The following is a 55,221-nucleotide window of genomic DNA, read 5'->3' as shown; positions in this document are numbered from 1 at the left end:
CGTTGCGGTCATATGACGGTACTACGGTGGCAGCAGGCAGTTGCGGCACCGTGGCGTTGGACAGGCGTTTGTTTGTCATGGCGTGGCGTGTCCGATCGGACGTCGTTAAATCGTCCCGAAGATGGGTCGGCAAGCGGCGTATCATCCGCATTCCTGCCACACAATGGGTTGAAAAGTCATCATACAACAATCTAATTTTTGTATGTTGACATTATTTCTTCTCGACCCTACCGATAGCGACCTTGGGAGGACCAACGTGGCAGGATTGACGGATCCGAATCTGCTGTTTGCCGCCGAAGGGCGCCCGCTTGCGCTCGCGCGCGACCTCTATACCGGGGTCAAGGATCTGCCGATCGTCAGCCCGCACGGCCACACCGACCCGCGTTGGTATGCGCTCAACGAGCCGTTCCCCGATCCGGCGCATTTGCTCGTCGTGCCCGATCACTACATTTTCCGCATGCTGTTCAGCCAAGGCGTGCGGCTGGAGGAGCTCGGCGTGCCGACCTTGGACGGCGGGTCTGTGGAGACCGACGGCCGGGCGATCTGGCGGCGCTTTGCCGAACATTATTTTCTGTTTCGCGGCACGCCGACCCGGCTGTGGCTCGACCATGTGTTCGCTCATCTGTTCGGCATCGACGAGCCGCTGAGTGCCGGCACGGCGGACCGCTACTACGATACGATCGCAGCATTGCTGCAACGCGACGACTACCGCCCGCGCGCGCTGTTTGAGCGCTTCAACATCGAGGTCATCGCGACGACCGAAGGCGCGCTCGACGACCTCAAATGGCACAGGATGATCCGCGACAGCGGCTGGCAGGGCCGCGTCGTCACCGCCTACCGGCCGGATGCCGTCGTCGATCCCGATTTCGAGGGGTTTTCCGCCAATCTCGACCGGCTCGGCGAAATCACCGGCTGTGATACCGGCACATGGGTCGGCTATCTCGATGCGCACCGCCAGCGCCGCGCCTATTTCAAGGAGTTCGGCGCGACCTCGTCCGACCACGGCCATCCGACGGCGGAAACCGCCAATCTCTCCGATGCCGCGGCCGCGGAACTGTTCGACCGCATCCGCCGCGGCTCGGACGACGAGCGCGAGCGAAAACTGTTTCGCGCCCAGATGCTGACCGAGATGGCCAAGATGAGCCGCGATGACGGGCTGGTGCAGCAGATACACCCCGGCTCCTGGCGCAATCATTCGCCTGGGATCTTCCAGAAATTCGGGCGGGACAAGGGTTTCGATATCCCGGCCCGGACCGACTATGCGGCGGCGCTGAAGCCGCTGCTCGACTGGGTCGGATTGGAACGCGATCTCACCGTCATTCTCTTCACGCTCGATGAAACCAGCTATGCGCGCGAGCTGGCGCCGCTCGCCGGTGTCTATCCGGCGCTGAAGCTCGGGCCGGCCTGGTGGTTCAATGACAGCCCAGAGGGCATGCGCCGGTTTCGCGAAATGACCACCGAGACGGCCGGCTTCTACAACACGGTCGGCTTCAACGACGACACCCGCGCCTTTCCGTCCATACCCGCGCGTCACGACGTGGCGCGCCGGGTCGACTGCGCCTTCCTAGCGCGTCTCGTGGCCGAGCACAGGCTGCGCGAAGACGAGGCGCATGAGCTGGCGCGGGAGCTTGCCTATACGCTTGCAAAAAAGGCGTACCGGCTCTGAGCCGGGCGCAACGATCTAAAAGGGAGGAAGTCATGTTGCATTTTTCGAAATTGACGGCAGCCACATTCGCCTTCGGCTCGCTGATTATCGGCATCGCCAACGCCGAAACCGTGCTGCGCTCGGCCGACACCCATCCGGACGGCTATCCAACCGTCGAGGCGGTCAAATATATGGGCGACCTGATCAAGGAGCGCACCAGCGGCCGCTATTCGGTCGAGGTCTATCATTCCGCGCAGCTCGGCGAAGAGAAGGACACGATCGAGCAGACGCAGACCGGCGTCATCGACCTCAATCGTGTTTCGATGGGGCCGTTCAACGGCATCGTGCCGGAGACGCAAGTGCCGTCGTTGCCTTACATCTTCCGCTCGGTCGAGCAGATGCGCCATGTCATGGACGGGCCGATCGGCGACCAGATCCTGAAAGCGTTCGAGGCGCACGGCCTGGTCGGCCTGGCCTTCTATGATTCCGGCGCGCGCTCCTTCTACAACACCAAGAAGGACATCACCTCGATCGCCGACCTGAAGGGCATGAAGTTCCGCGTCATCCAGTCGGATGTCTTCGTCGACATGGTCAATGCGCTCGGCGCCAACGCAACGCCGATGGCCTATGGCGAGGTCTATTCGGCGCTGGAAACCGGCGTCATCGACGGCGCCGAGAACAACTGGCCGAGCTTTGAATCCGCCAAGCACTACGAGGTCGCCAAGCACTACACGATCGACCAGCATCAGATCGTGCCGGAGGTGCTGGTGATGTCGAAGGCGAGTTGGGACAAGCTGTCGCCCGAGGATCAGACGATCGTCAAGCAGGCGGCCAAGGACAGCGTCGTCAAGATGCGCGAACTGTGGGATGCGCGGGAGAAGAAGTCGCGCGACATCGTCGAAAAGGCCGGCGTCAAGGTCAGTGAGATCGACAAGCAGCCGCTGATCGACGCGATGAAGCCGGTCTACGACAAATATCTGTCGACGCCCGAGCTGAAGGATCTCGCCGCACGCATCCAGGCAACCGAGTGAGTTTGATTGCGGGGCCGGCTATCGCGGCCGCCCGCAACCATTTTGACAGGTTTGGGGAGGGCCAGATGGCGACAGAACCGGCAAGCAGCAAGACGCTGCCCATGCAGCGCGTCAGCGCCGCTCTTTCGAGAGTCTGCGACGGCGCCTTGTACCTGGCCGGTATCGGGCTGGTCGCCATGACAGCACTTGTCGCCTACCAGGTGTTCTCCCGTTTCGTGCTCAACGCGTCGCCGAGCTGGACCGAGACCAGCGCCATCATGGTGATGAGCTGGTTCATCTTCCTCGGCGCCGCCGTCGGCGTGCGCGAGAATTTCCACATGGGATTCGACGTGCTGCTCTATGTCCTGCCCAAGGGCAGCAAGGGCGCGTTGCGGACCATCTCCGACCTTGTCGCGTTCGCCTTCGGCATCGGCATGGTGTGGTACGGAATGAAGCTGGTTGCGCTGACCTGGCATTCGACGATCCCGGCGCTCGGACTTCCCGGCGGCTTCGACTACCTGCCGCTGACCGTGGGCGGTGTGCTCATCAGCCTGTTTTCGCTGGAGCGCATGCTGCTCAGATGGGCTGGGGTCGACGTCGACAAGGATATCAATCTCGAAGCGGTGCCCGAAATGCCAGCGGTGCAGGAGGCGTAGATGGAAATCTGGATCCTGTTCGGCGTCTTCACATTGCTTATGTTCATAGGCACGCCGATCGCGTTCTGCCTCGGCGCCGCCAGCTTCGCCACCATCGTCTATCTCGGCCTGCCGCCGCTGGTGGTGTTCCAGCGGCTGAATTCCGGCATGAGCGTGTTTTCGCTTATGGCGATCCCGTTCTTCATCTATGCCGGCGATCTGATGGTGCGCGGCGGTATCGCCCAGCGCATCGTCGCCTTCGCCGGCTCGCTCGTCGGGCATATGCGCGGCGGGCTCGGCCAGGTCAACATCATCGCCGCAACCATGTTCGGCGGCATTTCCGGTTCGGCGGTGGCCGAGGCGGCGGCTGTCGGTGGGTTGATGATTCCGCAGATGAAGGAGCGCGGCTACGGCGCCGACTACGCCGTCAACGTCACCTCGATGGCCGCGCTGATCGCGCTCTTGTTGCCGCCGTCGCAGAACATGATCATCTATTCGATTTCGGGTGGCGGCAAGATCTCGATCGCCGACCTGTTCACCGCCGGCATCCTGCCGGGCCTTCTGCTCGCCGCGTCGCTGATGGTCACCGCCTATGTCGTGGCGCGCCACCGCGGCTATCCGACCGAACCCTTTCCCGGCTTCGCCAGGGCGGGCCGGTTGTTCCTCATCTCCATTCCCGGACTGCTGCTTATCGGTATTATTTTCGGCGGCGTCCGCTCGGGCGTCTTCACGGCCAGCGAAAGCTCCTGCATCGCCGTCATCTACGCTCTGCTGGTCACCGTCCTTGGCTATCGCACAATGCGGTGGAACGACTTCGTCCACGCCACGAAGGGTGCGGTGCGGACCACGGCAATGGTGCTGTTGATCATCGGCATGGCGGCTTCGTTCAGCTGGCTGATGGCCTACCTCAGGGTGCCGGCTGCCTTGATCGCCGGCATGAACGCCATCTCCACTGATCCGCTGATCGTGCTCCTGCTGCTCAACGTGCTGATGCTCCTGCTCGGCACCTTCATGGACATGGGGCCGATGATCATAATCTGCACGCCGATCTTCCTGCCGCTGGTGACGCATTATGGCGTCGATCCGGTGCATTTCGGCGTCATCACCATCCTCAATCTCGGCATCGGGCTAAACACGCCGCCGGTCGGCACCGTGCAATTCGTCGCCTGCGCCGTCGGCAAGATCACGGTGTGGGAAGCGATGCGCTCGATCTGGCCGTTCTATGGCGCCGGTATCGTAGTTCTGGGGCTGGTGACGTATATTCCGGCGATCTCGCTCTGGCTGCCGAGCGTGTTCAAATAGGGGAGCGACATGGCATCGGACACCGCTGTTGACCTCAGGGTCGAGCGCAAGCCCAAGCTTTCGGAGACGGTCGTCGCGGCGATCCGCAAGCAGCTGCAAGCGGGCGAGATCCAGCCGGGGCAGAAGCTGCCGACCGAGGGCCAGCTGACCGAGACCTTCGGCGTCAGCCGCACCGTAATCCGCGAGGCGCTGGCCAAGCTTGCCGCCGACGGGCTGGTCGAGCCGCGCCAGGGCGCCGGCGTCTTCGTCACCGAGCACATTTCGACGATGTTCGGGGCTCTTGCCGCCGACATGGGCAGCAAGGATTCGATCGCGCTCAACGTGCTCGAAGTCCGTCTGGCGATCGAGATCGAATCGGCCGGACTTGCCGCCATCCGCCACAACGCGGCGCAGGAAGCGGCGATCCAGGAAGCCTTCTTCGAGTTCGAGCGGCTGCTGCTTGCCAGCGAGCCGACCGGCCCCGCCGACCTTGCTTTCCACCGGGCGATCGCCAGCGCCACCAACAATCCGTTCTATGTCGAGATGCTCGACGTGCTTGGAAGGCGCGCCATTCCTTGCGACGTCACCTCGCCGTGGTCGACCGAGCTCGTACAGTCCGACAGCTACCAGCGCGGGCTGCAGCGCGAGCATCTGGTGATCCTGAACGCGATTTCGGGCGGCGATGCGGCGGCCGCGCGCGAAGCGATGCGCGCGCATCTTTCCGCCAGCCAGCAGCGCTATCGCGAGCGCCTGCAGGCGCGGCAGGCCTTCTACGCCAACTCGGTGAAAGCCGCCTCGACAGAGTGAAGATTTCAAGCAAGGTAGCAATGGACCAGAAACACACCGAATTTTCCTCGCGCTTCGCCATTGACCCGGCCGCCGCGGCGGCCATGGGCACCGATGAGCTGCGCCACCATTTCCATATCGACGGGCTGTTCCAGGCCGATCGCGTCAGCCTGACCTACACTCACTACGACCGCATGATCGTCGGCGGTGCGATGCCGGTCGGTTCGGTGTTGCCGCTGGAAGCGATCAAGCCGACCGGCACGAAAACGTTCCTCGATCGCCGCGAACTGATCGCAGTCAGCATCGGCGGCGCCGGCACTGTCACAGCGGATGGTCTCCCCTATGAGCTGGCGTCGCGCGATATGCTTTATCTCGGCATGGGCACGCAGCAGGTGTCGTTCGCTTCAGCAAATGCCGACAAGCCGGCTAAGTTCTATCTGCTGAGTGCACCGGCGCATCACACCTATCCCAGCCGCCTGATCCGGATCGGCGACGCCAAGCGGCTCGATCTCGGCAGCAAGGATACCTGCAACGAACGCTCGATCTTCCAGTTCATCCATGCCGAGGGCGCAAAGACCTGCCAGCTGGTGGTCGGCATGACGCAGCTGGCGACAGGCTCCATCTGGAACACCATGCCGTGCCATGTGCATGACCGGCGCATGGAGGCCTATCTCTATTTCGACCTGCCGGAGACGGCGCGGGTGTTTCATTTCATGGGCGAGCCGGATGAAACACGCCATCTGGTGATGCGCAACGAGGAGGTGGTGCTGTCGCCGGGATGGTCGATCCATTCGGGCGCGGGCACCTCCAGCTACGCCTTTGTCTGGGCGATGGCCGGCGACAATGTCGACTATACCGACGTCGACCCGGTGGCGCTGGACGAATTGCGATGAGTGACCTCTCGGCCTTCAGCCTTGCCGGCAAACGCATCCTGGTCACCGGCGCCAACACCGGCATCGGCCAGGGCATTGCCGTCTCGGTCGCACGCGCCGGTGGCCGGGTGATCGGCGTCGGCCGCTCGGCGATGGACGAGACGGCTGAAAAGGTCGCGGCGACAGGTGGACGATTCGAAGCGATGCACTGCGACCTTGGTGACCCGATGGCTGCCCAGGCGATGCTCGACCAGGTTTGGAATGAAGGCGGGCCGCTCGACGGCCTGGTCAACAATGCCGGCATCATCCGCCGTGCCGATGCTGTCGATTTGACCGAGACCGACTGGGATGATGTCATCGACGTCAATCTGAAGACGGTTTTCATGCTCAGCCAGGGCTTTGCCAGGCGCGCGCTTGCCGATCCGGGACGGCGCGGCAAGATCGTCAACATCGCCTCGGTGCTCAGCTTCCAGGGTGGCATCCGGGTCGCCTCCTACACTGCCTCGAAACATGGCGTGCTCGGCATCACAAGGCTGCTCGCCTGCGAATGGGCGGCAAAAGGCATCAACGTCAACGCCATCGCACCGGGCTATATCGAAACCAACAACACCGAAGCGCTGCGCGCCGATCCCGACCGCAGCGCCGCGATCCTGGCGCGCATTCCCGCGGGGCGCTGGGGCGAACCGGAAGACATTGGCGATGCCGCCGTCTTCCTGCTGGCGCCGGCGTCCAACTACATGCATGGCGCCGTGGTGCCGGTGGATGGCGGCTGGCTGGCGCGATGAGGAAATGACCATGACCGGTACAAAAATCTTTTCGCATGCCGGTGAGGGAGCCTGGACGCCAACGCCGGATGGCAACCGCAGACGCGTCCTGCTCACGACTGACGAGCTGATGATGGTCGAGTTCGCCTTCGACAAGGGCGGTGTCGGCGCGCTGCATTCGCACCCGCATGTGCAGGCGAGCTACGTCGCCGAAGGCCGCTTCGAGGTCACCATCGACGGCAGGAGCGAAATTCTGGACGCGGGCAGCAGCTTCATCGTCCCGTCCAACCTGGTGCATGGCGTCAAGGCACTCGAGGCTGGGCGTCTGGTCGACAGTTTCACGCCGCACCGCGCCGATTTCCTCGGCTGACCTTTTTCGGCCCATTCCAGAAATGGAAAACCCGCGCCTCCGGAGAGGCGCGGGTGTGTTGCCTGGGCGCTTGTAGCGCCGCGGTACTCAAAACATCGCCGCAGGACCGCAACCGTGCCGCATGATGGTGAAAATATACTTAACAGGGCTGGAACTGCCCAGCTTTATCGGCCAAGCAGGACAGCAGGTCCTTGGCGACTCGAACGCCGGCGGAATCGGGCGGACGGATCCAATCCGCGCATGCACTTCAACAGCGGGCGACAAGGTGATGCAGACATCGACGGCAAGCGCCCCGGCGGACGGACACGATGCCAGGCGGCGCGTCCTGAAGGACGTGTTCGGCTTCGACGACTTCCGTCCCGGCCAGGCAGCCGTGACGGAAGCGTTGTTGGCCGGGCGTCACGTGCTGGCCGTCATGCCGACCGGCGCCGGCAAGTCGCTTTGCTACCAGGTTCCGGCGCTGGTTCTGGGCGGGCTCACCATCGTCGTTTCGCCGCTGGTGGCGCTGATGCAGGACCAGGTCGCGGCGCTGCGCCTGGCCGGCGTTGCCGCCGACACGATCAATTCCTCGTTCGACCGCGAGGCCAATGTCGCGGCATGGCGGCGCGTTGCGTCGGGCCAGACGCGGCTGCTCTATCTCGCGCCGGAACGGCTGATGACCGATCGCATGCTCGACGCGCTTGCCAGGCTGGACATCAGCCTGATCGCCATCGACGAGGCGCATTGCATCTCGCAATGGGGGCCGGCGTTCCGGCGCGAATATGAGGAGCTGTCGCGGTTGCGCGACATCTTTGCGAAAGTGCCGATCATCGCGCTGACGGCGACGGCGGACGAGGCGACGCGCACCGACATAGAAGCGCGGCTGTTTGCCGGGCGCGTCGAGACGCTGGTGCTGGGTTTCGACCGGCCGAACATCAAGCTCGGCATCGAGCCCAAGCAGGACAGCAAGCGCCAGCTTTTGGATTTCGTGCGGCGTCATGCCGGCCGCAGCGGCATCGTCTACTGCCTGTCGCGCAAGAAGACGGAGGATGTCGCGGCGTTCCTCGAGAAGAACGGCGTCACCGCGCTCGCCTATCATGCCGGCATGAGCAAGGAGGCGCGCGACGCCAACCAGAACAGCTTCATGACCTTGCCCGGCGTGGTGATGGTGGCGACCATCGCCTTCGGCATGGGCATCGACAAGCCTGATGTCGCCTATGTCTTCCACACCGATCTGCCGGGCAGTCTCGAAGCCTACTATCAGGAGATCGGCCGCGCCGGCCGCGACGGGCGGCCGGCGGAGGCGCGCATGCTTTTCGGCCTCGGCGATATCCGCATGCGCCGGCTTTTCATCGAGGACGAGGCGACGCCGGCGGAGCACAAGAGGCGCTCGCATGGCCGGCTCGACACCTTGATCGGCTATTGCGAGACGGCCGAGTGCCGGCGCCAGGTACTGCTCGGCTATTTCGGCGAGGAAGCCTCGTCCTGCGGCAATTGCGACAACTGCCTGGACGAGGCACCACGGGCGGATGGCGGGGCGGAAGGGCGGATCATCCTGACCGCGATCGCCGAGACCGGCGAACGCTTCGGCGCTGCCCATGTCATCGATGTCCTGCTACGCCATGAAACCGAGAAGATCCTGGCCAGAAGCCATCACAGGCTCGCCAGCTTCGGCAGCGGTGTGGCGCACAAGAAGGATTTCTGGCTGTCGCTGATACGGCAGCTCGTAGCCGGCGGGTTTCTAATGCCGGATCCGGACGGCCATGGCGGCCTCGCCATCGCCGAGAAGGGCCATGCGCTCGGACGTGGCGAGGTTTCGTTCCTATACCGCGTCGAGACGCGGCAGCGCCGCGGCAAGATGCGTTCCGCCCAGGGCGCCGCCATCGATACGGAAGGCCTCGACGCTTCGCTGCTGGCCACGCTCAAGACGCTGCGGCTGCGGCTTGCCAAGGAACGCCAGGTGCCGGCCTATGTGATCTTCTCCGACCGCACGCTGATCGACATGGCCGCGCGCTGCCCAAGCGACCTCGACGCCTTCGCCGAAGTGAACGGCGTCGGGGCGGCGAAGCTCAGGGAGTTCGGTGGGGTCTTTCTCAAAGCAATCGCTGCGCACCAATCCGGTGCATCGGTCTGAAAACCCTCACCAAGTCCCGCGACGATTGTTCGAGGCGTGTACGGCAAGTTCCTGCCTCGCCATCGTCACAACTGTACAGACATGCCGCCGTCAACAGTCAGGACATGCCAGTTTGACGAAGGACGCCGCATCGCTGGCAAGAAAAAGCGCAGCACCGGCGATCTCCCGCGGCCGACCCCAGCGCTGCGGCGGAACCCGCTGGCGGGCGAAGGCAACCATGTCCGGGTTTTCCGCCATTGCGGCTTTCCCGCCATCTTAGCCAACCGAGATGTGTCTCAATAATGCGCGTAGCCGCTCAGCGGACATTTCTGGGTCGCGGGAACCTGGAAGGCGTGTCAACTAGGCGGGCCCACAGTTGCGCATTCGGTGCGCCCAGTCTCGAGGGCCGACTAGGCATTCGTCAACTGTGCGACCGTCCTTGGCCCGGCGCGGGTCGATTTCGGGTTCGTCGACGGCACTGGGCTGAGGCGGCCTGACCGGCAAGGTCGAGCTTGCTTTAAGCTCCAAACGCATCGGTCTGAACGACCGAGTTCGATTTTCAAACCTTCTATTTCAGTTCAATTTGCGGTCTCAACTAAAGGGTTCTTCCACGGCGCTCCGCTATGGTGGGGGCAGATTGCGCTTTGTAACGGCGGCGAAGCGCATATGGGATGACCTATGCTCAAAATCGCAGACAGCGCCAAGGACAGAATACGTCACCTCTGCGATCAATTTCGCTGGGACAAGGGCATTGATCCGATACCAGCCATTATGTGGCTGGACACTGATCTCAATGGCGGAAGGTTTCCGACAGGGGTGATTATTGGTGCGTATACTTCTGCGCAAGGAGGTGAGCTGAGCGGAGAAATTCGAAACGATAACGGACTGGAATACGTCTTAGCGGTGGCCGACGACTACCTACCCAAATTCATCGGAAAGACGCTTTCGTTCGACGGCAACTCGTATCGCCTCGATTAGGGACCAAGTGTCAGCTTCCACCCATAGCGGCCATCCGAACTTATCCGCCCGCATAACTCACGCAATGCCTCTGGTAATGTGGTTCTCATTCTGCCGCACTCGTCTATGGTCGGGGATGGACGCAAGTTTCGAAATCTGTGCCAGAGCGACACTTTTGACAGTCTTCCTTGCCGTTGGCGGACCGGCGGTCGCGAGCGAACTGGCCGCGACGGCATCCAAGCGGATCTCCATATGCCACGGCTATGGTTGCAACTATCGCACCATGCTTGTGCTTGGTTCCGGCGACTACGGTCGCTTCCGCTCTATCTTGCATGCGGGCGCGGGTTCAGCCCAAACCGAGCGTTCCGCTATTTCGAAGGCTGTCCGCTATTTCGAGCAGCGCATTTTTCGGGCCACTGGCGTTCGCGATCTGCCGCAGTCGGAATTCGGTGCATCGCGCATTAGGGGTCAGATGGATTGTGTCGACGAATCGACCAACACGCATGCGCTGCTGGTCTATCTTGCCGAGCGAAAACTGCTGAGGTTTCACAAGGTTGAGGACAATGCCTCGCGCGGCTTGTTTTTCGACGGGCGATATCCCCATTGGACGGCGGTGATCAGCGATCGCGGCGGCACCGAATGGGTTGTGGACTCCTGGTATGCGGCGATGGGCGGCGCGCCGGACATTTTTCCGCTGAGCCAGTGGAAGGTGCGCGGTGTGCTGAAAAGCGGTGCGCTGGATTGACGGCGGGGCGCCTTAACTCAGGTCGGAAAATCCGTTAGCGGACGTGCAGAGTGCATTACCGTTCTCATAGCTGCGGGGGCAAACCCCGATCAGATGAACAATCGTGGAGTAAGTCCGAGATCGCTGGCGCATACCATTGCCTGACGGCATCCGGCTCGGCGGCGGTTGGGCCGACAGATGGAGCCTTCGGTGGTTCTTGTAAGAACTCAAAACTCGTATCACGGTGGAAACCGATGATGGCGTAGAGCACGAAGTCGTTATGAAGGTCTCTTCTGGCCGTGAGTGCAGCGAAGAAGGGCTGATGAATGAAATGCTCGGTTCTCTGCTTGCGGCGGACCTCGGCCTCCCGGTCAATGAGCCCTTCTTCGTGGAGCTTGATGCTGACTTCGTTCAGTCAGTAGTCCGGAGCGACATCAAGGACAGGTTGGTAAGATCCTGTACAGTCGCATTCGCGTGCAAGGCCGCTGGCGAGCAGTGGCGGCGTCGGGTACCGTCAGACAGGATCGTGGCCTCACAGGTAGAGATGGCAATCGGGGTGATGGCGTTCGATGGCTTCGCTGCGAATGGTGATCGCGGACCACGCAATTCCAATTTGCTAGTCAAAGACACTGAATGGCGTTTGATCGACCACGAAGCCGCATTTGGCTTCCGAATGCGGCTCTTTCCGAAATGTGAGCCGTGGAAGGTGGGCAATTTGGAGATAATGAGGCGCTACGGCCAAGACAGCGAGCACATCTTCGCCAAGCAATTGTCAAAGCGCGACGATCTCGATTTCCGGCATGTACGCGACTTTTGGTCAGGCTTGTCGGATGCCCGCTTGGCGCAGTACGACGCTACCTTGCCTGAGGAATGGGGAGCTACACGTCCCAATTTGGCCGAAGCGATACTCCACCTTAAGCAGGTTCGGGACAATATCGATGCGTGTCTGAAAGAACTGGAACGGATCTTGTCATGAAGCGCGAACCATACACCTATTATGATCCTTCGCTATCGCCACGACCCCGTTGGTGGTGAGCAAATCAACGTGGGCATCGTCGTGCATGCTGCGAGAAGCGGGTTCCTCGGCGCGGTCATGCGGCGTTCTTATGGCCGTATTTCAAAGGTGTTTCCGACCTTGGACGGCGCGAGTTGCGCCATGATCTGGCAAGCATCGAGCGGGCGTTCCACAAGCTGGCGAAGTCGAATGTTTCCGGCGACATGGTCGATCAGCCCAATGCTTCTACCCGAACGTCGGCCGGCCCGCGTGATCGGTTCCTCCGTGACGCGGGCCTTTTTCGTTCTCCGACTGTTTCAGCCGGTCGCTGGCCTCGAGACAGGCCATATCGATCAGGTAGGTCAGCAGATCTTCGCCATCCTCGTGCATCCGACGGCGGAGCGCGCTCAGCAGGTCTAGAGTAAAGCGCAGGTTCTCCAGCTTGTTTGGCGAATCCATGACGCGCCTCCTAAGTTGACGATTCGCCTATAATATTAGCGTACGCTTGCGCGAACGTTGCTGCGTGGAAACTGCCTGGGCAGGAGGCCTGGGTTGCAGGCTGTGGTTATGAATCGAATTCCAACCGCTCATGCTCGGGATTTTGATGCCAGATCACCTGCCGCAGGTCGCGTCGGTCGACAAGCTGCCCGCAGTTCCGGCAGACATAGAAATGATCCAGCTCGGCAGCCGGCTCCCTGCCGAGATTCGGCGGGCCGAGTTCGGACAGCTTGGTCATTTTGCAAAGTCGACGGTCTGCGGGTCTTCGTCGACGCAGAATTCGTAAGCGCTTCCACCTTCATCGATCACCCGGAACCAGTGCTGCTGCAATGTCCTCGGAGAGATGGCCTTCCCCGTTATTCCTTCGACAGCAGCGAGGGCATCATTGGCATCCGCATCCCGCGACGTGACGACCTCTTCACCATACAGTTCTTCGACATGATAGCGCGCCATGAGACCGTCTACCTGTTGCCGAAGTGTTTTGCTTCGCGCTCTAACGTCTCGCGGTTGCGGTCGCGGAAATTGCGTTGGGTCTTGTCGTCGGTCATCGTTGGTTTCCTCCGGCGTACAGAACAGAGAACATGCGCGAATGTTCCGGCCTGCTTTTAGCAATGGCTAACGGAACGGAAACGGCTCCTCGCTATTTGAATCAAATTCGAGTTTTTGCGTGGGGCGTTCCGATGCGAAGCCCCATAGATCACTGCTGAAACCCGTAGATCACTGCTAACGGCGCGATGTGGGCCTCTCGGACAACTCGGAGGGGTTCTCTGATAACCTAGCTGAGCGCTGATCGTGAAGTCGCAATTTCTTCTTTTTCGGCTTGGTAGGGTCAATCAGATTTGGCCTTTTCGCTATCAGGTAGTCAGCCCTGTTCGTTCGGTAGTCTTCTTTCTGGACGGACATTTGTATGATCTCCATGGTGGACATCAACGCGGCTGGACGCCGACACGTTCCCAACCTCCCGTGCGAACAAAGCGCTTACGAAGGAACCTAATGCCGCGCGCTAGATTAAGGCGAGATGAGCACGCGCGGCGTCAACTTCTTGCATAAGTCGATTTCCAACAACGTCCCCGAGACCGTGGGCGCGGAGGTGATTTCAGTCGCCGAGTTGACGCAACAGCTATTCGCCGATGCCAAGGCGCGGTAGGAATTAGCAGCGCCGAGATCGAGGAAGAGACGGGAAGCGTCTATGAAGGTGATCCTTGACGCGATCGTTCATCATGACGCGGGCGTGGCGGACTGAGGTAATGAGAGAGATGACAAAGTGGATGTCCTCAAGCGATCATATCGTCTGCAGATCATGCTCAGTGCCGAGGAACTCGCTATCCTGGATGCTTGGCGATTTGAGAAAAGACTGCCGAACCGTGCTGGGGCAGTGCGGGCGTTGCTTCAACGCGGTCTCATAGCGAAGGGGTATGATGCAGAGCGAGGCGCACGTTCGGTCGATTTCGGGGTTCTCAATCGACCCGGCGACTAAAGACGCTGCTATCGCTGAGTTGCGAGCACTTCCAGACGCTGCAGGCACTGCATGTCTACGGATGGGTACGGCTTGCTCCGGAAGTGCCGCGCCAGTCTTTGGCGATGCTGTCCAGAGCCATCCTGATATCGTCTGGACTATCGATCCCGCCGCTGAAAAGGGCGATCAGGCGGCGTGCCAAATGCTCACGCGCAGGGTGCGTGCCTTCCATGCCGGCTTGCTCGCAATAATCGTCTAGAATTCTGGTGAGTGTTGCCAACTGTACGTCGTCAGCCGTTCCGCGAAGAGTCATCGCGCATCTCCCTATTGGCGAAAGCGTGATCTACTCTTCCAAGCACCCGTGTGCCGTACAAGGCGGGCGACAATTTAGGGTACGCCTGTGGAGATGCACTAGCGAGTCATTTATTTCCGGAACTGGAAGGCCCTTGGCAACGTTGCGCCCTTCCTTGGCCTCACAATTGGTCATCGCTTTTGCGGGAAGCGCGGATACTAAAGGAAGCCCTAGTGGTATTGGCCTAACACAGAGTCCGGCTCGGGATTCCCTTGGCAGCGGCGATATTGAGCCGACAATTCGCTTGCCTAGACGTGGCTCGCGGACCTAATCTGAATGTTTGGCGAGCCCACCCCGGCACGCGGTCGGAATGGGTAGCCCGGCTAGACGGGAGGTTACCATGAAAGTTGCATCGCTACTTGCAATCGGCTGGATCGTATCCTGCGGAATCGCCTCCTTTGCTTCGGCAGAGGATGCGCACACTGTGATCACTCCCAACGAGGTTAAGTGGGGCCCGGGCCCAAAAACGCTGCCTGCCGGAGCAGAGGCGGCTGTCTTGTTCGGCGATCCGACCAAGGAAGGTCCGTTTGCCCTTCGGCTCAAATTGCCGGCTGGATATGCGATCCCGCCGCACACGCATCCAGGGCTTGAGGTTGACACAGTAATATCGGGGACCATTAATCTTGGCATGGGCGAGACCGCCGATCGGAGCGCCGCCAAAGCAATTCCTGCGGGCGGCTTCTTCGCTTTGCCGCCCGGCATGGCGCATTTTGCTTACTTCGACGAGGAGACGGTGCTCCAACTCACCAACAAAGGCCCGTGGAGCATCAAGTACATCAATCCGGCGGACGATCCTCGAAAGACGCAATAGCTACGACGGCATAAATCGAACTGCCCCGCCGTGCTCGGCGGCGGGCTGCCATTGCCGAGGCAGGTTGAAGTGGGTACCCAAAGCGGGACTCAGGCCGTGGGTACCAAGCGTTGGATTTTCACCACTAGCGCCCCCTGCTCCTTTTGTCGGGTCTTCCTGGCCGTTAGCGAACAGCAGATAGACGCCCATGCCGGCCAGCAGCAGGCAAGCGGCCATGCCGATTATATCGCGCTGCCGGTAGCGCCAGACGTCGGCGGGCGAACTGCGGTGACGGCCTAAGCCATGCGGCGCTTAGATAGGGCCTCTAATAGGTCCGCTTCCTCCGTGCTCCCGCACCGGAAAACGCTGACGATTTCCTCAGCGAGGTCTTCCCTCTGTTCCGAGTCTTTTTGGGCTAGGCGACGCTCGATACAAAGTTGGTTGAACACCCGCTGGAGCAAGTCCAGATCAGTAGGCTCGAACACTCCGCTGTAACGCGAGAATGGCATAACGGCAGCCCTCATTTTGCCGTCCCTTACCCTATTATTCTGCCACCAACTACGACCAACCTCAAGGCGGTGGCATTCGGGGCAAGCTTCGCCCCCGCAAGGGCGCTTGACGAAAAAGCCCGCCACCGTGAGGCAGCGGGCTCTAATATATCGGGTCGGCGTCGGACCTAATTCATTCCGCCGCGCAAAGCCTTGGTTTCCTCAGCCATGGCGCGGTTGATCTGTTCCCGCACGGGCTTGAGGATGTCCATCGCATAAACCAGAACGTAGCCGATTGAAGCCATGTCCTCTGTCGAGACGTTGGTCGGGTCGGCTTCGAAAGCATTGATGGCCAGCCGCGCAACGCGCATCAGGTCCAACGCATGATCAACCTCGTCGACCGCTTCGGAGCCGGGATACTTGGGATTGAGCGGAGCGTTCATATCCCGCTCTCCACCAGCACTTCCTGCGACTGCAGGTCGTCGGGCCACATGATGATTTCGCCGTCTCCCGATGGCTCGGCGTCGCCGCCTTCCTCTAGGTCGGCGTCGTCCGCTTCCCGGTCGGTGTTATCAGAGCCGCAGACGCCACCACCCACGGCCCAGCCGAGCGTGTATTCATCGTCGCCGATTTCCTCCAGATCGCAATCGGCCTCCATGAGGTCGAGCGCCGTTATTAAGCTCATGGCGCGGTCCAGATGGTCGTTCAGGCGCTTCTGAACCGACTGGCGCCATTCGCGCGGGTCCATCCCCTTCGGCATCCCGAGGGGCTTCAGTGTCCGAACAGGCGCGTTCATTGGCCCGCCTCCCGCTTCACGTGTTCGAGAGCGCGGCTGCCAGCGTCGTGCAGGACGTTGGAGGCGCGGAGGAGTTCACGGGCCAGGTAGAGGCGCCCGAGGCGCGTGCGTAGGCCCGCTGCGGCAAGCAGCATGGCTATTGCGACGTAGGTCATGACGCGCGCTCCCCATCGAGGAAGGCCAGCGCCGACTTCAGCACGTTCTCTGCGCTAGAAGAGCATATGCAATTCTCTTTGAGCGCGTAGCGGATCGCCTCTGCCACACCTTGAAGGCTTGTCGCTGCCGGACAGTCTTTCCACAACCTATCAAAAGCAGGCCCATAGGTTGCTGCTACGAAGGCCTCTTCATTGCCCATGTCTATCAGGTCGCTCGGGATCGCCGCGAATTCGGCCGCCCGGGCGTTATATTCGGCGATGGCGTCGACGAGCGGGTCGGGCGACACGGCCGGCGCCGCTATGGCGGCTCCTATCGCCGGAACGGAGGCTATTGCCGCCAGAAATAGGGCGCGGCGGGAGAATCTTCCGATGATCGGGCTTTCAGTCTGGTCAAAAAAGCGGTGCATATCCAAGTCTCCTTCGGTTGCATTTTCCTTGGGAAACGCATTGGGAAGGAGGCAAACGACGTCGACAACTATCCTACAAAATCAATCTGTTAGGAGAGAAATCTGGCGGAGAGGGAGGGATTCGAACCCCCGATGCCCTTGCGAGCATGCCGCATTTCGAGTGCGGTGCATTCGACCACTCTGCCACCTCTCCGCGGTCATGGTCCGCCGTTGCCGGCGCGGCGCACTAGATAACGGCTGGGCGGGCAGGTTACAAGGCCCTATCTGCCTGATTTCCGGCTTCTGCGAACCGCTGCGGGATCGCGATGGCGCGAAGCTTTCGAGGCAAGATGTTTCACGGGTGTCCTCGTCGCCTTGCTGGCAGCAATAGCGTGGCGGCCGATGATGGTGCGCCGGGCGCGTCAGAGATACAGCCGTTTGCCTTGACTTCGGGCCAACCTTCGGTTAGGGACAGCGCGCAATCGGCGTGGAGGGTTCTTCCGCGCCGCTTGTTTTTTGAACCCGCAGACTGACAAAAAGACGGCCGAACCGCCTGAAGCGGTTCATCAAGGCCGACCGAACAGCGAAAGGCAAAAAATGTTCGCAGTCATCAAAACGGGCGGCAAGCAGTATCGCGTCGCCGCCAACGATCTCCTGAAGATCGAGAAACTCGAAGCCCAGGTCGGCGATATCGTCGAGATCGGCAATGTGCTTGCGCATGGCGAGGGCGAGAACGTCACCTTCGGCGCGCCATTCGTCGACGGCGCCACGGTCACCGCCGAAGTCGTCGAGCAGGGCAAGAACCGCACCGTCATCGCTTTCAAGAAGCGGCGCCGGCAGAATTCGCGCCGCAAGATCGGCCACCGCCAGCTTTTGACCACCGTCCGGATCGCCGAGATCCTGCTGGGTGGCGCCAAGCCGATGAAGAAGGCCGCGGCGAAGCCGGAAGCCAAGGCGGAGGCCGCCGTCGAGGCGAAGGCCGAGGCCGCGCCGAAGCAAGCCAAGGCCAAGAAGGAAGCCAAGGCTGAGGCTGCTCCGAAGGAAGAAGCCAAGGCCGAGACCGCCGCCGCCGCGCCGCTGTTCAAGGCACCGAAGGGCGAGCCGGACGACCTGACCGTGATCAAGGGCATCGGCCCGGTCGCAGCCAAGGATCTCGCCGAGCAGGGCATCATCACCTTCGCGCAGCTCGCCAAGCTGACCGACAAGGATGTGGCCAAGATCGACGAGCACATGCCGTTCAGCGCCGACCAGATCAAGGACTGGCGCGAGCAGGCCAAGGAGCTGGCGAAGAAGTAAGGCGAACCGGCGAAACGCTCGCCGGATCGGGCTTGAAACGGAACGCGAACGCGTTCATAAGACCATTCAAGCGCCCCCAGGGCGCATCGGAGTTAGTTAGATGGCACACAAGAAAGCTGGCGGTTCGTCGCGCAATGGTCGCGACTCGCATTCCAAGCGTCTCGGCGTGAAGAAGTTTGGCGGCGAAGCCGTGATTCCGGGCAACATCATCATCCGTCAACGCGGTACCTCGTGGCATCCCGGCGTCAATGTCGGCATGGGCACGGATCACACCTTGTTTGCGCTGGAAGCTGGCGCAGTCACCTTCAACAAGAAAGCCAACGGCCGAACCTACGTATCGGTGAACCCGATTTCCAAAGCAGCGGAGTAGCCGGTTCCGCACCACAACACCGGCGCCCATCTCGGGAACCGGTGTCTGGCCAGGCCAGGAAAAGGATCAGGGGAGATGGGTTTCCATCTCCCCTTTTTCTTGCGCCTGGAGGACTTTGACATGGTTGCCGAAGCGGACGACACGGACGATGAAAGTTACGCGATAGATTGCCCGGTACTGGCCACCGAGCGGCTGGTCATGCGGCGCCCGCGCGAAAGCGATATTGGGCAATTGGTGGCGCTCGCCGACAATCGCCACATCGCCGAAATGCTGGCCCGCATGCCGCATCCCTATGGTGAGGCCGAGGCGCGGGCCTTCCTTGCCATGACGGCATCGCGCCGCGCCGGCATTGTCTATGCGCTGACGCTTGCCGGGTCCGACACTTTCGTCGGCTGCGCCGGGCTCAACACCACCGATCGCGGGCTGGAACTCGGCTATTGGATCGGCGAACCCTACTGGAAGCGCGGCTATGCGACGGGGCCGCGCACGCACTGGTCGACCTCGCCTTCCAGAGAACCACGGTTCAGGTGCTGCAGGCCTCGACGCGGGTCATCAATCCGGCCTCACGCCGGGTCATCCACAAATGCGGGTTCCAGTATGCCGGGCAGGGCATGTTGAACTCGATCGTCGCCGGCCAGGTGCCTGTCGAGCGCTACCGGCTCGACAGGAAGACGTGGACGAGCCTCAGGAACTGGGTGCACTTTTAGGTGTGTCGATATTCAGGTGAGTCCGGCCTGCGAATGGCGGTTTCCTGCGCTTCCGGTGCTAACGTACTTAAGTACGCTCCGCTCCGGTTCTCGGAATCCGCCATTCTCGGCGCGGCCTGACCTGAATCTCGACACACCTCGGCGCATGGCCGCGAAACCAAGGGTTTGGAAGGCATCATCGGCAAAGTCAGTAGTTGACTAAACTCGAGGTCAGGTCGTCTCGAGCCAGACCGGCAAATGGTCCGAGCCGACCGCCTCCCGGTCGACCCACAGGCGCTTCAGCGCTCCGGCGAGCGAGGCTGAGGTGAAGACATAGTCGATGCGTTTGTGGCGGCTCGCATCATCGGGTCGTTTGGGATCGACCCAGGTGACGAGATCGGGCGAGTCGAGGCGCTGGGCAGCGTCGACGGCGAGATCGGCGGTGAGCGGCATGCCGAATTCATGGTCCGGGCGGCCGACAAGTTCAACATATTCGGGCGATCCGGTCAGCATGTTGAAGTCGCCCATGACGATGAAGGCTTCCGGATAGGGCAGGTCCGGGAGACCGATCTCGGGGATGCCGGAAAGCCCGCCGCCCTCGAGAGTATAGTTCAGCAGGCGCTGGCGCAGGAAACGGATCTGGCCCTGGCGCTCGACCGGGCTGCGATGGTCGAGATGGGTGGAATAGAAGCGGATGAAACCGAGCGGCGTTTCGATCAGCGCTTCCAGCGCGCCTCGCTGGAAGTTCATAGCTTCCAGGCTGCGGCTGCGCGGCAACAGGAGATTGCGCGACAGATGAATGGGCGTTTTCGACAGCACCATGTTGCCGAGCTGGAAAGTCGTCGTGATGGCGCGGCCGGCCTCCAGGTGCGAGCCGACATTGACCTCGAAATTGCTGCCATAGGCGGCAAAATAGTCGGGCAGCGCCTCGCCGAGCTCGGCCACCATGTCGTGGTTGCCGTTCCTGGGGTTGTTGCGGGTAACCTCCTGCAGCGCGATCACGTCGGCGCCGCGCACGGCGTCGGCTATGCGGCCGACATCGTAGCGGCCGTCGAGCCCGATGCCGTACTGGATGTTGTAGGTAACAAGCTTCATGCCAGCATTTCCCCAGCCCGGCGTTCTGCCCCCGAAAGCCGTAACCGATCTTCGCCGGGGTCAGGCGCAAGCTCACAGTGCTACCGCGTCCCGCGCCTCAGCAAAAGCCGGCGTCGGCGCAATCGTTCGCAAAACGGCCTCGCCCTTCGCCTCGCCTTGGTTTAGAGCAATCGCGCAAGCCCATTAGCAGAAACCCGAAAATCCGATGAAATTTCTCGATCAGGCCAAGGTTTACATCCGCTCCGGCGACGGCGGCGCCGGTTCGGTGTCGTTCCGGCGCGAAAAATTCATCGAATTCGGCGGGCCGGATGGCGGCGACGGCGGCCGCGGCGGCGATGTCTGGCTGGAGGCGGTCGACGGGCTGAACACGCTGATCGACTATCGCTATCAGCAGCATTTCAAGGCCAAGACCGGCACGCATGGCATGGGCCGCAACATGACCGGCGCCAAGGGCGCCGACGTGACGCTGAAGGTGCCGGCCGGAACCCAGGTTTTCGAAGAAGACAACGAGACGCTGATCTGCGACCTGACCGTGGTCGGCCAGCGCTTCCTCTTGGCCAAGGGCGGCAATGGCGGCTTCGGCAACCAGCATTTCAAGACCTCGACCAACCAGGCGCCGCGGCGCGCCAATCCGGGCCTGCCGGGCGAGGAGATGAACATCTGGCTCAGGCTGAAGCTGATTGCTGATGCCGGCCTGGTCGGCTTGCCCAATGCCGGCAAGTCGACCTTTCTTGCGGCGGTGACTGCGGCCAAGCCGAAGATCGCCGACTATCCGTTCACCACGCTGCATCCCGGCCTCGGCGTCGCCCGCATCGACGGCCGCGAATTCGTCATCGCCGACATTCCCGGCCTGATCGAAGGCGCGCATGAGGGCGTCGGCATCGGCGATCGCTTTTTGGGCCATGTCGAGCGCACGCGGTTGCTTTTGCATCTGGTCTCGGCGCAAGAGGAAAATCCGGGCAAGGCCTACAAGACGGTACGCGCCGAACTCGACGCCTATGGCAATGGTCTGATCGAGAAGGTCGAGATCGTGGCACTGTCGCAGGTCGATACCCTCGACGCCGACGAGCGCAAGAAGAAGGTTGCGTCGCTGAAACGCGCCGTCGGCCGTGCGCCGATGCTTTTGTCGGCTGTCACCGGTGAAGGCGTCGAGGCGGTGCAAAGGGCGCTGATGGCGGTGGTGGCAGAGGCGCGCGACAAGGTCGTCGTTCCGGTTGGCACGCGCTGGCAATGACCATGCAGTCGCTGAAGAAATACCGGCGTGTCACCGTCAAGATCGGCTCGGCGCTGCTCGTCGACAGGACGATGGGCCTGAAGCGTGACTGGCTGGATTCGCTGGCCGACGATATCGCCATGCTCGCCCATGGCGGTGCCGAGGTGATGGTCGTGTCGTCCGGCGCCATTGCGCTTGGCCGAACCATTCTCGGCCTGGGAAAAAGGGCGCTGAAGCTCGAGGAGAGCCAGGCGGCGGCCGCCGTCGGGCAGATCGCGCTGGCCGGCGCCTGGTCGGATGCGCTCGGCAAGGGCGGGCTGAAATCGGGCCAGATCCTTTTGACGCTCGGGGACACCGAAGAGCGCCGCCGCTACCTCAACGCAAGGGCGACGATCTCGACGCTTCTGAAGATGAAGGCGGTGCCGGTCATCAACGAGAACGACACGGTGGCCACTTCCGAGATCCGCTATGGCGACAATGACCGGTTGGCTGCGCGCGTCGCCACCATGATGGGCGCCGATTTGCTGGTGCTGCTCTCCGACATCGACGGGCTCTATACGGCGCCGCCGGCACGCGATCCCGCGGCAAAATTCATTCCGGTGGTCGACCGCATTACGCCGGATATCGAAGCGATGGCGGGAGCGGCCGCCTCGGAGTTGTCGCGCGGCGGCATGCGGACAAAACTCGACGCCGGTAAGATCGCCACCGCCGCTGGCACCGCCATGATCATCACATCGGGCACGAGGCTGTCGCCGCTCATGGCGATCGAGCGCGGCGAGCGGGCCACCTTCTTCCGGCCAAGCGCCAACCCGGTCAAGGGCTACAAGACCTGGATTGCCGGCCAGCTCGAACCAGCGGGCCGGCTGACCGTCGATGCCGGCGCCATCGGCGCGCTCCTGTCGGGCAAGTCGCTGCTGCCGGCCGGCGTAAAGCTGGTCAGCGGCAATTTCTCGCGCGGCGACACGGTGGCGATCCTGTCGCCAGAGGGCCGCGAGATCGCGCGCGGCCTGGTTGCCTATGATGCCGCCGATGCCGTAAGGATCGCAGGGCTGAAGACGGCCGAGATCGAAACCGTGCTCGGCTATGAGGCGCGCTCGGCGATGATCCACCGCGACGACCTTGTAGTGAGCCACTCCAGCGATCAAATATTGGCCGGTGACCAAGTATCCAGCGGAGGGTGAGCCATGCTGAAGCTGCATGAAAAATCCGGGGATGACACTGTTGCGCTGATGGCCGATATCGGCCGTCGTGCCCGTGCCGCCGCCCGACCTCTGGCCACTGCCACCACCGCGTCCAAGAATACCGCTCTCGTCGCTATGGCCGACGCGATCGTGCGTCGGGAGCAGGAGATACTCGAGGCCAATGCCATCGACATCTCGAACGGTCACGAGTCCGGGCTTTCCGCCTCCTTCATGGACCGGCTGAAGCTCGATCCGGCGCGTATCCGCACTATCGCCGACGGCATCCGTGAAATCGCCGAACTCAGCGATCCGGTCGGCGATGTGATCGTGGAATGGGACCGGCCCAACGGCCTGCACATCGAACGCGTGCGCACGCCGCTCGGCGTCGTCGGCGTCATCTTTGAGAGCCGGCCGAACGTGACGGCCGATGCCGGCGCGCTCTGCCTCAAGGCCGGCAATCCGGTCGTCCTGCGCGGTGGTTCGGATTCGCTGAATTCGTCGGCCGCCATCCATGCCTGCCTGGTCGATGGGCTGAAGGCAGCCGATCTGCCCGGGGACGCCATCCAACTGGTGCCGACCGCCGATCGCGCCGCCGTCGGCGAGATGCTGAAGGGGCTTTCCGGCAATCTCGACGTGATCATTCCGCGCGGCGGAAAAAGCCTGGTCGGGCGCGTGCAGAGCGAGGCGCGGGTGCCGGTCTTCGCGCATCTCGAAGGCATCTGCCATCTCTACATCGATCGCTCGGCGGTCCTCGACATGGCGATCAGGATCGCGGTCAACGCCAAGATGCGGCGCACCGGCGTCTGTGGCGCCGCCGAGACGCTGCTGGTCGACCGCGCCGTCGCCTCTACCCATCTGGTGCCGATCCTCGACGCGCTGCGTGCAGCAGGCTGCGAGATACATGCCGATGCCGAGGTGCTGAAGCTGTTCTTCGACGCCAAGCCGGCGACCGAAGCCGACTGGGTGACCGAATATCTCGATGCCATCCTTGCGGTAAAACTGGTCGACGGCGTTGCCGGCGCAATCGAGCACATCGAGACCTTCTCCTCGCATCACACCGAGGCGATCGTCGCCGAGGATGCGCAGGTGGTGGGACGCTTCTTCAACGAGATCGATTCGGCGATCCTCCTGCACAACGCCTCGACCCAGTTCGCCGATGGCGGCGAGTTCGGCATGGGCGCCGAGATCGGCATCGCCACCGGCAAGATGCATGCGCGCGGCCCGGTCGGCGTCGAGCAACTGACCTCGTTCAAATACCGCGTGCGCGGGTCTGGCCAGATACGGCCTTGAGCGATATTTCCAAGTCCTGGCCAGGCGTCGGACATTCGCATCTCAAGATGCCGCATGCCGGCAGGGGTGTGGCCGTCGGCCTCTTCGGTGGCTCGTTCAACCCGCCGCATGCTGGCCATGCGCTGGTCGCCGAGATTGCGCTCCGGCGGCTGGCGCTCGACCAGTTGTGGTGGATGGTGACGCCCGGCAATCCGCTGAAGAGCACGCGCGAACTCGCGCCGCTCAGCGAGCGCCTGCAGCAGTCCGAGCAGATCGCCAAGAACCCGAAGATCAAGGTCACCGCCTTCGAGGCCGCGCATCATGTGCGCTTCACCGCCGACACGCTGGCGCTGGTCAAGGCGCGCAATCCTGGCGTCGACTTCGTCTGGATCATGGGCGCCGATAGCTTGCGCGACTTCCACCGCTGGCAGCGCTGGCGCCAGATCGTCATGACCTTCCCGATCGCCGTCATCGATCGCCCAGGGGCCACGCTCTCCTTCCTGTCGTCGGTGGTCGCCAAGACCTTCGACTATGCCCGCGTCGACGAGGGCGACGCGCCACGCCTCGCCCGCATGAAGGCGCCGGCCTGGACCTTCATCCACGGTCCGCGCTCGTCGCTGTCGTCGAGCGCCATTCGCAAGGCTACGAAAGACTGAGCCGGGCCGCCCGGCCATGTCGCATTTGCGGCTGCGTTTGTCCGTTTGGTAGGCGATCCTGACCGGACATGGCGATTTCAAAGAAAAATCAATTCGAAACCGGTTCGGAAGAGGGCAACCCGCCGGCGCCGCTGATCGCGATTACCAGCGTCGTGCTGTCGATGGCGCTGATCGCGGTCGGCAATGGGCTGATGTTTGCCTATATCCCGGTTCGCCTCGGCGCCGGTGGCTTCGATCCGACCTGGGCCGGGCTGATCATCACCGGCCTTTCCGCAGGCGGCCTTGCCGGCTGCATCCTGACCGGGCCACTGGTGCGCAGGGTCGGGCATGCGCGCGCGTTCATGGTGCTGTCGGCGCTGATTGCGCTGTCCAATGCGGCAATCGGCGCCGGGACCTACCCGCTGCTGTGGATCGCGGCGCGTGCGCTTTACGGGTTTTCTATCTGCGGCCTGTTCATCGTCGCCCAGAGCTGGCTCAACGATGCCGTCGCCAACGCCATTCGCGGACGGGTCATGGCGGTGTTCTACGTCGCCTATGTCGCCGGGCTTGGCGTCGGCTATGCCACGCTGGCGGCGATCGATATCCAGACCGCGGCCGCGCCGCTGATCGGCATCGCGTTTACCGCTGTGTCGATCCTGCCGGTCGGTATGACGCGGCTTGCCCAGCCGCCACCGCCACAGGCAGCGTCGGTGGCGCTTGGTCGGGCCTGGCGGATCTCGCCGGTCGGCGTCGCCGGCATGCTGGCCGTCGGCGGGCTTTCGATGGCGATCGCGGGCTTCGCGCCGATCCATGCCACGGCCAAGGGCTACAGCCAGGCCGATGTGGCCCTGCTTTTGGCGGCGATGCCTGTTGGCACGCTGATCCTGCAAATACCGCTCGGCTGGATCTCCGACCGCACCGACCGACGCTATGTGCTGATCGCCGCCGCCGCGCTCGCGGTGGCGGCGGGCATGCTTGCCATCGGCTTCGATGGCGGCGCGCTGGCGGCCCTGGTGGTGATTTACATCGTGTGGGACGGCGCCTCGGAATCGATCTATTCGCTAGCCAGCGCGCATGCCGCCGACCGCGCCAACAAGAACGACATGGTGGCGCTGTCGAGTTCGCTTTTGTTTGCCTGGTCGCTGTCGGGCTTCGTCGTGCCGGGGATCGTGACCGGGCTTTCCGCCCTCTATGGGACTCAGGCCTTCATCTATGTAGCAATCGCTATTGCCTCCGCCTTCTGCCTGTTCGTGCTGTGGCGGGTGGTGACGACGCAGCCGGTGCCGACGGCCGAGACCGGCAGCTTCGCGCCGATGAGCGCGCAGGCACCGCTGCCGGTGGAGCTTGCCTTCGCGCCGGATCAGCAGCGCGACGGCTGAAGGTGCCTCGCTATTGCCGGGTGCTGGAGGGTTCCGGCCGCTGGGCGTCCGGCGGCGGTGCGGGAACCGAAAGCCCCTCGGCATCGAAAGCCTGCTTGATGCGCTTGGTGAGATCGATCTGTGTGGCGAAGAAATCCGCCGCCGAGGTCCAGTAGCGCAAGGAGACGGCGACGCCGGTGTCGCCGACGGTCGAGACGAAGGCGATCGGCGCCGGCTCCCGCCTGACACGCCGCTCGGCGGCGGAGACGCTGAGCATCGTCTTTTGTGCGTAATCGATGTCGTTCCACGAGCCGAATGGTGAGCGTGATGTCGCCGCGGCGGACGCCGTTGCGGGTAAAGTTGCGGACGGGCTGGTTCCAGAGGGTCGAATTGGGCGCCAGCACGTAGACGCCGTCGACCGTGCGCAGCCTGGTGGCGAACAGGCCGACTTCCTCGACGGTGCCGGAAATGGCGCCGACCTCGACATATTCACCGATGCGGAACGGCCTGAGCGCCAGCAGCATGATGCCGGCGGCGATGTTCTGCAGCGTTCCCTGCAGCGCCAGGCCGATGGCGAGACCAATGGCGCCGACAGCGGCGATGATCGAGGCCGTCTGCACGCCGAACTGGCCGAGAACCATGATGACGACGAGGATCAGGATGGCGTAGCGGACGATCTTCGAGAAGAAATGGCGCAGCGTCGCGTCGAAGCCATGGATGTGTTTCAGGCCGGCGGAGATCGAGCGCTCGGCGAGGCCGGCCACGATATAACCGACAACCAGCAGGATGACGGCGCCGATGGCGGAAAAGGAGTAGGAGACGATCAGGGTGCTGAGTTGGGCAAGGCCCGCCTGCACGGTGAGGAGCGTGTTCTGAGGATCGATGGGCATTCTGGGAATCCGATTTGGGAGGCAAGCCGATAACCCGCCAATGAGCCCAAAGTTCCGATATTTGCCGGCATTCGGAACCAACCGCAGAGCACCGCGTTGGCGGCGGCAGCGATCCCCGTCTTGAAACTGCAACGGAACTCTGCCTATCTAAGTGGTGTCACCTGATTTGGCGGGTGATTTGGTTGTTCTTGCTGCGAAAGGAAATACACTGAGAACAGCACTGCGGAAGAAGGCCGACATCGTGCCTTCGCCGGCCGGGATCAGCGTAAACGACGCCGTGTCCCGCGCCATCAAGACAGTCCTTGCCAGTCTGGAAGACTCCAAGGCCGAAAACATCGTCTCAATCGACATTCAGGGGAAATCGAGCCTCGGCGACTATATGGTTGTCGCATCGGGCCGATCGCACCGTCATGTCTCGGCTGTCGCCGATCACCTGCTCAAGGCGCTCAAGGATGCCGGTCTCGGCATGGCGCGCGTTGAGGGGTTGGCCGGCGCCGACTGGGTCCTGATCGATTCGGGCGACATCATCGTCCATGTCTTCCGCCCCGAAGTCCGCGAATTCTACAATCTTGAAAAGATGTGGCAGGCGCCGGACCTCGAGGAAGAGACGCTCCACTGAGCCGCATCTGTTTTGATGCATGCCGCTGTGCATGCATCGACGGCTCTTCGAGGCAGGGATGAAGATTGCGGTTCATGCCGTGGGCCGGATGAAAGCCGGCCCCGAGAAGCTGCTCGCCGACCGCTATTTCGAGCGATTCGCCAAGAGCGGTCCCCCGGTCGGGCTCGAATTCTCAGGCGTTGTCGAGATTGCCGAAGGCCGCGCCCAGACCGCCAATGAGCGGCGGCGCGAGGAAGGCCAGAAGCTGCAGACGCAGCTGCAGCAAGGCACTGCGCTGATCCTGCTCGACGAACGCGGCAAAAGTTTTTCCTCCGAAGATTTCGCCGGCCGCATCGGGCTGTTGCGCGACAGCGGCCGCAAGGCGCTGGTCATCGCCATCGGCGGCGCCGATGGCCACGACCAGTCACTGCGCGACCAGGCTGATCTGGTGGTGTCGTTCGGCGCGCTGACCTGGCCGCATCAGCTGGTGCGGGTGATGCTGGGCGAGCAGCTCTACAGGGTCAGCACCATCTTGTCGGGCCATCCCTATCATCGCTCATAGACCGCGCCGAATCCTGTGCATCGGCGCCAGCCGCCCGGATTTCCGCCCCAATGCAGCGGCATATTGTGCGCCGTTGGCAGGCCGATCGAACATGGTTGATTGTTCGTTAACGAAGCCACGCATAGAGTCGGGCTTCAATGTCTGAAATTGGACGAACCAGAGCGAGCGTTCTGCGCGGCTGCGGCATTGCGGCGGCGGCGTTCGTGCTGTCGCTCGGTGGCGCCAGGGCCGAAAACACGCTCGACCTGGCGCCTGATCCGGACAAGAGCCGCGCCGAATACGAGCAGGTCTCGAAGGAGATCACGCTGTCTTCCGAGCGGCTGGCGAAGCTCGCGGCCGACATAGCGACGGTCAAGAAGGATCACGCCTCGATCACCGCGGCGCTGATCCAGTCGGCGATGACCGAGCAAAAGCTCGGCCAGGACATCGAGGACATCGGCGCCAAGCTGGAGGGGCTGAAGGGCCAGGAGCAGAAGATCCGCGCTTCGCTCAACGCGCGGCGCGACGTGCTGGCCGAAGTGCTGGGCGCGCTGCAGCGCATGGGGCTCAATCCGCCGCCGGCAATCCTGGTCAAGCCGGAGGACGCGCTGTCGTCGGTGCGCAGCGCCATCCTGCTCGGCGCCGTGGTCCCGGAACTGCGCCAGCAGACCGATATATTGCTGGCCGACCTCAAGGAACAGACACGGGTGACGGCCTCGATCGAGGCCGAGCGTGCCAGGCTGGCGGCGGCGGTCGGCGAGCAGACGGCCGAAAAGAAACGGCTCACCATGCTGCTCGAAGCCAAGCAAAAGCTCGAAGCCGACACGCAAACGGCGCTAGCGGCGGAAAAGCAGCGCTCCGAGGCGCTGGCGGCCAAGGCCGGCAGCCTGAAGGAGCTGATCGCCTCGCTCGAGGCCGACAAGGCGCGCAAGGCGGCGGACCAGGCCAAGGCCGGCGAGCAGAAATCGGCTGACGGCGACACGGCTCCGGCGCAAGAGGTTCCCGCACAAGCAGGGGCTCCGGCGCAGACGGAACTGGCTGCACTGCCGGTGCCGGAAGGCAACCGGCTGACCGCTTCAGCGCCGTTTTCTGCGCTGCAGGGGCAGATCGCGCTGCCGGTCATCGGCAAGATAAAACAGCGTTTCGGCACGGATGACGGTAACGGCGCGGTGATGCTTGGTGACATGGTTGCGACACAATCGGGCGCCATCGTCACCGCGCCGGCGGATGGAAATGTGCTTTATGCGGGGCCTTTTCGCTCCTATGGTCAACTCTTGATCCTGAACGCAGGCGACGGCTATCATGTCGTTCTGGCGGGGATGAGCAGAATCAGCGTCGCGACTGGCCAGCCGGTGCTCGCAGGAGAGCCGGTCGGCGCGATGGGAGAGGCCCGGGTGGCGAGCACCTCGGCCTCGAAGAATGGAAATGCCACGCCGGAACTCTACGTCGAGTTCCGCAAGGATGGAAAACCTGTCGATCCGGCCCCATGGTGGGCGGACCGTTTTTCTGGAAGGACGTGAAATGATGCGGAAACTGTCGCTTCTGTTTGCCGGTGCGCTTATGGGCGCATCTGCGATGAGCCTGGTCTACGGCGCACCCGGCTCAACGGCGAACGCTGCGGGCTCCGAGACCTACAAGCAGTTGGCGATCTTCGGCGACATCTTCGAGCGCGTCCGGGCGCAGTATGTGACGCCGCCGGACGACAAGTCGCTGGTCGAAAACGCCATCAACGGCATGCTGACCTCGCTTGATCCGCACTCCTCCTACATGAATGCCGAGCAGGCGCAGGACATGCGCGTGCAGACCAAGGGCGAATTCGGCGGCCTCGGCATCGAAGTCACCATGGAAAACGACCTGGTCAAGGTGATCACCCCGATCGACGACACGCCGGCCGCCAAGGCAGGCGTGCTTGCCGGCGACTACATTGCCAAGATCGATGGCGATGAGGTGCGCGGCCTGACCCTCAACGACGCCGTCGAGAAGATGCGCGGGCCGGTCAACACGCCGATCAAGCTCACCATCCTGCGCCAGGGCGCCGACAAGCCGATCGAGCTGACCGTCGTGCGCGACATCATCAAGGTCAAGGCGGTCAAGTTCCGGGTCGAGAACGACATCGGCTACATGAAGATCACGTCGTTCACCGAAAAGACCTATGACGATCTCGAGAACGCCATCGACAGCATCAAGAAGCAGGTGCCGAACGACAAGCTCAAGGGCTTTGTGCTCGATCTGCGCCTCAATCCGGGCGGCCTGCTCGACCAGGCGGTGAGCGTGTCCGACGCCTTCCTCGACCGCGGCGAGATCGTCTCGACGCGCGGCCGCGATCCGAAGGACGTCACCCGCTTCGACGCCCGTCCGGGCGACGACATCAAGGGCAAGCCGCTGATCGTGCTGGTCAATGGCGGTTCGGCGAGCGCCTCGGAAATCGTCGCCGGCGCGCTGCAGGACCTGCGCCGCGCCACGGTGGTCGGGACCCAGTCCTTCGGCAAGGGTTCGGTGCAGACCATCATCCCGCTCGGCGAGAATGGCGCGCTGCGCCTGACGACGGCGCTCTATTACACGCCGTCCGGCAAGTCGATCCAGGGCAAGGGCATCACGCCCGACATCAAGGTCGAGCAGCCGCTGCCGCCGGATCTGCAGGGCAGGGACCTGACGCGCGGCGAATCGGATCTCAAGGGCCATATCAAGGGCGCCGACGAGGGTTCGACCGGCTCCGGCTCGGCTGCCTATGTGCCGCCGGATCCGAAGAACGACCTGCAACTGATCTATGCCGAAGAGTTGCTGCGCGGCCAGAAGACCGATCCGGCATTCCCGCCGAATCCGGACAAGGCCGTGCTCAACCAGTAAGGGCCGAGTGGCCAGAGCAAGACTCTGGCCGCCGGATCGAAGCAATGCGATGCTGCCGGGGCCGCGAGGTTCCGGCAGTTTGATTCGGGGCCGTGCGCGGGAGGCGCCGGCAGGTTTGAATTTGCGCATGGCCTGTGCGGGAAGTGACGCCACTTTTCAGGCCATGCATTCGGGGACGCGGCTTGGCTGACATCAGCAAGGACATCGAACGCCCGCTCGGACAGACAATCCGGCCGCCGCGCGCTGCGTCGCGCGGGTTCAGCGCCGGCACGGTCGGGGCTACGCTTGCGGTGCTGGCCGTTGTCGGCATCTCCGGCGCGATCGCGCTGCGCGAAAAACCGTTCCGCAAACCGGAAGTGCTTGCCGTTTCGACGCCGAAGGTGACGACCGCGCCGACGCCGGTTGCCGAGCCGGCGGCGCCCAAGGCGGCAACGCCGCCCAAGGAAGCCTCTCCCAAGACGGGCGGGCCGCAGATCATCCATGTGCAGACGGAAGAAGGCGACGGTCCGCCGAAAGCGGCGATCGTCATTCGCGACCCCTCAACGGTCGGCCAGAACCTGAAGATCGCGCATATTCCCGACAGGGCGCTGATCGAGACCGGCGCCACCGGGCCGCTGCCGATGCGCGCCGCCGACGGCAGGCGTCCGTTCGATGTCTATGCGCGGCCGTGGTCGGGATCGCGCGGCGCGCGCGTGGCGATCGTCATCGGCGGGCTCGCCGTGTCGCAGACCGGCACGCAGGCAGCCATCGCCAAGCTGCCGGCCGAGGTGACGCTGGCCTTTGCACCGCAAGGCAACAGCATCGGCCGCTGGATGCAGGCAGCTAGACAGAGCGGGCATGAGATCGTCATGCAGGTACCGCTCGAACCGTTCGACTATCCCAACGTCAATCCCGGCCGCAACACGCTGACGGTGGCGGCGAGCCCGGACGAGAATTTGAAGAGCCTGCACTGGGCGCTGTCGCGGACGACCAACTATACCGGCGTGATGAACTACATGGGCGCCCGCTTCTCGGCCGATTCCGCGGCGATGGGGCCGTTCATGGCCGAACTCGGCAAGCGCGGCCTCGCCTATGTCGACGATGGTTCGTCGGCGCGCAGCCTGGCGCCCGATCTGGCGCTCAAGGACGGCGTGCCGTTTGTCGCCGGCGACACGTCGATCGATGCGGTGCAGGATCGCGGCGCCATCCTGAAGAAACTGGACGAACTCGAGGCCACGGCGCGGGCAAAAGGTTTTGCTGTCGGTATCGGCTCGGCGTTCGATCTGACGGTCGATACGGTGTCGTCCTGGGTGACGGAAGCCAAGAAGCGCGGCATCGAGATCGTGCCGATTTCAGCGGTGGCCATCGATCCGCAAAAAGGCTAGCTCCGGCTCTCGAAACCGCTTGCCACCTGCCTCGCCGGAACGAACTCTCAAAACGGCTGGAAATCCGACCGATGTCAAAGAAGAAAATCGATCCCGAGACACTGCCTTACCGTCCCTGTGTCGGCTTGATGATCCTCAATGGCGACGGGCTGGTCTGGGTCGGTCACCGCATCGCCGAGCCCGACAGCGAGTTCGCCGGCACCACGCAGCTCTGGCAGATGCCGCAGGGCGGCATCGACAAGGGCGAGGACCCGGCACAAGCGGCCGAGCGGGAACTCTACGAGGAGACCGGCATGCGCAGCGTCTCGCTGCTGGCCGAGGCGCCGCACTGGATCAATTACGACCTGCCGGCGCGTCTGGTCGGCATCGCCTTCAAGGGCCGCTATCGCGGCCAGACGCAGAAATGGTTCGCCTATCGCTTTCACGGCGACGAGAGCGAGATCCAGATCAACCCGCCGCCCGGCGGCCACACGGCCGAGTTCGACCAATGGGCGTGGCGGCCGATGCGGGACTTGCCCGACCTGATCGTGCCGTTCAAACGCAAGGTCTATGAGGACGTGGTGGCGGCGTTCCGGCATCTGGTGGCGTAACCAGCGCGATCGCGCATGGTCGCTGCGTCGGTTTCATGGTTTTATGGATGCTGAGCTGCTTCACACAGGGTCGGCATGAACGAGGCGTCCAAAAACCTTCCCGAAAGCATCGTCGCGCAAGGTGAGCCGGTCAGCGAAGCGGCGGCCGGCGCCATCCTGACCATCGATCTTGGTGCCATCAGGGAAAATTACCGGCGGTTGAAGGCGCAACTGGGCGGCGTGCCATGCGCCGGCGTCGTCAAGGCCGACGGTTATGGCCTGGGCGCGGCGCCCGTGGCGAGCGCGCTGTCGGCCGAAGGCTGCACCACATTCTTCGTCGCTCTGCTGGCCGAAGGCCTGGCGCTGCGCAAGGCACTTGGGCCGCGGCCGGCGATCCATGTCCTCAACGGCCTGCCGCCTGGCTCCGAACCGGAAGCGGTTGCGGCGGACCTCGTTCCCGTCATTAACAGCGCCGGCCAGCTGAAGGCATGGAGCAACGCGGGCCAGCAGGCCGGCCGCAAGCTGCCGGCCGCGATCCAGGTCGACAGCGGCATGTCGCGGCTCGGCATGCCGCCGGCGGAGGTCGAAGCGATCAGCCAGGATCCGCGCGCTTTCGACGGCGTCGACGTCGTCCTGGTGATGAGCCATCTCGCCTGCGCCGACGAGCCGCAACATCCGGCTAATGAGCGGCAGTGGCTGGCCTTCGAACGCTTGCGCAAGATGCTGCCCGAGGCCCCAGCTTCGATCGCCAATTCCTCCGGCATCTTCCTGGGATCAGCCTTCCATTTCGACCTCGCCCGCCCGGGAGCGGCGCTCTACGGCATCAACCCGACGCCGAGCGAACCGAACCCGATGCTGCCGGTGGTGCGGCTGCAGGCGAAGGTCGTCCAGACGCGCAGCCTCGAAAAGGGTGCCGGCGTCGGCTATGGCCACACATTTCGTGCAACCGGCCCGTTGAGAGCTGCGACGATCTCGCTCGGCTATGCCGACGGCTGGCATCGCCGCGCCGCTTCCGCCGCCTGGTTCGACACTGTCCGGCTGCCCTTTCTCGGACGGGTGTCGATGGATTCGATCATCCTCGACATTTCCGTGCTTCCGGCCGGCACGCTCGGCGAGGGCGACCTTGTCGAGCTGCTCGGCCCGTCGCAGAGCGTCGACGAGGCGGCCGGCCATGCCGGCACGATCGGCTATGAAATCCTGACCAGCCTCGGGCCGCGCTTTCATCGGCGCTACGTGAACAGGTAGCGATACGCGAGGCCACTTGGCGTACGCCGCAAAATCCGGCAGACAGTGGGCGACGACCCCGGCTTCAAGCCCTGACAAGACGTCGTTGTGGAGAGGGATGCGATGAAGATCTTCGTGTTGGGCGGCGGCGTGATCGGGGTCACCACTGCCTACTATCTCGCCGAGGCCGGCCACGAGGTCACGGTGTTCGACCGCCAGAAGGGGCCGGCGTTGGAAACCAGCTTCGCCAATGCCGGCGAGGTCTCGCCCGGCTATGCCTCGCCATGGGCGGGACCAGGCATTCCGCTGAAGGCGATCAAATGGCTGCTGATGAAGCATGGCCCGCTGGTGGTGCGGCCCGCCTTCGATCCGCATATGTGGACATGGCTGCTCAAGATGCTGCGCAATTGCACGGCCGAACGCTACGCGCTCAACAAGTCGCGCATGGTGCCTTTGGCCGAATACAGCCGCGACACGCTGAAGGCGCTGCGCGCGGCGACAGGCATCGCCTATGACGAGCGAACCAAGGGCACGCTGCAGCTGTTTCGCACGCAAAAGCAGCTCGACGGCACCGGCGGCGACGTCGAGGTGCTGAAGAAATACGGCGTCCCCTATGAACTTCTCGATGCCGAAGGCTGCATTGGAGCCGAGCCGGCACTGGCTGGCGTGCGCGGCAAATTCGTCGGCGGCCTCAGGCTGCCCGGCGACGAAACCGGCGACTGCAAGATGTTCACCGACCGCATGGCCGAACTCTGCGTGGCGCGCGGCGTGACCTTCGAATACGGGACGACGATCTCGTACATCGTCAGGACCCGCAATCGCATCAAACACATCAACACCGACAAGGGCGGCCGATCGGCCGACGCCTATGTGATGGCGATGGGCAGCTATTCGGCCCAGTTCATGCGCAAGGTGAAGCGGCCGATCCCGGTCTATCCGGTCAAGGGCTATTCGATCACGGTGCCGATCAAGGACGCCGATGCCGCACCCGTCTCGACGGTGATGGACGAGACCTACAAGGTGGCGATCACCAGGCTTGGCGACCGCATCCGCGTCGGCGGCACGGCGGAGATTTCTGGCTTCGATCTCAGGCTGCACGAAACGCGCCGGCGCACGCTGGAGCATTCGGTCGGCGATCTATTTCCGGGCGGTGGTGACCTCAACGCGGCGAGCTTCTGGTGCGGCCTGCGGCCGATGACGCCGGACGGGCCACCGCTGATCGGCCAAAGCGAGCTGTCCAACCTCTACCTCAACACCGGCCATGGCACGCTCGGCTGGACCATGGCCTGTGGCTCGGCCCGGGTGCTGGCCGACATCATCTCCAACCGGGTGCCGGAGATCAACGCGCACGACCTCAGCCCGGACCGGTATCTGAAGTAGCTTTTGAGCATGATATTTGCCGAACCTTCAGTTCGGGATCACGCTCTAGACTAAGACTAGAATGCCTGCTTCACCCAACCCTCTGAGAACAGCAGCCGATAGGCCCAGGGGATCGTCACCTTGGTGGATACCGGGTTCGAATGGGAGAGGTAGTCGTCATAGACCGGCTTCATGCGGCGATAGAAGGCGGGATCGAGCACCGTCATGCCGTTCTCCGAGTCGTGGAAGAAGCTGCGGTTGTTGAGGTTGACAGACGAGATCGTCACCAGCCTTTCGTCGATCATCATGATCTTGGAATGTAGCACGACGTCCGGCGCCTTGAATTCGCGGATGTCGATGCGGTCGCCATACTTCTCGACGAACAGCTTGTTGAGCGCGGTGAGGAATTTGCCGCCGATGTCGCCCTTGAGGTCGATGCGGCCGACGATATCGATCTTCACCCCTCGGGCCAGCGCTCGGTCGAAGGCCAAAGCGAGCTTGGGCGTCAGATTGAGATAGGGATTGACGATCTGGATGTGGTGCTCGGCGGTGTCGATCAGCTCGACGAAATAGTTCTCCAGCGCATGCCCGTCCTCATAGGGCACGGAAATGAAATGCCGCGCCACGCCTGACGGTTGCCGGCCTCTGCTACGGACCGGAATGGAGAACGGCCGGGAGATGTTGGTGTCGGCATCGTGCAGCCACAGGGTCGAAAGATGCGCGGCGAGCGTTTTTACGGTGGCCCGGTCGGCGATCTCGATGTCGAAGTCGCTCCAGTTCGAATAGTAGTTCAGCGAGAAACCATCGGTCTTGCCGTATTGCTGCAGTTGGGGGTATCGCGACAGGTCGACCGGCTTGTGGAACAGGAAGCCGTCATGAATGTTGCGGCCGCCGATGATGACGCGCGAGCGGCCGGGATCCTCAGCCAGCGTCGCCAGCATCTTGACGTGATGGGTCTTGTGCAGCTGCGACAGCTGCTCGTCGATCGGCGCGCCCTGATCGGCGCGCCAGCGGTATTCCTGCAATTCGACATTGGGGAATTCGGCCGCCAGCCGGTGCAGCATGGCGTCGTCCTTCTCGCGCTCGAGCACGTCGGTCACCATGATGCGCACCTTGGTGCCTAGGGCGGCGTGGTGGCGGATCAGCCGTTCGATGATGCGACCGGAAAAATCCGCCTTGAACTCAAGCGACGACAGATAGATCAGCTTCAGCCTTGGCGCGTGCGAGAAATCGAGCGGCAGTTCGGGGTCGCCCTTGTCGAAGGCGCTGTCCGGCAGCCTTGCGCCCAGCAAGGCCTCGACCTTGGCGTTGAAGCCGTCGCGCGACTTGCGCAGCAGGCGCGGCTGCCGGAGCGGCATCGCGCAGGTCTGCGACAGCCAGCGGCTGGCGTAGAAGACGCGGTCGAGTTCCCTCAGCCGCGCCGGATCGGGCTCCGGGCAGCGCTGGTAAAGGCTGTCGAGTGCCGCAAGCGCCGGATCGGCGGTCTCCTCGCGCAGGATGGTGAGCGGCGCGCCGGCCGGCGCCAGGCTGGAGCGGATATTCAAGTCGCAGCGGTTCAGGGTCTCGTCCGGAAACAGGCTGATCAGGGTGTCGCTCGCCGGCAGGCGGAAGCTGAAGGCCGAACCCTTGGCCACGGTGCGGGAGCGGCCGCCGGCGCGGATCGCCAGCGCCCCGTCGCAGGCGCCGCCGATGTCGACGGGCTGGTGGCCGGCCTGGCGCAGCACGATCTCGACCGAGCGTGCCTGCAGGCCGGAAAAGGTGAACGTCTTCGCCTCGGAAGGGCGAGCCGCGGCATCGACATAGAGCGTCTGCCGCGACACCCGCCAGCGCGCCGTGAAGTGGCCTTCACCGGGCTTGCCGTCCGTCGGCGGCACCTGTGTGGTGGCGACCGGCTTCGCCAGCCGTTCCAGCGCCCGGTATGTCGCCTGAAAATCGCTGTTGGCGATGTCATGGCGGTCGTGGCCGAAGGGACCCGTGCCGTTCGCCCGATCCATGGCACCGATCTCGTTGTGGGCGAGCAGCCCCAGGAACTGCTTCTCGTAATCGCTCTCGCCAGACTCGCCGAAATACTGGGCAGCCGCGATTTCCGGTCCAGGCGCCTTGGCCGACAGGGACGGGCGCGTGCAGGTGTTTTCGCTGGGAAAGAAGTCGCACGTGCGGCCATGCGGGCCGGCGCAACCGGCCAGCACTGTCACCGCCAGCCAGAGCAGGGCCAGGCATCCAGTATTGCGCTTACTCACCCTGTCGCCCCGTTCATCGCCTTGAGCTGGGCGGGATCGCGCGGCGGCATGAAGCCCTGCGGAAACACTTTGCAGACGGGGACAGCGAACGTGGCGATCAAAAGTTCGGCCTGGTTGCGCATCGTCCTTGGCGCGGTCTTATCGTCGCGGATCGTCCTTGCCGAGGCGACAAGCGCGCCATCGCAATCACAATGATCGTGGCGGGCGATGTAGCAGGCGTCATGGGCCTGGCAGGCGGCATCGAGGCGGTTGACCGGCCGCAAAGAGAGGTCGCCGCTGCGCGTGCCCGGGCCGCAATAATTGCCGAAGACGAAAGGCGAGGGGCGGGCCAGGGCATAGCGGATCGGCTTCGGCAATTCCGCTTCCGGCACCTTGGTCCAGGGGTTGGCGCAGCCCGACAGCAAAACCAGCGGCAGGATGGCAAGAACGGCTCGCATTGTTTCCGCGCCAGCTTTCGAAAATGGTCCAGCCGGCGCTTGCCGCCCGGTGGCTGATGCCACACTGGCCGATTTTGTGGCAAGGGCAAGGCGCTCAGACGAACAGCGTTCGCTCGCGCTCCACTGCCTTGGTGATGAAGTTGGCGACCACCTGGACACGGCGTAGCGGCCTCACCGATTCGTGATAGACCAGCCAGTAGGCACGGCGGATCGGCGCCACGATGTCGACGGGCACCAACTCCGGCATGGAGCGAGCAACGAAGGTGTGCAGGATGCCGATGCCGGCGCCGGAGCGCACCGCTTCGGCCTGGCCGAGCGCCGAGGAGATGGCGAAGCTGGTGCGCCAGTCGGCGCTGAACTCGGCCGCATAGTCGAGCGAGGGGCTGACGATGAGGTCGGGCACATAGCCGATCAGCGTATGCAGGCCAAGCTCGGCTGCCGTTTGCGGCAGGCCGTGTGCCCCGGCATAGGCGCGCGAGGCGAACAGGCCGAGCGTGTAGTCGACCAGCTTTCCCGCAACCAGCCGTCCCTCGGTCGGCCGCTCGACGGTGATGGCGATATCGGCCTCGCGCCTCGACAGCGAGAAGGAGCGCGGCACCGGCACCAACTGGATGGTGAGCTCGCGGTGAAGTGTCGTCAGCTCGCCGAGATGCTTGGCCAGGAAAGCGACGCCGAAGCCGTCGGGCGCGCCGATGCGTACCGTGCCCGAGATGTCGTCGCCTTCGCCGGCCACGGTCGAGCGCGCGGCGATCATGTCGCTTTCCATGCGCTCGGCGATGTCGAGGAAGCGCTCGCCGGCGGGCGTTAGCTCGCTGCCGGTGGTGAGCCGGCGAAAGAGTTTTGTCCTGAGCGCTTCCTCGAGTGCTGCGATGCGGCGTGAGACGGTGGCGTGGTTGAGCTCCAGCCGCTTCGCCGCGCCGAGGATCTGGCCGGCGCGCGCCACGGCGAGAAAGATGCGAACGTCATCCCAGTTCATCTTACCCTCCCGGGTCGATCCGCGTAGCGGAGCGGGGTGGGGGGTGAAGCCGGCGCGAACCCCCCACCCCGTCGAACGATCTCCGCTTCGCTCCGACCGCTCGCCGACCCTCCCCACAAGGGGGAGGGTAGAGGCCGAGCCCAGCAGGCCAGAGGGTGTGAAGGAATGCAATCTCTCAATCCCTGCTGCGATCGAACAGCACCCTATCATTTGCGAGATTTGATGCACAGCCATTGGCCGAACTCTATTTTCTGCACAACGGTTGCGTTCTGGCTCGCGTTGCCATCGCCTCAGCAAAGGCGGACAATGCATCATCCAAACAAGGGAGAGAGATCATGATCGAGTACGGTCATTACATCGGCGGCAAGCATGTCGCCGGGACCAGCGGCCGCAAGCAGGATGTCATGCAGCCGATGGACGGCTCCGTGCGCGGCACGGTAGCGCTGGCTTCGCAGGCGGAACTGCGCGCGGCAGTCGAGAACGCCAAGGCGGCACAGCCGAAATGGGCCGCCACCAACCCGCAGCGCCGCGTCCGCGTTCTGATGAAGTTCCTCGAACTGGTGGCCAGGGACTATGACCAACTGGCCGATATCCTGGCGCGCGAGCACGGCAAGACCGTCGCCGACGCCAAGGGCGACATCCAGCGCGGCCTCGAAGTGGTCGAAGTCTGCATCGGCGCGCCGCACATGATGAAGGGCGAATTCACCGACGGCGCCGGCCCCGGCATCGACGTCTATTCGATGCGCCAGCCGCTCGGCGTCGTCGCCGGCATCACCCCGTTCAATTTCCCGGCGATGATCCCGCTGTGGAAGATCGCCCCGGCCATCGCCTGCGGCAATGCCTTCATCCTGAAGCCTTCCGAGCGTGATCCGGGCGTGCCGATCCGCATCGCCGAACTGTTCCTCGAGGCCGGCCTGCCGGCCGGCATCCTCAATGTCGTCAACGGCGACAAGGAAGTGGTCGACGCCATCCTCGACGATCCCGACATCAAGGCCGTCGGCTTCGTCGGCTCGACGCCGATCGCCCACTACATCTATTCGCGCGGCACCGCAGCCGGCAAGCGCGTGCAGTGCTTCGGCGGCGCCAAGAACCACATGATCATCATGCCCGACGCCGACATGGACCAGACCGTCGACGCGCTGATCGGCGCCGGTTACGGCTCGGCCGGCGAGCGCTGCATGGCGATCTCTGTTGCCGTGCCGGTCGGTAACGACACCGCCAACCGGCTGATGGAAAAGCTGATCCCGCGCGTCGAAAGCCTGAAGGTCGGCCCGTCGACGGACTCTTCCGCCGATTTCGGCCCGCTGGTGACGGCGCAGGCGCTGGAGCGCGTCAAGGGCTATGTCGACATCGGCGTCAAGGAAGGCGCAAGCCTGGTCGTCGACGGCCGCGGCTTCTCCATGCAGGGCTACGAGAACGGCTACTATATGGGCGGTTGTCTGTTCGACAACGTCACCGCCGACATGCGCATCTACAAGGAAGAAATCTTTGGGCCGGTGCTCTCGGTGGTGCGCGCGCCAACCTACGAGAACGCCATCAAGCTCGCCAACGACCACGAAATGGGCAACGGCGTTGCCATCTACACCCGTGATGGCGACGCGGCGCGCGATTTCGCCTCGCGGGTTCAGGTCGGCATGGTCGGCGTCAACGTGCCGATCCCGGTGCCGATCGCCTATTACACCTTCGGCGGCTGGAAGGCGTCGTCCTTCGGCGACCTCAACCAGCATGGTCCTGACGCGTTCCGCTTCTACACCAAGACCAAGACGGTCACCTCGCGCTGGCCGTCCGGCATCAAGGACGGTGCGGAATTCGTCATTCCGACGATGAACTAGCCGGACGTTTCTTCGTTTGCGCGTCCTCGCCTTCGGTTGCGGGCGCGCGGGCAGGCATCAAGGACGGTGCCGAGTTCGTCATCCCGACGATGAACTGATTCAAAACAAAGGCCCGGCCCCAGCGCCGGGCCTTTGCTTTGGATCGCGGCTGATATCCGCCAGAACGCTAATGTGATGGAACCAGGCGGGTGGCGGCTGCCTTACACCACAATCCCGCCGCAGGAGCGCGGCGGATCAATTGATGGCAGTGGCGAATGTCTAGGGGCGTCACCTGGTGCGAGGAGGTGTGAGATGACACGTCTCACGGTAATGATGCTTTGCGTGGCGACGGCCGCATCCTTTGCCGCCCCGGCATTGGCGGCCGAGCAATGCGCGGCGCGTACCGACATGGTCAAGGCGCTTGGCGATAAATTCCACGAAAGCGAAACAGCGCGCGGCCTGGTCAATCCAAGCGTCATCCTTGAGGTCTTCGTTTCCGATGAGGGCACCTGGACGACCCTTGCCACCGACACGCAAGGTCAGAGCTGCGTCATCATGGCGGGCGAAGGTTGGGACGGCGCCGTGCAAGTAGCGGCCTTGCCAGGCACCTGAGCAATTCTTCATGATTGCTGTCGCGGGCTTTGCGGGCGTCTGGACGGGCGCTCGCTTGCGCTTTTCTATCGCCAACACCATATATGGAACATAATGGGAACATATGGAACGGTTCCCATCGATGGCAGACCGGAACACAGAAAGGAGCGACGCGATGAAGACGTCGGAACCGGCCTGGGCAGTCTCGACAAAATGAGGCCGTCAACCACCTCTTCTTGCCGGGACGCGATGGCAAAGGAGGTGCTTTATGGCACGCAAATCTCTGTCAGCTTGGGTGAAGACCTTGGTTCTTGCCGGTGCACTGGCGATGGGCACGAGTGCCGCCAGCGCGCAGTACCAGTTCTGCGTTGAGCACGGCGTTCTCGTCGCGCATCTGAGCGAGAATTTCCAGGAAAGGCAGTTTGCGTTCGGCCTGATCGGTCAGACCGCGATCATGGAAGTCTTCGTCGGTGAGAGCGGAACCTGGACGATCGCCGTCACCGATGTCGCCGGCACAAGCTGCATCATCGCTGCCGGCAACAATTGGGAAAGCGTGGTGGCCCGTTCCGGCCACGATGCATGACGGAACGGGTGCTGTGCCTTGCGCGCCCGCCGTCGAAAGCCGATGAACGATGGCCTCGCCGGCAGCACGGTCATGCGCCGATCTCCAGCCGCGTGATCCCCTCGCCGGCCAGCATGAAGTTGTAGTGGAGCGTCGCCGGACTGCCGGGGAAATTGCCCGACACGATGCCGGCGACCCGCCATGCATCGCCATTGACCGTCGCGTCGGCGACCTCGACTGTCACCCGATATTTGCGTGCGGTTGCCTCCATCCAGTTGCGGATGGCGGCTGGCCCCTGATGGGTTTCGCCTTCATCCTGGACCGTCGCGTCCGACGAGAAGGGGATGAGCATCCCGTCGATGTCATGCCTGTTCTTGGCGGCAAAATAATCCACCAGCGGCTGGGGAAGTTTTATGGTCATGGCTTGGTCTCCGGATACGGTTGTCGCTGTCGACCTGACGTCCACGGCGCTTGTTCGGTTCCTAAAATGAGATACGCTGCGGAAATGACAAGAACCGACGAAAAAGTAAGGTACTTACCTGAAAGTAAGGTTGAGGGGCTGACGCCGTCGTCCGCGGCGAGTGGCGTCGAGAATGTGCTGCGCATCCTTGAAGGCCGGTGGAAGCTGGTGATCCTGTTTCACCTGTTCGGCGGCAAGGTGCTGCGCTTTTCCGATCTCGAACGGGCAATCCCGGCGATCTCGCAGAAGATGCTGATCCAGCAGCTCAGGCAGATGGAGGCCGACGGCATCGTGCGTCGTATCGTACATCACCAGGTGCCGCCGAAAGTCGAGTATTGCCTGACCGACTGGGGCCAGGCGCTGTGCCCGGCGCTCGACGCTTTGTTGACATGGGCGGCGCAGAAGAAGCCGGCTGAACGCTGACTCCGGTTTCGCCTATCGCGTTGCCGCCGTCTCGGCATGGCCGCGCAGCAGCGCCATCAGCCGCTTGGCGTCCTTGGCGGCGGCTTCCTCGTCGCCGGCCAGGATCGAGCGGATCAGCGCGACGTGGTGTTCGGCCGATTCGGCCAGCCCGGTGTCAGCCTTGTAGCGGAACCAGAAGCGGCGGCTGTGGGTCTGCAGGGGCGCGGCCAGCCGTGCCGCGAACGGGTTGTCGGCGGCCAGCGCGAGCGCCTCGTCGAGCGCCTTGTCGGCCTGGATGAAGGCAAGCACATTGCCCGAGATCACCGCTTTTTGCATGGCAAGGGCGGCTTCATGAAACAGGTCGGCGGCCTCGCGGGTGACGAAGCGGGCTGCCGAGCGGGCTAGCACCACCTCGACGCCGCGACGCGCGTCGAGGACGCGCAGCCAGTCACCGGGATGGAGCGGAGCAATCGCGATGCCGGCGCGCGGCCGGACGTCCAGCAAGCCCTCCCAGGCCAGGCGCTGGATCGCCTCGCGCACCGGCGTGCGCCCGAGGCCGAGGCGTTCGATCAGCGCGCCTTCGGTGACGAAACTGGCGGGCGCCAGTTCGAGCGTCACGATCATGTGCTCGAGCATGCGATAGGCCTTCGCCGCCGCTGGTTCGGAGCCAGATATATCATCCCACAGTGCCATTCGCGCCCTCTGATATATTTTAGATATATCATAACAGATTCCGCATTGACAGCGAGTTTCTTGTAAAATATATCACTGATATATCAGATGGAGAGATAGCTATGTGGACCGGAGTTTTCCCCGCCGTCACGACCAAATTCACCGAGGACGACCGCCTCGACCATGCCGAGATGGAGCGCTGTTTTGCGCTACAGATGGATGCTGGTTGCGACGGCATCATCGTTTGCGGCTCGCTCGGCGAAGGGCCGATGCTGTCGCATGACGAGAAGATCGAAGTGCTGAAGACCGCGCAGAGGATTGCCGGCAAGAAGCCGGTGCTGCTGACGGTCAACGAGGCCGGCACACGCGAGGCGGCCAGCATCGCGCGCCGCGCCGCCAAGGAAGGCGCCAACGGGTTGATGGTGGTGCCGAGCCCGATCTATCACACAAATGAGGAAGAGACGGTCGCGGCGCTCCGCGCCGTTGCCGAGGCCGGCGACCTGCCGGTCATGATCTACTCCAACCGGCTCGCCTATCGCGTCGACGTTACCGTCGACCAGATGGAGGAGCTGGCGGCGGACCAGCGCTTTGTCGCCATCAAGGAATCCTCCGACGACATTCGCCGCTCGACTGAGATCATCAACCGCCTCGGCAGGCGCTATGACCTGTTCACCGGCGTCGACAATCTCGCCTTCGAGGCACTGTCGGTGGGCGCCATCGGCTGGGTGGCCGGGCTGGTCACCGCCTTCCCGCGCGAGACGGTCGCCATCTACCAACTGATGAAGCAGGGTCGCCGCGAGGAGGCTCTCTCCATCTATCGCTGGTTCCGGCCGTTGCTCGACCTCGACGTGTCGACCTATCTGGTGCAGAACATCAAGCTCGCGGAAGTGTTCGCCATTCAAACCAACGACCGCGTGCGCATGCCGCGCCAACCGCTGTCGGGCGAGCGCCGCAAGGCGGTGGAGAAGATCGTCAGGGATGCGCTGGCGGTGCGGCCGACGCTGCCGCAGTTCTAAGTACCTCTTAGAAGATGGCGGCAACCTGATAAGGGGTAGCGCCCACGTGCAAGGAAATTCCAAATCGGCAGAAGCAGGGCGCAGCCCCTCATCCGCCCTTCGGGCACCTTCTCCCCGTGAACGGGGAGAAGGTGAAGACATCGCCATCGTCGGTGGCGGCATCATCGGCATCTGTGCCGCGGCCTATCTGGCCGAGGCGGGGCGAAACGTCACGATCTTCGATCGGACAGGCATTTGCGAGGAGACGAGTTCCGGCAATGCCGCCGCCTTCGCCTTTTCCGATGTGCTGCCGCTCGCGCACAAGGGCATGATCCGGCAATTGCCGAAATGGCTTGCCGACCCGCTCGGTCCGCTTAGCATTCCGCCCGCCTATCTGCCGAAGCTCCTGCCCTGGCTGTTCCGTTTCTGGCGCGCCGGGCGTGCCGATTTCTACGAAGCCAGCCTTGCGGCGCAGGTCGCAATGATGCGGCTTGCGGAGGCCGAATGGATGGGCCTACTCGATCGCTCCGGCACGCGGCCGATGCTGCGCGAGGACGGCTCGCTGGAGTTTTACGAAAGCGAAGCCGAGTTTCGCGCTTCGCTGCCTGGCTGGGCGGCGCGCGAGCGCTTCGGCATCGGCTTCCGCCATGTCGAGGGCGAGGAACTGGCAGAACTGCAGCCAGGCCTGTCGCCGCGTTTCATCAAGGCCACGTTCGTGCCGGAATGGAAGACCGTCGCCGACCCGAAATTGCTTGGCAAGGCAGTCTGGGCTCATGCCGAACGGCTGGGCGCCCGCTTCGACAAAGCCCGGATCGAGCGTGTCGAGGCGGGTCAGGATGGCGCGACGCTGACGCTTGCCGACGGCACCACCAGAAAGGCAAGGCATCTCGTCATCGCCGCCGGCGCATGGTCGCATCTGCTGGCGAAAAACCTTGGTGAGCGCATCCCGCTGGAGACCGAGCGCGGCTACAACACGACGCTGCCGAAGACCGCCTTCGACGTGAAGCGGCAGCTGATCTTCTCCGGCCACGGCTTCGTCATCACGCCGCTCGAAACGGGCTTGCGCGTCGGTGGCGCGGTCGAACTCGGCGGCATCGAGCGCCCGCCGAATTTCGCGCGCTCGAAGGCCATGCTGGAAAAGGCCCGGAATTTCCTGCCGGGGCTCGACCCGTCCGGCGGCCGGGAGTGGATGGGTTTTCGCCCGTCGCTGCCGGATTCGCTACCGGTTATCGGTGTGTCGCGTCCCGCGGCCAACGTGTTCTACGCCTTTGGCCACGGGCATCTCGGCCTGACCCAGTCTGCGGCCACCGGCCGCTTGATCCGCGATCTCGTTCTCGGGCAGACTCCGCCGATCGATCTCGCCCCTTTCAGTCCGCAACGGTTTTGAGTTCCAGGAGACGTCATGGCCAAGCAATCCTTCTTCTGCATCGACGGCCATACCTGCGGCAATCCGGTACGGCTGGTCGCCGGCGGCGGGCCGTCGCTCCAGGGTTCGACGATGATGGAGCGTCGGGCGCATTTCCTCGCCGAATATGACTGGATCCGCACCGGGCTGATGTTCGAGCCGCGCGGCCATGACGTGATGTCGGGCTCGATCCTCTATCCGCCGACGCGGAAGGATTGCGACATCGCCATCCTGTTCATCGAGACCTCCGGCTGCCTGCCGATGTGCGGCCATGGCACCATCGGTACGGTGACCATGGCGATCGAGCACGGGCTGATCAAGCCGAAGACACCGGGGGTTCTCAGGCTCGATACGCCGGCCGGCCTGGTCATCGCCGAGTACAAACAGGTCGGCGAGTATGTCGAGGAGGTGCGCATCACCAATGTGCCTTCCTTCCTTTATGCCGAGGGGCTGACGGTGGAGTGCCCGCAGCTCGGCGAGATCAAGGTCGACGTCGCCTATGGCGGCAATTTTTACGCCATCGTCGAGCCACAGGAGAACTATCGCGACATGGCGGATCATTCCGCCGGCGACCTCATCGCCTGGAGCCCGGTGGTGCGCCAGCGGCTGAACGAGAAATACACATTCGAACACCCCGAGAATCCCGGCATCAACCGGCTGTCGCACATGCTGTGGACCGGAAAGCCGACACACCCTGAAGCCGATGCCCGCAATGCCGTCTTCTACGGCGACAAGGCGATCGACCGCTCACCCTGCGGCACCGGCACCTCGGCGCGGATGGCGCAACTCCATGCCAAAGGCAAGCTGAAAGCCGGCGACAGCTTCGTGCATGAGTCGATCATCGGCTCGCTGTTCAAGGGCAGGGTCGAAAAGCAGGTTACCGTCGCGGACAAGCCGGCGATCATCCCCTCGATCGGCGGCTGGGCGCGGATGACCGGGTTGAACACCATCTTCATCGACGAACGCGATCCGTTCGCGCATGGTTTCATCGTCAAGTGATGTCGATTGGGCTGGCCTGAGATTCTTTGTCGGCGCAAACCTCCTGGCGAAACCAGTCGGCGAATTTGACCGCTGCCGGTGAGGCTTGCGCCGACATCGTCAGGAAGTAACCTTTGTCGCGGTTCGTCGCGACCTCCGACAAAACGATCAGGTCACCACGCCTCAACTCGTCGCCAAAAACCTCGACCGGACAGAGCGCCACGCCGTGACCGGCGATGACCGCGGTGGCAAGAATGTTGAAATCGGCGAAAACCGGTCCGTTGCCGACATCGACCCCGGGCAGTCCGGCCTCCAGAAACCATTCACGCCAGCCCTGGCGGGTCTCGTCGTGCAGAAGGTCGGCGACGGCGATGCCGGCCGGCGTGCGCAGATGCTCCCTGCCTGCGAGATAGTGCGGGCTGCACACCGGCCGATTGAAGCGGGAAAACAGCTTTAGGCTGGTGACGTCGGGAGATGGATCGGCGCCGAGCGTGATCAGCACGTCGTTCTGGCCGTCGCCGAGCCTCTCGTCGGCCTTGGCGTAGGCGACCCTCATGCCGATACCGGGATGGCGCGCGGTGAAGTCCGACAGACGCGGCACCAGCCAACGGCTGGCGATCGACGGAATGCAGCCCACGGACAAGGTTTCAAGCGCGGCATTGCGGCGAATTCGTCGGCACGTGGCGCCGAGCTCGGCAAGCGCGCCGCTCGCCGAGGCCTGCAGGATCACCCCGGCCTCCGTCAGGCGGACCTTGCGGGCATCCCGGTGAAAGAGCGACACGCCCAGCCATTCCTCCAGCCGCCTGATCTGGTGGCTGATGGCGGGGTGGGTGACGTGGAGCTCTTCGCCGGCAGCCGAAAAGCTCAAATGGCGGGCAGCCGCCTCGAAAGCGCGAACAGCATTCAGCGGGATGTAGCCCATCTGTAAGATTTACTAACATATCGCGTGAGAAGCAATCATTTGAAAGCCTCCCTTCGCTGCGGCATTTCGTGGGCCAGACTACAGCTTTGGAGAGAACGATCGTGTTTACAAGACAACTGAACGATGTAGAAAAATCTGACTTCTTCGTCGATTGGGGCAATGGTACGAGCCATCGCCTGCTGACGCAGCAGGACGGCATGGGGTTCACCGTCTGCCATACCGTCGTGCGTGCAGGCAGCGAATCACGCCTCCATTACCGGCGGCATTTCGAGGCTTGCTACTGCATCGCCGGCGCGGGTGAGGTCGAAGATATGTCCGGCCAGGTGCACCGAATCGAGCCGGGTACGATCTATGTGCTCGACGAGCATGACGAGCACTATCTGCGTGCGGACGCGGCCGACGACATGGTCCTGGTCAGTGTCTTCAATCCGCCGCTGAACGGCACCGAGCGGCACGTTCTTGGTCAGGATGGCGGCTCGGCCTATTGACCCTTGCCGCGCGATCATCCCCTCTATCGGCGGCTCCTCGCGCATGACCGGACTGAACGCCGTCTTGATCGACGACCGCGACCCGTTGGCGCATGGTTCGTCGTCAAACAGGGAGAATCCTGCGCAGCGGAAACAGCAGGAGCGCAAACGGGGCGGCCTTGGCCGGCGCAACGATCCCGCTCATCACCTAATTTTGACGGCGATTTCTTCGAAATGCGGTGCATGATACGCCTGAATCGTCAAAGACATTGCGTTATGCCAATGATGGGGTCCGCGATAGTCCAGGGATCGGGTAGCGAAAAAACGGGCAATCAGATGGCGTGCCGGCAAAACACGTTCGACGATTGAAAAATCACGTTGCAATCCGGGCTCGAAACTTTACGACTAGGGGAAATACGAAAAGGAATGCGTCCGCGAGGGCGACATTCCAGGGGAGCCACGACAGTATGCAGTACTTTGTCCAGCAGCTTATCAATGGGCTGACGCTGGGATCGATCTATGGGCTGATCGCGATCGGTTATACGATGGTCTACGGCATCATCGGCATGATCAATTTCGCCCATGGCGACATCTTCATGGTCGGCGCCTTCGCCGCCCTCATCGTTTTCCTAATCCTCGGCGCGATGTTCTATTCGGTGCCGATCGTCATCGCGCTGCTGATCATGATGATCGTGGCGATGCTGTTGACCAGCCTCTACAACTGGACGATCGAGAAAGTGGCCTACCGGCCGCTGCGCGGCTCGTTCCGGCTGGCGCCGCTGATCACCGCGATCGGCATGTCGATCGTGCTTTCCAATTTCGTCCAGGTGACGCAAGGGCCGCGCAACAAGCCGATCCCGCCGCTGGTGTCAAAGGTTTACACGATCGAGGGCGTCAGCGTGTCGCTGAAGCAGATCATCATCGTTCTGGTTACGGCAATCCTGCTGGCGATCTTCTGGTATCTCGTCAACAAGACCTCGCTTGGCCGGGCGCAGCGCGCCTGCGAGCAGGACCGCAAGATGGCGGCGCTGCTCGGCGTCGATGTCGACCGCACCATCTCCATCACCTTCATCATGGGCGCAGCACTTGCCGCCGTCGCCGGAACGCTGTTCCTGATGTATTACGGCGTCGTGGTGTTCTCCGACGGCTTCGTGCCGGGCGTGAAGGCCTTCACCGCAGCAGTGCTCGGCGGTATCGGTTCTCTGCCCGGAGCCGTGCTCGGCGGGCTGTTGATCGGCTTCATCGAAAGCATGTGGTCGGCCTATTTCTCCATCGACTACAAGGACGTCGCCGCCTTCTCCATCCTGGCGATCGTGCTGATCTTCCTGCCTTCCGGCATTCTGGGCCGGCCAGAAGTCGAAAAGGTCTGAGCTCATGGCAGTCACCGTTTCCCCGGAGCGCGACGTCGTCGCCACTCCCGTGCAGCGCGCTTTCCGCGAGGCACTCTATGCCGCCGCCATCGCGCTCGGCCTGTTCGTGCTGTTCATCGGCCTGAAGACCGACCAGAACATCTCGAACGAGCTGATCCTGGTGCAACGCTGGGGGCTGCTTGCCATCGTCGTCATCGCCACTGCCGTCGGTCGCTTCCTCTATGTCGGCTATGCGCAGCCGGCGATGGAGCGAGCCAAGGCGCAAAAGGCCGCGGCGCCAGCGGCGGCCGCAACTGCGCCCGGCTTCATACGCCGAAACTTCAACCAGATCGGCGTTGCCGTGCTGTTGCTGTATCCGGTGGCAATCGTGCTGTTGTTCGGCTTTCAAGGGTCGCTGAAGTGGGTCGACAATTTCGGCATCCAGATCCTGATCTATGTGATGCTGGCCTGGGGGTTGAACATCGTCATCGGGCTGGCCGGCCTGCTCGACCTCGGTTATGTCGCCTTCTATGCTGTCGGCGCCTATGCCTATGCGCTGCTCGGCACGCATTTCGGCCTGTCGTTCTGGATCCTGCTGCCCGCCGCCGGCCTGATGGCCGCGTTCTGGGGCGTCATGCTCGGCTTTCCGGTGCTGCGCCTGCGCGGCGACTATCTGGCGATCGTGACGCTCGCCTTCGGCGAGATCATCCGGCTGGTGATCATCAACTGGCGCGAGGTGACCAACGGCTCGGCCGGCATTTCCGGCATTCCGAAAGTTTCCTTCTTCGGCCTGATGTCGTTCAACGTCTCGGACCCGAACTACATCGCCAAGGTGCTGGGCATCGCCCAATCGGGCGCGTACTACAAGATCTTCCTTTATTACCTGATCCTGGGGCTTTGCTTCCTGACTGCGTTCGTCACCATCAGGTTGCGCCGCCTGCCGGTCGGCCGCGCCTGGGAGGCGCTGCGCGAGGACGAGATCGCCTGCCGCTCACTGGGCATCAACACCACCACCACCAAGCTGACCGCCTTTGCCACCGGCGCTATGTTCGGCGGCTTCGCCGGCTCCTTCTTCGCCGCGCGGCAAGGCTTCGTCAGCCCGGAATCCTTCGTCTTCCTGGAATCGGCGATCATCCTGGCCATCGTCGTGCTCGGCGGCATGGGCTCGCTGGGCGGCATCGCGGTCGCGGCTCTGGTGATGATCGGCGGCACGGAAATCCTGCGCGAGCTGGACTTCCTCAAAGCGGTGTTCGGTCCCGACTTCACCCCGGAACTCTATCGCATGCTCCTGTTCGGCATGGCCATGGTCATCGTGATGCTATGGAAGCCGCGCGGCTTCGTCGGCAGCCGTGAACCGACAGCCTTCCTCAAGGAGCGGAGGGCTGTATCAGGGTCCTTCACCAAAGAGGGCCACGGCTGATGAATGCGAGCCCCTCCATGAACGACATCATCCTTCAGGTCGAGCATCTGTCGATGAAGTTCGGCGGTCTCGTCGCCATTGGCGACCTGTCCTTCCAGGCCAAGCGCGGCGAGATCACCGCGCTGATCGGACCGAACGGCGCCGGCAAGACCACCGTGTTCAATTGCATCACCGGCTTCTACAAGCCGTCGGAAGGCATGATCACGCTCAACCGGCGCGATGGCAGCACCTACCTCCTCGAACGGCTGCCGAACCATGAGATCCCGGCGCGCGCCAAGGTGGCGCGCACGTTCCAGAACATCCGCCTGTTCTCGGGCATGACGCTGCTGGAGAATCTGCTTGTGGCCCAGCACAACAAGCTGATGAAGGCGTCCGGCTATACGATGCTCGGCCTGTTCGGTTTCTCGAGCTACCGCAAGGCGTCGGCCGAATCGATCGACCTGGCCAGGCACTGGCTGGAGAAGGCCAATCTCGTCGACCGTGCCGATGATCCCGCCGGCGATCTGCCCTATGGCGCGCAGCGGCGGCTGGAGATCGCGCGCGCCATGTGCACGGGTCCCGAGCTTCTGTGCCTAGATGAACCGGCCGCCGGCCTCAATCCGAAGGAATCGGCGGCGCTCAACGCGCTCTTGATGGACATCAGGGACACCACCTCGATCCTTCTGATCGAACACGACATGTCGGTGGTGATGCAGATTTCCGACCATGTCGTGGTGCTCGAATACGGGCGCAAGATCTCCGACGGCAGTCCGCAATCCGTGCGCACCGATCCGCGCGTCATCGCCGCCTATCTCGGCGTCGACGACGAGGAGGTCGAGACGGTGCTGACCGAGGTCGGCGACGAGGACGTCATCGAGCAGCTGGACATCGGTCCCGACGCGGCGCACGGCCCGGGCACATCGTCTTCGTTTCTCGCCGGACCGGTGACCGACACGATCGGCCATAGCGAGGGCGAGCGCGTCACGGTGTCGAAGGGCGCCTCGAAAGCAGGGCAGGTCGATGCAAAGGCCAATGCCGCGCCAAGAAAGCCTGCCGAGCGGGCCACGGCCAAGCCCGCTGGGTCGACAGCCAAGCCGCGCGGAGGGCGTAAGTAATGGCCGGTACAACGCTGCTCGATATCAAGGGCGTCGAGACCTACTACGGCAATATCAGGGCGCTGAACGGCGTCGACGTCAGCGTCAAAGAGGGTGAGATCGTGGCGCTGATCGGTGCCAACGGCGCCGGCAAGTCGACGCTGATGATGACCATCTTCGGCGCGCCACGGGCTCGCGCCGGCACGATTACCTTTTCCGGCACCGACATCACGCAGATGCCGACGCACGAAATCGCGCGCATGCGCATCGCCCAGTCGCCGGAGGGTCGCCGCATCTTCCCGCGCATGACGGTGATGGAAAACCTGCAGATGGGCGCCAGCCTCGACAACCTCAAATATTACGACGAGGATGTCGAGAAGGTGTTCACGCTGTTTCCACGCCTGAAGGAGCGCATCGCCCAGCGCGGCGGCACGCTGTCGGGCGGCGAGCAGCAGATGCTGTCGATCGGACGCGCGCTGATGGCGCGGCCGAAGCTGCTCCTGCTCGACGAGCCGTCGCTGGGACTGGCGCCGCTGATCGTCAAGCAGATTTTCGACGCCATCCGCGAATTGAACCGCACCCAGGGGCTGACCGTGTTCCTGGTCGAGCAGAACGCCTTCGGCGCGCTGAAGCTCGCCACCCGGGGCTACGTCATGGTCAACGGCAATGTGACGATGAGCGGCACCGGCAAGGAGCTGCTCGCCAATCCGGAAGTGCGCGCCGCCTATCTCGAAGGCGGGCACCACTGAGTTCAGGAGACATCAATCATGCAGGGCATTCTCTACGAGGAACCCTCGATCTGGCAGTTCTTCTTCGTCACCTGCCTGCTCGGCGGCTGGGCCGCATGGATGACGGGCAGGGCGAGCGCGCAGACCTGGCGCAGCTTTTTCCAGCTGTTCCTCTACATGCTGGGCCTCGGCATCGGCATCAGGTTCATCCATCACGCGCTGTTCGACGGCACGATGTTCTCGCTGCATTACTACATCGTCGATACAATCGTGCTGATGATACTGGGCTTTATCGGCTACCAGTACACGCGTACCAACCAGATGGTGACGCAGTATAATTGGCTTTACGAAAGAGCATCGCTTTTGAGCTGGAAACCGAAAGGTTGACGTTCATGATTAACGCCGCTTCGGGGATGAATCGGCGTGACAAGTGCCTGAAAATCGGCAAACTGAGCTTTCTGCGATAAGGGTGGGCATCGCATGAAAGTATCATCCACGCCCACTCCGTAAATGGGAGCGTTTCTATGAAAAAGTCACTCTTGTCCGCCGTGGCTCTGACCGCGTTCATCGCGTTCAGCGGCAGCGCGTGGGCTGACATCCTGATCGGCGTCGCCGGTCCGATCACCGGCCCGAACGCCGCTTTCGGCGCGCAGTTGCAGAAGGGCGCAGAGCAGGCCGTCGCTGACATCAACGCGGCCGGCGGAGTCCTCGGCCAGCAACTCAAGCTGAGCGTCGGTGACGACGTGTCGGATCCGAAGCAGGGCATCTCGGTCGCCAACAAGTTTGTCGCCGACGGCATCAAGTTCGTCGATGGCCACTTCAATTCGGGCGTCTCAATTCCGGCGTCGGAAGTCTATGCCGAAAATGGCATCCTCGAGATCACGCCTGCCGCGACCAATCCGAAGTTCACCGAGCGCGGCATGTGGAACACGTTCCGCACCTGCGGACGCGACGACCAGCAGGGCAAGGTTGCCGGCGACTATGTCGCCAAGAACTTCAAGGACGCCAAGATCGCGCTCATCCATGACAAGACGCCTTATGGCCAGGGCCTCGCCGACGAAACCAAGAAGGCGCTCAATGGCAATGGCGTCACCGAAGCCATGTATGAAGGCATCAATGTCGGCGACAAGGACTTCTCGGCGCTCATCGCCAAGATGAAGGAAGCCGGCGTCTCCATCGTCTATTATGGCGGCCTGCACACCGAGGCCGGCCTGATCATCCGCCAGCTCGCCGACCAGGGCCTCAAGGCCCAGTTCATGTCCGGCGACGGCATCGTCTCGAACGAACTGGCCTCGATCGCCGGCGACGCCGTCGAAGGCACGCTGATGACGTTCGCTCCCGATCCGCGCAAGAACCCGAACGCTAAGGAGCTCGTCGAGAAGTTCCGCGCCGCCGGTTTCGAGCCGGAGGCCTACACGCTCTACTCCTACGCCACGATACAGATCATCGCAGCGGCTATCACCAAGACCGGCTCCGCCGACGATGCCCAGAAAGTCGCCGAGACGATCAAGTCGAGCGGCCCCTGGACGACGGCCATCGGCGACATCGGCTATGACGCCAAGGGCGACATCACCCGCCCGGACTACGTCATGTACACCTGGAAGAAGGGTGACGACGGCAAGTACTCCTACTTCGAGCAATAAGCCGGCAAACGTCTGAAATCGGAGAATGCCCGGCGCACCCGCGCCGGGCATTTTTCGTTGTTGGCGCGAACAAACCATTTAAATCGGTTTAGATGTCGCGCGAATCCGTTTGCACTGCAGCATTTTCACGTTAATCATGCGGCAGCCCCCATCCTCTCCGCCTTTGGAGCCCAGTCCTTGGCCATCACGAAGATCCTTGTCGCCAACCGGTCCGAAATCGCCATCCGCGTCTTCCGCGCGGCCAACGAGCTCGGCCTCAAAACCGTGGCGATCTGGGCCGAGGAGGACAAATATTCGCTGCACCGCTTCAAGGCCGACGAAAGCTACCAGGTCGGGCGCGGGCCGCATCTCAGCAAGGATATGGGGCCGATCGAAAGCTATCTGTCGATCGAAGAGGTGCTCCGCGTCGCCAGGCTCTCGGGCGCCGACGCCATCCACCCGGGCTACGGGCTGCTGTCGGAGAGCCCCGAATTCGCCGAAGCCTGCGCTGTGGCCGGCATCACCTTCATCGGCCCCAAGCCGGAGACAATGCGCCGGCTCGGCA

General features: G+C 63.1%; 59 protein-coding genes, 1 tRNA gene and 6 pseudogenes (1 of these 66 only partly in view). 47 read left to right on the top strand and 19 right to left on the bottom strand.

Annotated features, from left to right (window positions below; genetic code table 11):
• A protein-coding gene (locus D3227_RS28170; protein WP_167480885.1) for a mannitol dehydrogenase family protein crosses the window boundary here: on the bottom strand, positions 1–79 show its beginning. Its footprint begins 1,448 nt before the window's first position; the window shows 79 of its 1,527 coding nt (coding positions 1–79); its start codon is at positions 77–79; its stop codon lies off the left edge, out of view.
• 177 nt (positions 80–256) lie between these two features.
• Here D3227_RS28170 and uxaC point away from each other — a divergent pair, with 177 nt between their 5' ends.
• The 9 genes from uxaC to recQ all read left to right on the top strand — a co-directional run bounded on the left by uxaC (position 257) and on the right by recQ (position 9,476).
• A complete protein-coding gene (gene uxaC / locus D3227_RS28165) occupies positions 257–1,666 on the top strand; it encodes a glucuronate isomerase (protein ID WP_120017510.1) in 1,410 nt (469 codons plus the stop codon).
• Between the two features lie 32 nt (positions 1,667–1,698).
• Entirely contained in the window at positions 1,699–2,676 is a 978-nt protein-coding gene (locus tag D3227_RS28160; protein ID WP_120017509.1) for a TRAP transporter substrate-binding protein, read from the top strand.
• Positions 2,677–2,741: 65 nt separating this feature from the next.
• The gene (locus D3227_RS28155) at positions 2,742–3,311 is read left to right on the top strand and encodes a TRAP transporter small permease (RefSeq protein ID WP_167480884.1); all 570 of its coding nucleotides are present in this window, start codon (positions 2,742–2,744) and stop codon (positions 3,309–3,311) included.
• On the top strand, positions 3,312–4,592 hold the full coding sequence (locus D3227_RS28150; protein ID WP_120017508.1) for a TRAP transporter large permease: 1,281 nt from the start codon (positions 3,312–3,314) through the stop codon (positions 4,590–4,592).
• Between the two features lie 9 nt (positions 4,593–4,601).
• Positions 4,602–5,378, top strand: coding sequence for a FadR/GntR family transcriptional regulator (locus tag D3227_RS28145; RefSeq protein ID WP_120017507.1), 777 nt, complete (start codon positions 4,602–4,604; stop codon positions 5,376–5,378).
• A 20-nt stretch (positions 5,379–5,398) separates the two neighbouring features.
• Positions 5,399–6,250, top strand: a complete 852-nt coding sequence (kduI, locus tag D3227_RS28140) for a 5-dehydro-4-deoxy-D-glucuronate isomerase (RefSeq protein ID WP_120017506.1) — start codon at positions 5,399–5,401, stop codon at positions 6,248–6,250.
• On the top strand, positions 6,247–7,014 hold the full coding sequence (gene kduD, locus D3227_RS28135; protein ID WP_120017505.1) for a 2-dehydro-3-deoxy-D-gluconate 5-dehydrogenase KduD: 768 nt from the start codon (positions 6,247–6,249) through the stop codon (positions 7,012–7,014). The genes kduI and kduD overlap by 4 nt, the downstream gene beginning before the upstream one ends.
• 10 nt (positions 7,015–7,024) lie before the next feature.
• Complete coding sequence (locus D3227_RS28130; protein ID WP_120017538.1) at positions 7,025–7,363, top strand: cupin domain-containing protein; 339 nt, start codon at positions 7,025–7,027, stop codon at positions 7,361–7,363.
• A 268-nt stretch (positions 7,364–7,631) separates the two neighbouring features.
• Positions 7,632–9,476, top strand: coding sequence for a DNA helicase RecQ (recQ, locus tag D3227_RS28125; RefSeq protein WP_120017537.1), 1,845 nt, complete (start codon positions 7,632–7,634; stop codon positions 9,474–9,476).
• Between the two features lie 65 nt (positions 9,477–9,541).
• On the opposite strand, the pseudogene D3227_RS28120 reads toward recQ, so the two are convergent.
• A pseudogene (locus D3227_RS28120) lies at positions 9,542–9,719 on the bottom strand (SDR family oxidoreductase); the annotation flags it as partial.
• 414 nt (positions 9,720–10,133) lie between these two features.
• Here D3227_RS28120 and D3227_RS28115 point away from each other — a divergent pair.
• The 4 genes and pseudogenes from D3227_RS28115 to D3227_RS44410 form a co-directional block, all read left to right on the top strand.
• Complete coding sequence (locus D3227_RS28115) at positions 10,134–10,433, top strand: hypothetical protein (protein WP_120017504.1); 300 nt, start codon at positions 10,134–10,136, stop codon at positions 10,431–10,433.
• A 154-nt stretch (positions 10,434–10,587) separates the two neighbouring features.
• On the top strand, positions 10,588–11,157 hold the full coding sequence (locus tag D3227_RS28110) for a hypothetical protein (protein ID WP_120017536.1): 570 nt from the start codon (positions 10,588–10,590) through the stop codon (positions 11,155–11,157).
• Positions 11,158–11,416: 259 nt separating this feature from the next.
• Positions 11,417–12,112, top strand: coding sequence for a HipA family kinase (locus tag D3227_RS28105; RefSeq protein ID WP_147377702.1), 696 nt, complete (start codon positions 11,417–11,419; stop codon positions 12,110–12,112).
• A 21-nt stretch (positions 12,113–12,133) separates the two neighbouring features.
• A pseudogene (locus tag D3227_RS44410) lies at positions 12,134–12,271 on the top strand (DUF3037 domain-containing protein); the annotation flags it as partial.
• A 105-nt stretch (positions 12,272–12,376) separates the two neighbouring features.
• Here D3227_RS44410 and D3227_RS42960 read toward each other — a convergent pair.
• From D3227_RS42960 to D3227_RS28095, 3 genes are all read right to left on the bottom strand, one after another.
• A complete protein-coding gene (locus tag D3227_RS42960) occupies positions 12,377–12,589 on the bottom strand; it encodes a hypothetical protein (protein WP_245451908.1) in 213 nt (70 codons plus the stop codon).
• Positions 12,590–12,695: 106 nt separating this feature from the next.
• Positions 12,696–12,866 carry a hypothetical protein gene (locus tag D3227_RS41820; protein ID WP_167480883.1) on the bottom strand — a complete coding sequence of 57 codons (171 nt, stop codon included), beginning with the start codon at positions 12,864–12,866 and terminating at the stop codon, positions 12,696–12,698.
• Positions 12,863–13,081 (bottom strand): hypothetical protein, encoded by a 219-nt coding sequence (locus D3227_RS28095; protein ID WP_120017501.1) that lies wholly within the window; start codon positions 13,079–13,081, stop codon positions 12,863–12,865. The genes D3227_RS41820 and D3227_RS28095 overlap by 4 nt, the downstream gene beginning before the upstream one ends.
• A 565-nt stretch (positions 13,082–13,646) precedes the next feature.
• Here D3227_RS28095 and D3227_RS44405 point away from each other — a divergent pair.
• Positions 13,647–13,871, top strand: a pseudogene (locus D3227_RS44405) (DUF768 domain-containing protein).
• Positions 13,872–14,160: 289 nt separating this feature from the next.
• On the opposite strand, the gene D3227_RS28075 reads toward D3227_RS44405, so the two are convergent.
• Positions 14,161–14,397, bottom strand: a complete 237-nt coding sequence (locus D3227_RS28075; RefSeq protein WP_120017499.1) for a hypothetical protein — start codon at positions 14,395–14,397, stop codon at positions 14,161–14,163.
• A 379-nt stretch (positions 14,398–14,776) separates the two neighbouring features.
• On the opposite strand from D3227_RS28075, the gene D3227_RS28070 reads away from it, so the two are divergent.
• On the top strand, positions 14,777–15,247 hold the full coding sequence (locus tag D3227_RS28070; protein WP_120017534.1) for a cupin domain-containing protein: 471 nt from the start codon (positions 14,777–14,779) through the stop codon (positions 15,245–15,247).
• Positions 15,248–15,902: 655 nt separating this feature from the next.
• Here the strand turns inward: D3227_RS28070 and D3227_RS28055 are convergent.
• The 5 genes from D3227_RS28055 to D3227_RS28040 form a co-directional block, all read right to left on the bottom strand.
• Complete coding sequence (locus D3227_RS28055; RefSeq protein ID WP_120017497.1) at positions 15,903–16,157, bottom strand: hypothetical protein; 255 nt, start codon at positions 16,155–16,157, stop codon at positions 15,903–15,905.
• Positions 16,154–16,510, bottom strand: a complete 357-nt coding sequence (locus tag D3227_RS28050; protein ID WP_120017496.1) for a hypothetical protein — start codon at positions 16,508–16,510, stop codon at positions 16,154–16,156. Before D3227_RS28050 ends, D3227_RS28055 begins: the two co-directional genes overlap by 4 nt.
• Positions 16,507–16,665 carry a hypothetical protein gene (locus D3227_RS41815; protein WP_167480882.1) on the bottom strand — a complete coding sequence of 53 codons (159 nt, stop codon included), beginning with the start codon at positions 16,663–16,665 and terminating at the stop codon, positions 16,507–16,509. Before D3227_RS41815 ends, D3227_RS28050 begins: the two co-directional genes overlap by 4 nt.
• Positions 16,662–17,078: a hypothetical protein gene (locus D3227_RS28045; protein WP_147377701.1), complete on the bottom strand. Its 417-nt coding sequence runs from the start codon at positions 17,076–17,078 to the stop codon at positions 16,662–16,664. The genes D3227_RS41815 and D3227_RS28045 overlap by 4 nt, the downstream gene beginning before the upstream one ends.
• 97 nt (positions 17,079–17,175) lie before the next feature.
• Positions 17,176–17,265: transfer RNA gene (locus tag D3227_RS28040), tRNA-Ser, on the bottom strand.
• Between the two features lie 383 nt (positions 17,266–17,648).
• Between D3227_RS28040 and D3227_RS28035 the strand changes: the two genes are divergently transcribed.
• From D3227_RS28035 to D3227_RS28025, 3 genes and pseudogenes are all read left to right on the top strand, one after another.
• A complete protein-coding gene (locus D3227_RS28035; protein WP_120017533.1) occupies positions 17,649–18,347 on the top strand; it encodes a 50S ribosomal protein L21 in 699 nt (232 codons plus the stop codon).
• A gap of 100 nt (positions 18,348–18,447) precedes the next feature.
• On the top strand, positions 18,448–18,717 hold the full coding sequence (gene rpmA, locus D3227_RS28030) for a 50S ribosomal protein L27 (RefSeq protein WP_006206376.1): 270 nt from the start codon (positions 18,448–18,450) through the stop codon (positions 18,715–18,717).
• Between the two features lie 120 nt (positions 18,718–18,837).
• A pseudogene (locus D3227_RS28025) lies at positions 18,838–19,424 on the top strand (GNAT family N-acetyltransferase).
• A gap of 210 nt (positions 19,425–19,634) precedes the next feature.
• Here D3227_RS28025 and D3227_RS28020 read toward each other — a convergent pair.
• Positions 19,635–20,498 carry an endonuclease/exonuclease/phosphatase family protein gene (locus tag D3227_RS28020; RefSeq protein WP_120017494.1) on the bottom strand — a complete coding sequence of 288 codons (864 nt, stop codon included), beginning with the start codon at positions 20,496–20,498 and terminating at the stop codon, positions 19,635–19,637.
• Between the two features lie 205 nt (positions 20,499–20,703).
• On the opposite strand from D3227_RS28020, the gene obgE reads away from it, so the two are divergent.
• From obgE to D3227_RS27995, 5 genes are all read left to right on the top strand, one after another.
• Entirely contained in the window at positions 20,704–21,732 is a 1,029-nt protein-coding gene (obgE, locus tag D3227_RS28015; RefSeq protein WP_120017493.1) for a GTPase ObgE, read from the top strand.
• Between the two features lie 2 nt (positions 21,733–21,734).
• Positions 21,735–22,892 (top strand): glutamate 5-kinase, encoded by a 1,158-nt coding sequence (gene proB / locus D3227_RS28010; RefSeq protein ID WP_120017532.1) that lies wholly within the window; start codon positions 21,735–21,737, stop codon positions 22,890–22,892.
• Positions 22,893–22,895: 3 nt separating this feature from the next.
• Positions 22,896–24,182, top strand: coding sequence for a glutamate-5-semialdehyde dehydrogenase (locus D3227_RS28005; RefSeq protein ID WP_120017492.1), 1,287 nt, complete (start codon positions 22,896–22,898; stop codon positions 24,180–24,182).
• A gap of 47 nt (positions 24,183–24,229) precedes the next feature.
• Positions 24,230–24,817, top strand: coding sequence for a nicotinate-nucleotide adenylyltransferase (locus D3227_RS28000; RefSeq protein WP_120017531.1), 588 nt, complete (start codon positions 24,230–24,232; stop codon positions 24,815–24,817).
• A 68-nt stretch (positions 24,818–24,885) separates the two neighbouring features.
• Entirely contained in the window at positions 24,886–26,175 is a 1,290-nt protein-coding gene (locus D3227_RS27995; protein WP_120017491.1) for an MFS transporter, read from the top strand.
• 10 nt (positions 26,176–26,185) lie between these two features.
• On the opposite strand, the pseudogene D3227_RS44090 reads toward D3227_RS27995, so the two are convergent.
• Positions 26,186–27,044 (bottom strand): annotated as a pseudogene (locus tag D3227_RS44090) (mechanosensitive ion channel family protein).
• Between the two features lie 178 nt (positions 27,045–27,222).
• Here D3227_RS44090 and rsfS point away from each other — a divergent pair.
• From rsfS to D3227_RS27950, 8 genes are all read left to right on the top strand, one after another.
• Positions 27,223–27,663 (top strand): ribosome silencing factor, encoded by a 441-nt coding sequence (rsfS, locus tag D3227_RS27985; protein ID WP_425277683.1) that lies wholly within the window; start codon positions 27,223–27,225, stop codon positions 27,661–27,663.
• 58 nt (positions 27,664–27,721) lie between these two features.
• Positions 27,722–28,204: a 23S rRNA (pseudouridine(1915)-N(3))-methyltransferase RlmH gene (rlmH, locus tag D3227_RS27980; protein ID WP_120017530.1), complete on the top strand. Its 483-nt coding sequence runs from the start codon at positions 27,722–27,724 to the stop codon at positions 28,202–28,204.
• Between the two features lie 137 nt (positions 28,205–28,341).
• Positions 28,342–29,703, top strand: a complete 1,362-nt coding sequence (locus D3227_RS27975; RefSeq protein WP_120017490.1) for a murein hydrolase activator EnvC family protein — start codon at positions 28,342–28,344, stop codon at positions 29,701–29,703.
• 1 nt (position 29,704) lies between these two features.
• The gene (locus D3227_RS27970) at positions 29,705–31,030 is read left to right on the top strand and encodes a S41 family peptidase (protein WP_167480880.1); all 1,326 of its coding nucleotides are present in this window, start codon (positions 29,705–29,707) and stop codon (positions 31,028–31,030) included.
• A gap of 182 nt (positions 31,031–31,212) precedes the next feature.
• On the top strand, positions 31,213–32,394 hold the full coding sequence (locus tag D3227_RS27965) for a divergent polysaccharide deacetylase family protein (protein ID WP_120017489.1): 1,182 nt from the start codon (positions 31,213–31,215) through the stop codon (positions 32,392–32,394).
• 71 nt (positions 32,395–32,465) lie between these two features.
• Positions 32,466–32,984 carry an RNA pyrophosphohydrolase gene (locus tag D3227_RS27960; protein WP_120017488.1) on the top strand — a complete coding sequence of 173 codons (519 nt, stop codon included), beginning with the start codon at positions 32,466–32,468 and terminating at the stop codon, positions 32,982–32,984.
• A 75-nt stretch (positions 32,985–33,059) separates the two neighbouring features.
• Positions 33,060–34,208, top strand: a complete 1,149-nt coding sequence (gene alr, locus D3227_RS27955) for an alanine racemase (RefSeq protein WP_120017487.1) — start codon at positions 33,060–33,062, stop codon at positions 34,206–34,208.
• A 102-nt stretch (positions 34,209–34,310) separates the two neighbouring features.
• A complete protein-coding gene (locus D3227_RS27950) occupies positions 34,311–35,567 on the top strand; it encodes a D-amino acid dehydrogenase (protein ID WP_120017486.1) in 1,257 nt (418 codons plus the stop codon).
• A gap of 56 nt (positions 35,568–35,623) precedes the next feature.
• On the opposite strand, the gene D3227_RS27945 is transcribed toward D3227_RS27950, so the two are convergent.
• The 3 genes from D3227_RS27945 to D3227_RS27935 form a co-directional block, all read right to left on the bottom strand.
• A complete protein-coding gene (locus tag D3227_RS27945) occupies positions 35,624–37,786 on the bottom strand; it encodes a phospholipase D-like domain-containing protein (RefSeq protein ID WP_167480879.1) in 2,163 nt (720 codons plus the stop codon).
• Positions 37,783–38,223, bottom strand: coding sequence for a phospholipase A2 family protein (locus D3227_RS27940; RefSeq protein ID WP_120017485.1), 441 nt, complete (start codon positions 38,221–38,223; stop codon positions 37,783–37,785). The genes D3227_RS27945 and D3227_RS27940 overlap by 4 nt, the downstream gene beginning before the upstream one ends.
• A gap of 94 nt (positions 38,224–38,317) precedes the next feature.
• Entirely contained in the window at positions 38,318–39,199 is an 882-nt protein-coding gene (locus D3227_RS27935) for a LysR family transcriptional regulator (RefSeq protein WP_120017484.1), read from the bottom strand.
• 335 nt (positions 39,200–39,534) lie between these two features.
• Between D3227_RS27935 and D3227_RS27930 the strand changes: the two genes are divergently transcribed.
• The 3 genes from D3227_RS27930 to D3227_RS27920 all read left to right on the top strand — a co-directional run bounded on the left by D3227_RS27930 (position 39,535) and on the right by D3227_RS27920 (position 42,184).
• On the top strand, positions 39,535–41,031 hold the full coding sequence (locus D3227_RS27930; RefSeq protein ID WP_120017527.1) for a CoA-acylating methylmalonate-semialdehyde dehydrogenase: 1,497 nt from the start codon (positions 39,535–39,537) through the stop codon (positions 41,029–41,031).
• Between the two features lie 291 nt (positions 41,032–41,322).
• A complete protein-coding gene (locus D3227_RS27925; protein WP_120017483.1) occupies positions 41,323–41,622 on the top strand; it encodes a hypothetical protein in 300 nt (99 codons plus the stop codon).
• Positions 41,623–41,869: 247 nt separating this feature from the next.
• The gene (locus D3227_RS27920; RefSeq protein WP_120017482.1) at positions 41,870–42,184 is read left to right on the top strand and encodes a hypothetical protein; all 315 of its coding nucleotides are present in this window, start codon (positions 41,870–41,872) and stop codon (positions 42,182–42,184) included.
• A 70-nt stretch (positions 42,185–42,254) separates the two neighbouring features.
• On the opposite strand, the gene D3227_RS27915 is transcribed toward D3227_RS27920, so the two are convergent.
• Positions 42,255–42,584, bottom strand: a complete 330-nt coding sequence (locus D3227_RS27915; RefSeq protein WP_120017481.1) for a nuclear transport factor 2 family protein — start codon at positions 42,582–42,584, stop codon at positions 42,255–42,257.
• 84 nt (positions 42,585–42,668) lie between these two features.
• Between D3227_RS27915 and D3227_RS27910 the strand changes: the two genes are divergently transcribed.
• The gene (locus tag D3227_RS27910; RefSeq protein WP_120017480.1) at positions 42,669–43,046 is read left to right on the top strand and encodes a winged helix-turn-helix transcriptional regulator; all 378 of its coding nucleotides are present in this window, start codon (positions 42,669–42,671) and stop codon (positions 43,044–43,046) included.
• Between the two features lie 12 nt (positions 43,047–43,058).
• Here the strand turns inward: D3227_RS27910 and D3227_RS27905 are convergent, their stop codons facing one another.
• Positions 43,059–43,718: a GntR family transcriptional regulator gene (locus D3227_RS27905; protein WP_120017479.1), complete on the bottom strand. Its 660-nt coding sequence runs from the start codon at positions 43,716–43,718 to the stop codon at positions 43,059–43,061.
• Positions 43,719–43,819: 101 nt separating this feature from the next.
• Between D3227_RS27905 and D3227_RS27900 the strand changes: the two genes are divergently transcribed.
• The 3 genes from D3227_RS27900 to D3227_RS27890 are packed head-to-tail and all read left to right on the top strand — an operon-like array spanning position 43,820 to position 47,096.
• Entirely contained in the window at positions 43,820–44,713 is an 894-nt protein-coding gene (locus D3227_RS27900; RefSeq protein WP_120017478.1) for a dihydrodipicolinate synthase family protein, read from the top strand.
• A 46-nt stretch (positions 44,714–44,759) separates the two neighbouring features.
• Entirely contained in the window at positions 44,760–46,079 is a 1,320-nt protein-coding gene (locus D3227_RS27895) for an NAD(P)/FAD-dependent oxidoreductase (RefSeq protein ID WP_167480878.1), read from the top strand.
• Positions 46,080–46,094: 15 nt separating this feature from the next.
• Positions 46,095–47,096 carry a 4-hydroxyproline epimerase gene (locus D3227_RS27890; RefSeq protein ID WP_120017477.1) on the top strand — a complete coding sequence of 334 codons (1,002 nt, stop codon included), beginning with the start codon at positions 46,095–46,097 and terminating at the stop codon, positions 47,094–47,096.
• On the opposite strand, the gene D3227_RS27885 is transcribed toward D3227_RS27890, so the two are convergent.
• Entirely contained in the window at positions 47,089–47,997 is a 909-nt protein-coding gene (locus D3227_RS27885) for a LysR substrate-binding domain-containing protein (RefSeq protein ID WP_120017476.1), read from the bottom strand. The genes D3227_RS27890 and D3227_RS27885 overlap by 8 nt on opposite strands.
• Positions 47,998–48,098: 101 nt before the next feature.
• On the opposite strand from D3227_RS27885, the gene D3227_RS27880 reads away from it, so the two are divergent.
• The 9 genes and pseudogenes from D3227_RS27880 to D3227_RS27840 all read left to right on the top strand — a co-directional run.
• Entirely contained in the window at positions 48,099–48,485 is a 387-nt protein-coding gene (locus tag D3227_RS27880; protein ID WP_120017525.1) for an ectoine synthase, read from the top strand.
• Positions 48,466–48,711: a proline racemase family protein gene (locus tag D3227_RS44400; protein WP_120017475.1), complete on the top strand. Its 246-nt coding sequence runs from the start codon at positions 48,466–48,468 to the stop codon at positions 48,709–48,711. Before D3227_RS27880 ends, D3227_RS44400 begins: the two co-directional genes overlap by 20 nt.
• Before the next feature lie 220 nt (positions 48,712–48,931).
• On the top strand, positions 48,932–49,834 hold the full coding sequence (locus D3227_RS27870) for a branched-chain amino acid ABC transporter permease (protein WP_120017474.1): 903 nt from the start codon (positions 48,932–48,934) through the stop codon (positions 49,832–49,834).
• Between the two features lie 4 nt (positions 49,835–49,838).
• Positions 49,839–51,233 (top strand): high-affinity branched-chain amino acid ABC transporter permease LivM, encoded by a 1,395-nt coding sequence (gene livM, locus D3227_RS27865; protein ID WP_120017473.1) that lies wholly within the window; start codon positions 49,839–49,841, stop codon positions 51,231–51,233.
• Positions 51,233–52,321 (top strand): annotated as a pseudogene (locus tag D3227_RS27860) (ABC transporter ATP-binding protein); the annotation flags it as partial. The gene livM and the pseudogene D3227_RS27860, both read left to right, overlap by 1 nt.
• A gap of 5 nt (positions 52,322–52,326) precedes the next feature.
• Entirely contained in the window at positions 52,327–53,055 is a 729-nt protein-coding gene (locus D3227_RS27855; protein WP_120017471.1) for an ABC transporter ATP-binding protein, read from the top strand.
• 18 nt (positions 53,056–53,073) lie between these two features.
• Positions 53,074–53,421 carry a DUF6867 family protein gene (locus D3227_RS27850; RefSeq protein ID WP_006204856.1) on the top strand — a complete coding sequence of 116 codons (348 nt, stop codon included), beginning with the start codon at positions 53,074–53,076 and terminating at the stop codon, positions 53,419–53,421.
• Positions 53,422–53,558: 137 nt separating this feature from the next.
• Positions 53,559–54,677 carry a branched-chain amino acid ABC transporter substrate-binding protein gene (locus tag D3227_RS27845; protein ID WP_120017470.1) on the top strand — a complete coding sequence of 373 codons (1,119 nt, stop codon included), beginning with the start codon at positions 53,559–53,561 and terminating at the stop codon, positions 54,675–54,677.
• A 177-nt stretch (positions 54,678–54,854) separates the two neighbouring features.
• Positions 54,855–55,221 (top strand): biotin carboxylase N-terminal domain-containing protein (locus tag D3227_RS27840; protein WP_281034965.1); only part of this gene is annotated, 367 nt, incomplete at its 3' end.

This window comes from Mesorhizobium waimense (genome assembly GCF_003601975.1).
Classification (GTDB): Bacteria; Pseudomonadota; Alphaproteobacteria; order Rhizobiales; family Rhizobiaceae; genus Mesorhizobium; species Mesorhizobium waimense.
The sequence above is the reverse complement of the archived record's forward strand: the minus strand, read 5'-3'. Positions and strand labels throughout refer to the sequence as shown.

Coding starts and splice junctions, on each gene's coding strand:
- D3227_RS27890 (WP_120017477.1), top strand. CDS start 46,095: ATGGCCAAGCAATCCTTCTTCTGCATCGACGGCCATACCTGCGGCAAT.
- kduI (WP_120017506.1), top strand. CDS start 5,399: ATGGACCAGAAACACACCGAATTTTCCTCGCGCTTCGCCATTGACCCG.
- D3227_RS27870 (WP_120017474.1), top strand. CDS start 48,932: ATGCAGTACTTTGTCCAGCAGCTTATCAATGGGCTGACGCTGGGATCG.
- rpmA (WP_006206376.1), top strand. CDS start 18,448: ATGGCACACAAGAAAGCTGGCGGTTCGTCGCGCAATGGTCGCGACTCG.
- D3227_RS28150 (WP_120017508.1), top strand. CDS start 3,312: ATGGAAATCTGGATCCTGTTCGGCGTCTTCACATTGCTTATGTTCATA.
- D3227_RS28035 (WP_120017533.1), top strand. CDS start 17,649: ATGTTCGCAGTCATCAAAACGGGCGGCAAGCAGTATCGCGTCGCCGCC.
- rlmH (WP_120017530.1), top strand. CDS start 27,722: ATGAAGATTGCGGTTCATGCCGTGGGCCGGATGAAAGCCGGCCCCGAG.
- D3227_RS41815 (WP_167480882.1), bottom strand. CDS start 16,665: ATGACCTACGTCGCAATAGCCATGCTGCTTGCCGCAGCGGGCCTACGC.
- D3227_RS28130 (WP_120017538.1), top strand. CDS start 7,025: ATGACCGGTACAAAAATCTTTTCGCATGCCGGTGAGGGAGCCTGGACG.
- D3227_RS27925 (WP_120017483.1), top strand. CDS start 41,323: ATGACACGTCTCACGGTAATGATGCTTTGCGTGGCGACGGCCGCATCC.
- D3227_RS27910 (WP_120017480.1), top strand. CDS start 42,669: ATGACAAGAACCGACGAAAAAGTAAGGTACTTACCTGAAAGTAAGGTT.
- D3227_RS28070 (WP_120017534.1), top strand. CDS start 14,777: ATGAAAGTTGCATCGCTACTTGCAATCGGCTGGATCGTATCCTGCGGA.
- D3227_RS27885 (WP_120017476.1), bottom strand. CDS start 47,997: ATGGGCTACATCCCGCTGAATGCTGTTCGCGCTTTCGAGGCGGCTGCC.
- D3227_RS28105 (WP_147377702.1), top strand. CDS start 11,417: ATGAAGGTCTCTTCTGGCCGTGAGTGCAGCGAAGAAGGGCTGATGAAT.
- D3227_RS28055 (WP_120017497.1), bottom strand. CDS start 16,157: ATGAACGCTCCGCTCAATCCCAAGTATCCCGGCTCCGAAGCGGTCGAC.
- D3227_RS41820 (WP_167480883.1), bottom strand. CDS start 12,866: ATGACCAAGCTGTCCGAACTCGGCCCGCCGAATCTCGGCAGGGAGCCG.
- D3227_RS27940 (WP_120017485.1), bottom strand. CDS start 38,223: ATGCGAGCCGTTCTTGCCATCCTGCCGCTGGTTTTGCTGTCGGGCTGC.
- D3227_RS27850 (WP_006204856.1), top strand. CDS start 53,074: ATGCAGGGCATTCTCTACGAGGAACCCTCGATCTGGCAGTTCTTCTTC.
- D3227_RS27960 (WP_120017488.1), top strand. CDS start 32,466: ATGTCAAAGAAGAAAATCGATCCCGAGACACTGCCTTACCGTCCCTGT.
- D3227_RS27915 (WP_120017481.1), bottom strand. CDS start 42,584: ATGACCATAAAACTTCCCCAGCCGCTGGTGGATTATTTTGCCGCCAAG.
- D3227_RS28145 (WP_120017507.1), top strand. CDS start 4,602: ATGGCATCGGACACCGCTGTTGACCTCAGGGTCGAGCGCAAGCCCAAG.
- D3227_RS27905 (WP_120017479.1), bottom strand. CDS start 43,718: ATGGCACTGTGGGATGATATATCTGGCTCCGAACCAGCGGCGGCGAAG.
- kduD (WP_120017505.1), top strand. CDS start 6,247: ATGAGTGACCTCTCGGCCTTCAGCCTTGCCGGCAAACGCATCCTGGTC.
- livM (WP_120017473.1), top strand. CDS start 49,839: ATGGCAGTCACCGTTTCCCCGGAGCGCGACGTCGTCGCCACTCCCGTG.
- D3227_RS27935 (WP_120017484.1), bottom strand. CDS start 39,199: ATGAACTGGGATGACGTTCGCATCTTTCTCGCCGTGGCGCGCGCCGGC.
- alr (WP_120017487.1), top strand. CDS start 33,060: ATGAACGAGGCGTCCAAAAACCTTCCCGAAAGCATCGTCGCGCAAGGT.
- D3227_RS28005 (WP_120017492.1), top strand. CDS start 22,896: ATGCTGAAGCTGCATGAAAAATCCGGGGATGACACTGTTGCGCTGATG.
- D3227_RS27975 (WP_120017490.1), top strand. CDS start 28,342: ATGTCTGAAATTGGACGAACCAGAGCGAGCGTTCTGCGCGGCTGCGGC.
- D3227_RS27950 (WP_120017486.1), top strand. CDS start 34,311: ATGAAGATCTTCGTGTTGGGCGGCGGCGTGATCGGGGTCACCACTGCC.
- D3227_RS42960 (WP_245451908.1), bottom strand. CDS start 12,589: ATGGATTCGCCAAACAAGCTGGAGAACCTGCGCTTTACTCTAGACCTG.
- D3227_RS27900 (WP_120017478.1), top strand. CDS start 43,820: ATGTGGACCGGAGTTTTCCCCGCCGTCACGACCAAATTCACCGAGGAC.
- D3227_RS28115 (WP_120017504.1), top strand. CDS start 10,134: ATGCTCAAAATCGCAGACAGCGCCAAGGACAGAATACGTCACCTCTGC.
- proB (WP_120017532.1), top strand. CDS start 21,735: ATGCAGTCGCTGAAGAAATACCGGCGTGTCACCGTCAAGATCGGCTCG.
- D3227_RS28095 (WP_120017501.1), bottom strand. CDS start 13,081: ATGGCGCGCTATCATGTCGAAGAACTGTATGGTGAAGAGGTCGTCACG.
- D3227_RS44400 (WP_120017475.1), top strand. CDS start 48,466: ATGGCGGCTCGGCCTATTGACCCTTGCCGCGCGATCATCCCCTCTATC.
- D3227_RS27995 (WP_120017491.1), top strand. CDS start 24,886: ATGGCGATTTCAAAGAAAAATCAATTCGAAACCGGTTCGGAAGAGGGC.
- D3227_RS28020 (WP_120017494.1), bottom strand. CDS start 20,498: ATGAAGCTTGTTACCTACAACATCCAGTACGGCATCGGGCTCGACGGC.
- D3227_RS27970 (WP_167480880.1), top strand. CDS start 29,705: ATGATGCGGAAACTGTCGCTTCTGTTTGCCGGTGCGCTTATGGGCGCA.
- D3227_RS27920 (WP_120017482.1), top strand. CDS start 41,870: ATGGCACGCAAATCTCTGTCAGCTTGGGTGAAGACCTTGGTTCTTGCC.
- recQ (WP_120017537.1), top strand. CDS start 7,632: ATGCAGACATCGACGGCAAGCGCCCCGGCGGACGGACACGATGCCAGG.
- D3227_RS28075 (WP_120017499.1), bottom strand. CDS start 14,397: ATGACTCTTCGCGGAACGGCTGACGACGTACAGTTGGCAACACTCACC.
- D3227_RS27930 (WP_120017527.1), top strand. CDS start 39,535: ATGATCGAGTACGGTCATTACATCGGCGGCAAGCATGTCGCCGGGACC.
- D3227_RS28000 (WP_120017531.1), top strand. CDS start 24,230: ATGCCGCATGCCGGCAGGGGTGTGGCCGTCGGCCTCTTCGGTGGCTCG.
- D3227_RS27845 (WP_120017470.1), top strand. CDS start 53,559: ATGAAAAAGTCACTCTTGTCCGCCGTGGCTCTGACCGCGTTCATCGCG.
- obgE (WP_120017493.1), top strand. CDS start 20,704: ATGAAATTTCTCGATCAGGCCAAGGTTTACATCCGCTCCGGCGACGGC.
- D3227_RS28155 (WP_167480884.1), top strand. CDS start 2,742: ATGGCGACAGAACCGGCAAGCAGCAAGACGCTGCCCATGCAGCGCGTC.
- D3227_RS28050 (WP_120017496.1), bottom strand. CDS start 16,510: ATGAACGCGCCTGTTCGGACACTGAAGCCCCTCGGGATGCCGAAGGGG.
- D3227_RS28160 (WP_120017509.1), top strand. CDS start 1,699: ATGTTGCATTTTTCGAAATTGACGGCAGCCACATTCGCCTTCGGCTCG.
- D3227_RS27855 (WP_120017471.1), top strand. CDS start 52,327: ATGGCCGGTACAACGCTGCTCGATATCAAGGGCGTCGAGACCTACTAC.